Source organism: Bradyrhizobium sp. USDA 3240 (genome assembly GCF_054063295.1).
Genome location: NZ_JBSSGD010000002.1, coordinates 4190772 through 4248442 on the forward strand (window position 1 = coordinate 4190772; position 57671 = coordinate 4248442).

The 57671-nt window shown below is 65.3% G+C and carries 51 protein-coding genes (2 of these 51 cut by a window edge); 38 read left to right on the forward strand and 13 right to left on the reverse strand.

Annotated features, from left to right (window positions below):
• From recF to ACVIGA_RS20500, 5 genes are all read left to right on the forward strand, one after another.
• On the forward strand, positions 1 to 73 hold the 3' portion of the coding sequence (gene recF, locus ACVIGA_RS20480) for a DNA replication/repair protein RecF (RefSeq protein WP_456667751.1). It extends 1064 nt beyond the left edge of the window; only the last 73 of its 1137 coding nucleotides appear in the window; its start codon lies off the left edge, out of view; it ends in the stop codon at positions 71 to 73.
• A 228-nt stretch (positions 74 to 301) separates the two neighbouring features.
• A complete protein-coding gene (gyrB, locus tag ACVIGA_RS20485) occupies positions 302 to 2737 on the forward strand; it encodes a DNA topoisomerase (ATP-hydrolyzing) subunit B (protein ID WP_456667752.1) in 2436 nt (811 codons plus the stop codon).
• A 233-nt stretch (positions 2738 to 2970) separates the two neighbouring features.
• The gene (gene murA, locus ACVIGA_RS20490; protein ID WP_456667753.1) at positions 2971 to 4263 is read left to right on the forward strand and encodes a UDP-N-acetylglucosamine 1-carboxyvinyltransferase; all 1293 of its coding nucleotides are present in this window, start codon (positions 2971 to 2973) and stop codon (positions 4261 to 4263) included.
• A gap of 57 nt (positions 4264 to 4320) precedes the next feature.
• Positions 4321 to 5718, forward strand: coding sequence for an MATE family efflux transporter (locus ACVIGA_RS20495; RefSeq protein ID WP_456667754.1), 1398 nt, complete (start codon positions 4321 to 4323; stop codon positions 5716 to 5718).
• Positions 5719 to 5767: 49 nt separating this feature from the next.
• Positions 5768 to 6424 (forward strand): DsbA family protein, encoded by a 657-nt coding sequence (locus ACVIGA_RS20500; protein ID WP_456667755.1) that lies wholly within the window; start codon positions 5768 to 5770, stop codon positions 6422 to 6424.
• Between the two features lie 7 nt (positions 6425 to 6431).
• On the opposite strand, the gene ACVIGA_RS20505 is transcribed toward ACVIGA_RS20500, so the two are convergent.
• Positions 6432 to 7571, reverse strand: a complete 1140-nt coding sequence (locus tag ACVIGA_RS20505) for an FUSC family protein (protein WP_456667756.1) — start codon at positions 7569 to 7571, stop codon at positions 6432 to 6434.
• A gap of 147 nt (positions 7572 to 7718) precedes the next feature.
• On the opposite strand from ACVIGA_RS20505, the gene ACVIGA_RS20510 reads away from it, so the two are divergent.
• Positions 7719 to 9089, forward strand: coding sequence for an MmgE/PrpD family protein (locus tag ACVIGA_RS20510; RefSeq protein ID WP_456667757.1), 1371 nt, complete (start codon positions 7719 to 7721; stop codon positions 9087 to 9089).
• Positions 9090 to 9446: 357 nt separating this feature from the next.
• On the opposite strand, the gene ACVIGA_RS20515 is transcribed toward ACVIGA_RS20510, so the two are convergent.
• The 4 genes from ACVIGA_RS20515 to ACVIGA_RS20530 form a co-directional block, all read right to left on the reverse strand.
• Complete coding sequence (locus tag ACVIGA_RS20515; protein WP_456667758.1) at positions 9447 to 9737, reverse strand: DUF1330 domain-containing protein; 291 nt, start codon at positions 9735 to 9737, stop codon at positions 9447 to 9449.
• 125 nt (positions 9738 to 9862) lie between these two features.
• Positions 9863 to 11290: a serine hydrolase domain-containing protein gene (locus tag ACVIGA_RS20520; RefSeq protein ID WP_456667759.1), complete on the reverse strand. Its 1428-nt coding sequence runs from the start codon at positions 11288 to 11290 to the stop codon at positions 9863 to 9865.
• Between the two features lie 211 nt (positions 11291 to 11501).
• Positions 11502 to 12560: a helix-turn-helix domain-containing protein gene (locus tag ACVIGA_RS20525; protein WP_456667760.1), complete on the reverse strand. Its 1059-nt coding sequence runs from the start codon at positions 12558 to 12560 to the stop codon at positions 11502 to 11504.
• A 63-nt stretch (positions 12561 to 12623) separates the two neighbouring features.
• Positions 12624 to 13199 carry a GNAT family N-acetyltransferase gene (locus ACVIGA_RS20530; protein ID WP_456667761.1) on the reverse strand — a complete coding sequence of 192 codons (576 nt, stop codon included), beginning with the start codon at positions 13197 to 13199 and terminating at the stop codon, positions 12624 to 12626.
• Positions 13200 to 13434: 235 nt separating this feature from the next.
• On the opposite strand from ACVIGA_RS20530, the gene ACVIGA_RS20535 reads away from it, so the two are divergent.
• From ACVIGA_RS20535 to ACVIGA_RS20555, 5 genes are all read left to right on the forward strand, one after another.
• The gene (locus ACVIGA_RS20535) at positions 13435 to 14352 is read left to right on the forward strand and encodes a pirin family protein (RefSeq protein ID WP_456667762.1); all 918 of its coding nucleotides are present in this window, start codon (positions 13435 to 13437) and stop codon (positions 14350 to 14352) included.
• 96 nt (positions 14353 to 14448) lie between these two features.
• Entirely contained in the window at positions 14449 to 15363 is a 915-nt protein-coding gene (locus tag ACVIGA_RS20540; protein WP_456667763.1) for a phosphoribosylaminoimidazolesuccinocarboxamide synthase, read from the forward strand.
• 262 nt (positions 15364 to 15625) lie between these two features.
• Positions 15626 to 16666, forward strand: a complete 1041-nt coding sequence (locus ACVIGA_RS20545) for a zinc-dependent alcohol dehydrogenase (RefSeq protein ID WP_456667764.1) — start codon at positions 15626 to 15628, stop codon at positions 16664 to 16666.
• 47 nt (positions 16667 to 16713) lie between these two features.
• Positions 16714 to 17520 carry a crotonase/enoyl-CoA hydratase family protein gene (locus ACVIGA_RS20550; RefSeq protein ID WP_456667765.1) on the forward strand — a complete coding sequence of 269 codons (807 nt, stop codon included), beginning with the start codon at positions 16714 to 16716 and terminating at the stop codon, positions 17518 to 17520.
• A gap of 94 nt (positions 17521 to 17614) precedes the next feature.
• Positions 17615 to 18649, forward strand: coding sequence for an alpha/beta fold hydrolase (locus ACVIGA_RS20555; RefSeq protein WP_456667766.1), 1035 nt, complete (start codon positions 17615 to 17617; stop codon positions 18647 to 18649).
• Positions 18650 to 18748: 99 nt separating this feature from the next.
• Here ACVIGA_RS20555 and ACVIGA_RS20560 read toward each other — a convergent pair whose 3' ends face one another.
• Together ACVIGA_RS20560 and ACVIGA_RS20565 are read right to left on the reverse strand one after the other, a co-directional pair.
• Entirely contained in the window at positions 18749 to 20116 is a 1368-nt protein-coding gene (locus tag ACVIGA_RS20560; RefSeq protein WP_456667767.1) for an NAD(P)/FAD-dependent oxidoreductase, read from the reverse strand.
• Between the two features lie 60 nt (positions 20117 to 20176).
• Positions 20177 to 20884 (reverse strand): GntR family transcriptional regulator, encoded by a 708-nt coding sequence (locus ACVIGA_RS20565; RefSeq protein WP_456667768.1) that lies wholly within the window; start codon positions 20882 to 20884, stop codon positions 20177 to 20179.
• Positions 20885 to 21023: 139 nt separating this feature from the next.
• Here ACVIGA_RS20565 and ACVIGA_RS20570 point away from each other — a divergent pair, with 139 nt between their 5' ends.
• A complete protein-coding gene (locus ACVIGA_RS20570) occupies positions 21024 to 21923 on the forward strand; it encodes an amino acid ABC transporter substrate-binding protein (RefSeq protein WP_456667769.1) in 900 nt (299 codons plus the stop codon).
• A gap of 75 nt (positions 21924 to 21998) precedes the next feature.
• Here the strand turns inward: ACVIGA_RS20570 and ACVIGA_RS20575 are convergent, their stop codons facing one another.
• The 3 genes from ACVIGA_RS20575 to ACVIGA_RS20585 all read right to left on the reverse strand — a co-directional run bounded on the left by ACVIGA_RS20575 (position 21999) and on the right by ACVIGA_RS20585 (position 26757).
• Positions 21999 to 24047, reverse strand: a complete 2049-nt coding sequence (locus ACVIGA_RS20575; RefSeq protein ID WP_456667770.1) for a TonB-dependent receptor — start codon at positions 24045 to 24047, stop codon at positions 21999 to 22001.
• A 631-nt stretch (positions 24048 to 24678) separates the two neighbouring features.
• Complete coding sequence (locus ACVIGA_RS20580) at positions 24679 to 26175, reverse strand: NAD-dependent succinate-semialdehyde dehydrogenase (protein WP_456667771.1); 1497 nt, start codon at positions 26173 to 26175, stop codon at positions 24679 to 24681.
• A gap of 258 nt (positions 26176 to 26433) precedes the next feature.
• Positions 26434 to 26757, reverse strand: coding sequence for a hypothetical protein (locus tag ACVIGA_RS20585; protein ID WP_223971655.1), 324 nt, complete (start codon positions 26755 to 26757; stop codon positions 26434 to 26436).
• A 345-nt stretch (positions 26758 to 27102) separates the two neighbouring features.
• Here ACVIGA_RS20585 and ACVIGA_RS20590 point away from each other — a divergent pair, with 345 nt between their 5' ends.
• Positions 27103 to 28296 carry a serine hydrolase domain-containing protein gene (locus ACVIGA_RS20590; protein ID WP_456667772.1) on the forward strand — a complete coding sequence of 398 codons (1194 nt, stop codon included), beginning with the start codon at positions 27103 to 27105 and terminating at the stop codon, positions 28294 to 28296.
• A 159-nt stretch (positions 28297 to 28455) separates the two neighbouring features.
• Positions 28456 to 30156, forward strand: coding sequence for an AMP-binding protein (locus ACVIGA_RS20595; RefSeq protein WP_456667773.1), 1701 nt, complete (start codon positions 28456 to 28458; stop codon positions 30154 to 30156).
• A gap of 162 nt (positions 30157 to 30318) precedes the next feature.
• On the opposite strand, the gene ACVIGA_RS20600 is transcribed toward ACVIGA_RS20595, so the two are convergent.
• Positions 30319 to 31320: an adenosine kinase gene (locus ACVIGA_RS20600; protein ID WP_456667774.1), complete on the reverse strand. Its 1002-nt coding sequence runs from the start codon at positions 31318 to 31320 to the stop codon at positions 30319 to 30321.
• 248 nt (positions 31321 to 31568) lie between these two features.
• On the opposite strand from ACVIGA_RS20600, the gene murJ reads away from it, so the two are divergent.
• The 16 genes from murJ to ACVIGA_RS20680 all read left to right on the forward strand — a co-directional run bounded on the left by murJ (position 31569) and on the right by ACVIGA_RS20680 (position 46704).
• Complete coding sequence (gene murJ / locus ACVIGA_RS20605; protein WP_456667775.1) at positions 31569 to 33107, forward strand: murein biosynthesis integral membrane protein MurJ; 1539 nt, start codon at positions 31569 to 31571, stop codon at positions 33105 to 33107.
• A 67-nt stretch (positions 33108 to 33174) separates the two neighbouring features.
• Positions 33175 to 34227 carry a tryptophan--tRNA ligase gene (gene trpS / locus ACVIGA_RS20610; RefSeq protein WP_223971640.1) on the forward strand — a complete coding sequence of 351 codons (1053 nt, stop codon included), beginning with the start codon at positions 33175 to 33177 and terminating at the stop codon, positions 34225 to 34227.
• Between the two features lie 87 nt (positions 34228 to 34314).
• On the forward strand, positions 34315 to 34809 hold the full coding sequence (locus ACVIGA_RS20615; protein ID WP_092120638.1) for a universal stress protein: 495 nt from the start codon (positions 34315 to 34317) through the stop codon (positions 34807 to 34809).
• 143 nt (positions 34810 to 34952) lie between these two features.
• Positions 34953 to 35522, forward strand: coding sequence for a NifU family protein (locus ACVIGA_RS20620; protein WP_456667776.1), 570 nt, complete (start codon positions 34953 to 34955; stop codon positions 35520 to 35522).
• 88 nt (positions 35523 to 35610) lie between these two features.
• Positions 35611 to 36306 (forward strand): tRNA (adenosine(37)-N6)-threonylcarbamoyltransferase complex dimerization subunit type 1 TsaB, encoded by a 696-nt coding sequence (tsaB, locus tag ACVIGA_RS20625; RefSeq protein ID WP_456667777.1) that lies wholly within the window; start codon positions 35611 to 35613, stop codon positions 36304 to 36306.
• On the forward strand, positions 36303 to 36788 hold the full coding sequence (rimI, locus tag ACVIGA_RS20630) for a ribosomal protein S18-alanine N-acetyltransferase (RefSeq protein WP_456667778.1): 486 nt from the start codon (positions 36303 to 36305) through the stop codon (positions 36786 to 36788). Before tsaB ends, rimI begins: the two co-directional genes overlap by 4 nt.
• A gap of 67 nt (positions 36789 to 36855) precedes the next feature.
• Complete coding sequence (locus tag ACVIGA_RS20635; protein WP_092120651.1) at positions 36856 to 37308, forward strand: Fur family transcriptional regulator; 453 nt, start codon at positions 36856 to 36858, stop codon at positions 37306 to 37308.
• Positions 37309 to 37313: 5 nt separating this feature from the next.
• Entirely contained in the window at positions 37314 to 37997 is a 684-nt protein-coding gene (locus tag ACVIGA_RS20640) for an HAD family hydrolase (RefSeq protein WP_456667779.1), read from the forward strand.
• A 204-nt stretch (positions 37998 to 38201) separates the two neighbouring features.
• Positions 38202 to 39590: a tRNA (N6-isopentenyl adenosine(37)-C2)-methylthiotransferase MiaB gene (gene miaB, locus ACVIGA_RS20645; RefSeq protein ID WP_456667780.1), complete on the forward strand. Its 1389-nt coding sequence runs from the start codon at positions 38202 to 38204 to the stop codon at positions 39588 to 39590.
• A 5-nt stretch (positions 39591 to 39595) separates the two neighbouring features.
• Entirely contained in the window at positions 39596 to 40666 is a 1071-nt protein-coding gene (locus tag ACVIGA_RS20650; RefSeq protein ID WP_077231173.1) for a PhoH family protein, read from the forward strand.
• Between the two features lie 68 nt (positions 40667 to 40734).
• Positions 40735 to 41232, forward strand: coding sequence for an rRNA maturation RNase YbeY (gene ybeY, locus ACVIGA_RS20655; RefSeq protein ID WP_456667781.1), 498 nt, complete (start codon positions 40735 to 40737; stop codon positions 41230 to 41232).
• Between the two features lies 1 nt (position 41233).
• Positions 41234 to 42346: a hemolysin family protein gene (locus ACVIGA_RS20660; RefSeq protein WP_456667782.1), complete on the forward strand. Its 1113-nt coding sequence runs from the start codon at positions 41234 to 41236 to the stop codon at positions 42344 to 42346.
• A complete protein-coding gene (gene lnt / locus ACVIGA_RS20665) occupies positions 42343 to 43956 on the forward strand; it encodes an apolipoprotein N-acyltransferase (protein ID WP_456667783.1) in 1614 nt (537 codons plus the stop codon). The genes ACVIGA_RS20660 and lnt overlap by 4 nt, the downstream gene beginning before the upstream one ends.
• Before the next feature lie 262 nt (positions 43957 to 44218).
• A complete protein-coding gene (locus tag ACVIGA_RS20670) occupies positions 44219 to 44635 on the forward strand; it encodes a helix-turn-helix domain-containing protein (RefSeq protein ID WP_021082652.1) in 417 nt (138 codons plus the stop codon).
• Between the two features lie 207 nt (positions 44636 to 44842).
• Positions 44843 to 45967, forward strand: a complete 1125-nt coding sequence (locus ACVIGA_RS20675; RefSeq protein WP_456667784.1) for a M20 family metallopeptidase — start codon at positions 44843 to 44845, stop codon at positions 45965 to 45967.
• On the forward strand, positions 45964 to 46704 hold the full coding sequence (locus ACVIGA_RS20680) for a tRNA (guanine(46)-N(7))-methyltransferase TrmB (protein ID WP_456667785.1): 741 nt from the start codon (positions 45964 to 45966) through the stop codon (positions 46702 to 46704). Before ACVIGA_RS20675 ends, ACVIGA_RS20680 begins: the two co-directional genes overlap by 4 nt.
• Positions 46705 to 46811: 107 nt before the next feature.
• Here the strand turns inward: ACVIGA_RS20680 and ACVIGA_RS20685 are convergent, their stop codons facing one another.
• Positions 46812 to 47654, reverse strand: coding sequence for a phytanoyl-CoA dioxygenase family protein (locus ACVIGA_RS20685; RefSeq protein ID WP_456667786.1), 843 nt, complete (start codon positions 47652 to 47654; stop codon positions 46812 to 46814).
• A 207-nt stretch (positions 47655 to 47861) separates the two neighbouring features.
• Positions 47862 to 48932: a DUF2336 domain-containing protein gene (locus ACVIGA_RS20690; RefSeq protein ID WP_456667787.1), complete on the reverse strand. Its 1071-nt coding sequence runs from the start codon at positions 48930 to 48932 to the stop codon at positions 47862 to 47864.
• Positions 48933 to 49279: 347 nt separating this feature from the next.
• On the opposite strand from ACVIGA_RS20690, the gene rimP reads away from it, so the two are divergent.
• The 8 genes from rimP to pnp form a co-directional block, all read left to right on the forward strand.
• Positions 49280 to 50056, forward strand: coding sequence for a ribosome maturation factor RimP (gene rimP / locus ACVIGA_RS20695; RefSeq protein ID WP_456667788.1), 777 nt, complete (start codon positions 49280 to 49282; stop codon positions 50054 to 50056).
• A 3-nt stretch (positions 50057 to 50059) separates the two neighbouring features.
• A complete protein-coding gene (nusA, locus tag ACVIGA_RS20700; RefSeq protein WP_375777726.1) occupies positions 50060 to 51673 on the forward strand; it encodes a transcription termination factor NusA in 1614 nt (537 codons plus the stop codon).
• Positions 51674 to 51688: 15 nt separating this feature from the next.
• The gene (locus ACVIGA_RS20705) at positions 51689 to 52375 is read left to right on the forward strand and encodes an RNA-binding protein (RefSeq protein ID WP_456667789.1); all 687 of its coding nucleotides are present in this window, start codon (positions 51689 to 51691) and stop codon (positions 52373 to 52375) included.
• A 109-nt stretch (positions 52376 to 52484) separates the two neighbouring features.
• Positions 52485 to 55184 carry a translation initiation factor IF-2 gene (infB, locus tag ACVIGA_RS20710; RefSeq protein WP_456667790.1) on the forward strand — a complete coding sequence of 900 codons (2700 nt, stop codon included), beginning with the start codon at positions 52485 to 52487 and terminating at the stop codon, positions 55182 to 55184.
• A gap of 159 nt (positions 55185 to 55343) precedes the next feature.
• On the forward strand, positions 55344 to 55754 hold the full coding sequence (gene rbfA / locus ACVIGA_RS20715; RefSeq protein ID WP_223971598.1) for a 30S ribosome-binding factor RbfA: 411 nt from the start codon (positions 55344 to 55346) through the stop codon (positions 55752 to 55754).
• Complete coding sequence (truB, locus tag ACVIGA_RS20720) at positions 55754 to 56863, forward strand: tRNA pseudouridine(55) synthase TruB (RefSeq protein WP_223971595.1); 1110 nt, start codon at positions 55754 to 55756, stop codon at positions 56861 to 56863. Before rbfA ends, truB begins: the two co-directional genes overlap by 1 nt.
• Before the next feature lie 2 nt (positions 56864 to 56865).
• The gene (gene rpsO, locus ACVIGA_RS20725) at positions 56866 to 57135 is read left to right on the forward strand and encodes a 30S ribosomal protein S15 (RefSeq protein WP_016844725.1); all 270 of its coding nucleotides are present in this window, start codon (positions 56866 to 56868) and stop codon (positions 57133 to 57135) included.
• A gap of 314 nt (positions 57136 to 57449) precedes the next feature.
• A protein-coding gene (pnp, locus tag ACVIGA_RS20730; protein ID WP_223971593.1) for a polyribonucleotide nucleotidyltransferase crosses the window boundary here: on the forward strand, positions 57450 to 57671 show its start. The gene runs 1935 nt beyond the window's last position; 222 of the gene's 2157 nt are visible here — the first part of the coding sequence; the start codon lies at positions 57450 to 57452; its stop codon lies off the right edge, out of view.

Consider the following 57671-nt stretch of genomic DNA (forward strand, 5'->3'; position numbering starts at 1 on the left):
TGCCTTCGTCGATATCGGCCCAACGGGAGAGATTTTCGACGTCGAATCCGGCCGCGCGACGCGGCGCGGCTAAGCGCGCAAATCGTCTCCGAAAGGGGCCCGAATCTGCCTTCGAATCGGGCTTTTCAGAGCCTCCGGAATCGGCCTTTGAACGCCTTGAAACAGGCCGAAAAAATCCTATTTATTCAATAGTTTGTAGACGGAGACTTTGCGCTAGGCGCAACTGCTCTTTCATGGCACAAATAGCGGAATCAGCGCCTCATTTTGTGCAGCTGATTCGGGACATCCTCGAAGGCCTCACATGACTGAACCTGCCCGGCAGACCCCTGCCGAATCTGAGCATCCCGTTCCGGCCGAATATGGTGCGGAATCGATCCGGGTGCTGAAGGGCCTTGACGCTGTCCGCAAGCGGCCCGGCATGTATATCGGCGACACCGATGACGGGTCCGGCCTGCATCACATGGTCTACGAGGTCGTCGACAACGCGATCGACGAGGCGCTGGCGGGCCATGCGAGCCGCGTCCTGGTCACCCTCAATGCCGACAATTCCGTCACCGTCTACGACGACGGCCGCGGCATTCCGGTCGACATCCACAAGGGCGAAGGCGTCTCGGCGGCCGAGGTCATCATGACCCAGCTGCACGCCGGCGGAAAGTTCGACCAGAACTCCTACAAGGTCTCCGGAGGTCTGCACGGCGTCGGCGTCTCCGTGGTCAACGCGCTGTCGAGCAAGCTGGGCTTGCGGATCTGGCGCGACGACAAAGAGCACTACATCGAATTCGCGCACGGCGATGCCGTGGCGCCGCTCAAGGTGGTCGGCGATGCCCCGGGCAAACGCGGCACCGAGGTCACCTTCCTCGCCTCGCCCGAGACCTTCAAGAACATCGAATATGATTTCGCGACGCTCGAGCACCGGCTGCGCGAGCTCGCCTTCCTCAATTCCGGCGTCCACATCGTGCTGTCCGACATGCGCCATGCGGTCGAGAAGCGCGAGGAGATGTACTATTCCGGCGGCGTCGAGGAATTCGTCAAATATCTCGACCGCAACAAGAAGGCGATCGTGCCGGCGCCGATCATGGTGCGCGCGGAAGCCAACGGCATCGGCGTCGAAGCCGCGCTGTGGTGGAACGACAGCTACCACGAGAACGTGCTGTGCTTCACCAACAACATCCCGCAGCGCGACGGCGGCACCCATCTGGCCGGCTTCCGCGGCGCGCTGACGCGCCAGGTCAACGGCTATGCCGAGGCTAATGCAAAGAAGGAAAAGATCGCGCTGACCGGCGACGATTGCCGCGAAGGCCTCACCGCGGTGCTGTCGGTGAAGGTGCCCGATCCGAAGTTCTCGTCGCAGACCAAGGACAAGCTGGTGTCCTCGGAGGTTCGACCGGTGGTCGAGAACGTCCTCAACGAGGCGCTCGCGGCCTGGTTCGAAGAGAATCCGAAGGAAGCCAAGGAAATCGTCGGCAAGGTGATCCAGGCCGCCGCAGCCCGCGAGGCTGCGCGCAAGGCGCGCGAGCTGACCCGCAAGAACCCGCTCAGCGTCTCCTCGCTGCCCGGCAAGCTCGCCGACTGCCAGGAGAAGGATCCGGCGAAGTCCGAACTGTTCATCGTCGAGGGCGACTCGGCAGGCGGCAGCGCCAAGCAGGGCCGCAACCGCGAATTCCAGGCGGTGCTGCCGCTGCGCGGCAAGATCCTCAATGTCGAGCGCGTGCGCCCCGACAAGATGCTGTCGTCGGAGCAGATCGGCACGCTGATCACCGCGCTCGGCACCGGCATCAGCGACGATTTCTCGGTCGAAAAGCTGCGCTATCACAAGATCATCGTGATGACCGACGCCGACGTCGACGGCGCCCATATCCGCACGCTGCTGCTGACCTTCTTCTATCGCCAGATGCGCTCGATCATCGATGGCGGCTTTCTCTATATCGCCCAGCCGCCGCTCTACAAGGTCTCGCGCGGCAAGTCCGAGCAATATCTGAAGGACGAGCGCGCGCTCGAGGATTATCTGATCTCGACCGGGCTCGACGAATGTGTCTTCAAGCCGGCCTCCGGCGAAGAGCGCTCGGGCCGTGACTTGCTGTCGCTGGTCGAAGACGCCCGGACGATCCGCTCCGTGCTGCGCAACCTGCACAGCCGCTACAATCGCGCGGTGATCGAGCAGGCCGCGATCGCCGGCGTGCTGACCCCGAAAATCACCAGCGATATCGCGACTGCCAACTCCGCAGCCGATTACATCGCCAAACGGCTGGACGCGGTTGCCGACGAAGTCGAGCGCGGCTGGATCGGCACGTTCACGGAAGGCCAGGGCTTCCAGTTCGAGCGTACCGTGCGCGGCGTCAAGGAAGTGGCCGTGATCGACGACGCGTTTCTCGGCTCGGCCGATGCACGCAAGCTCGACGAGTATGCGACCAGGCTGCAGGAGATCTACGTGCGGGCGGGTAAGCTCCGGCGCAAGGATGCAGAGCAGACCATTCACGGCCCGATCGACCTGTTCGAGGCCGTGACCGATGCCGCCCGCAAGGGCATCTCGCTGCAGCGCTACAAAGGTCTCGGCGAGATGAACCCGGAGCAGCTGTGGGAGACCACGCTGGACACCGAAGCGCGCTCGCTGCTCCAGGTGAAGATCAAGGAGGTCGACGAGGCCGACGATATCTTCACCAAGCTGATGGGCGACGTGGTCGAACCGCGCCGCGACTTCATCCAGGAAAACTCGCTCAGCGCCACCATCGACATCTAGGGACGCGGCGGGCCGGGCGGCCATGCGCTTTCCGAGCGCAATGGCTCGGCCGAGATGACGTGTCCCTGACAACGCGATCGGCACCGTCGCGCGGCTACCTTTCGTGTGGAAGCTGCGCCGGGAGTTGTGTTACGGTGCCGGACAGCCATTGATTCCGTTGTGGAATTTCGCATGGCCCAGTTCAAATCCAAGTCTGCATCCAAGTCTGGATGATGCGTTAGGGGACATTCCGCGTGCCGCCGATCCAATACATCGTCGAAGGCGGCCGCCGCCTTTCGGGCACCATCGAGCCGTCGGGCAACAAGAACTCCGCGCTGCCGATCATTGCAGCTGCCCTGCTCACCGAGCATCCGGTCACGCTGACCAACGTGCCGCGCATTCGCGACACCGAAACGCTGGTCGAGCTGTGTCGTTCGGTCGGCGCCAGCGCCGAATGGACCGAGCGCAACACGCTGCAGATCCATGCCAAGGAGATCCGCGCCGCCGATCTCGATCCGGCGCTGTGCGCGCGCATCCGCGCCTCGATCCTGCTGGCAGGTCCGCTGCTCGCCCGCTGCGGCGAGGTTGCGTTGCCGCCGCCCGGCGGCGACGTGATCGGCCGCCGCCGGCTCGACACGCATTTTCTGGCCTTCGAGCAGCTCGGCGCCACGGTCACCGCGACACACCGGCTGGAATTCCGCGCTGCGCGCCTGAAGGGCGCCGACGTGTTCCTCGACGAGCCCAGCGTCACCGCGACGGAGAACGCGCTGGTCGCCGCCGTCGCCGCCCGCGGCACCACCTATCTGCGCAACGCGGCCTCCGAGCCGCATGTGCAGGACCTCGCCAATTTCCTGGTCGCGCTCGGGGCCAGGATCGAAGGCATCGGTACCAACACCATCGTCGTGCACGGCCAGGCGACGCTCGGCGGCACGACCTACGCGATCCAGCCCGACCATATCGAGGTCGGATCGCTGATCGGCCTTGCCGCGGTGACCCGCTCGCCGCTGCGCATCGCACGCGCCGGCGTCGAGCATTTGCGCTCGATCCGGATGGGCTTTGAGCGGCTCGGCATCGTCTGCGGCGTCGAGGGCGACGACCTCGTCGTGCCGTCGAACCAGACCATGAAGATCCACGACGATTTCGGCGGCCATGTGCCGAAGCTCGAGGACCAGCCGTGGCCGGCCTTCCCGGCCGACCTGATGTCGATCGCGATCGTCACCGCCACGCAGTGCGATGGCGTCATCCTGATGCACGAGAAGATGTTCGAGTCGCGGATGTTCTTCGTCGACAATTTGATCGCGATGGGCGGCCGCATCGTGCTCTGCGACCCGCATCGCGCGATCGTGGCCGGACCGAGCCGGCTGCGCGGCGCGCCGATGAACTCGCCCGACATCCGCGCCGGCATGGCGATGCTGCTCGCCGCGGTGTGCGCCAACGGCACCTCCACCATCAACAATGCCGACCAGATCGAGCGCGGCTATGAGCGGATCGACGAGCGGCTCAACGCGCTCGGCGCCAAGATCAAGCGGATACCTGCGCGATCGTAGCTCCCTGCGGCAGCTTGGCCATCCTTCCGGCCGGTTTGCCGTGCTAAGCGTGCCGTCATGACCTGCATCGACAAGATCGACCCGGCCGCGGTGCGCGCGGCCGTCGTCCCACCTCGCAAGCTGCTCACGGCTGAGCTCGCCGAAACGCTGAAGCTCGCCGTGCCGCTTGCGCTGACGCAGCTCGGGCAGATCGCGATGATGACGACCGATCTCGCCTTCATCGGCCGGCTCGGCAGCGAGAACGTCGCCGCGGCGGCGCTGGCGCACACCGTGTATTTCGTCAGCTTCACCATCGGCATGGGCATGATGTCCGCGGTCTCGCCATTGGCCGCGCAGGCGTTCGGCGCCCGCAACCCGCGCGTGATGCGGCGCGCACTCCGCGTCGGCCTATGGGCGGGATTCTTCATGGTGCTGCCGCTGATGGCGCTGCCGTTCCACGGCGAGCGCATCCTGCTCGCGCTCGGCCAGACCCAGGCCACCGCGCATCTGGCGCAGCAATATCTGTTCGGGCTCGCCTGGGGCGTCCTGCCGGCGCTGTGGTTCATCGCGATCCGCGGCTTCATGAGCGCGGTGAACCGGCCGGAGCCGGTGCTGTGGATCACGCTCGCGGCGATCCCGGCCAATGCGCTGATGGTCTATCTTCTGCTCTACGGCAAATGGGGCATGCCCGAACTCGGCATGTTCGGCGCCGGACTTGCGACCACGATCGTCAATCTCGCCACCTTCCTCGCCGGCGTGTGGTTTGCGGCGCGGCGCCGCCCGTTCCGCAAGTATCACGTGTTCAGCCGCGTCTGGCGCATCGACTGGCCGTTGATGGGCAAGCTCGTTGCCGTCGGCGCACCGATCTCGATCGCGTTCCTGCTGGAATACGGCCTGTTCGGCGCGGCCGGCCTGCTGATGGGGCTGATCAGCACCACGGCGCTGGCGGCGCACCAGATCGCGCTGCAGATCGCGGCGATCCTGTTCATGGTGCCGTTCGGCATCAGCATGGCCGCCACCGTGCGGGTCGGTCAGGCGGTCGGCCGCCGCGACACCGACGCGGTGCAGCGCGCCGGCTTCGTCGCGATCGCGCTCGCCGGCGTCTTCATGAGCGTCATGACGCTCGCGGTGATCCTGGCACGCTTCGAGATCGCGGCGCTGTTCCTTGGCGAAGCCTCCGACGCCACCGCGCAGCTCACCGCGATGCTGCTCTTGATCGGCGCGACCTTCTTCATCGCCGACGGCGTGCAGACCACCACCGCCGGCGCGCTGCGCGGCATGAACGACACCCAGGTGCCGCTGCTGTTCGCCGTCATCAGCTACTGGCTGATCGGCTTCGCGTCGGCCTCTGCGCTGGCCTTCTGGGCCGGGCTCAACGCCCCCGGTGTCTGGATCGGGCTGTCGCTCGGCACCGCGGTCTATGCGACCCTCCTGATCTTGCGTTTCCGCCTGCTGGCACGCAGACTGGTTGGATGAAGGTTGCCGCATGAAGGTCGATGAGATCACACCGAACGGAGGCTAGCGCATGACCTTATCGGTCGACCTGTTCTTCTCGTTCCGCAGTCCCTACAGCTATTTAGCGCTGCCGAAGACGTTGAAGATGGTCACCGACTACGACCTCGCGGTGAATTTGCGGCCGGTCTATCCGCTCGCGGTGCGCGTGCCCGGCTTCTTCAAGAAGACCAATCCGCAATTCGCCCGCTATGTCGTGCTCGATTCCAGCCGCGTCGCCAAGCATGAGAGCATCCCGTTCCGCTTTCCGCGTCCGGACCCGATCGTGCAGGACATGACGACGCTCGACGTCGCCGCGCATCAACCCTATATCCACCGCCTGACCCGGCTCGGCGCCGCCGCGCAGCTCGAAGGGCGGTCGCTTGCCTTCACTGCCGCGATCAGCCGCGTGCTGTGGGACGGCTCGGTGAAGGGCTGGCACGAGGGCGATCATCTGGCGAAAGCGGCCGATGCCGCCGGCTTCGATCTCGCTGCGATGGATGCGGCGATCGCGGCCGATCCCGACCGCTATGAAGCGGTCATCAAGGGCAACGAGGATGCGCACGCGGCCTCCGGCCATTGGGGCGTGCCGACCTTCGTGTTCGAGAACGAGCCGTTCTTCGGTCAGGACCGTATCGACCTCCTGATCTGGCGCATGGAGAGCAAGGGCCTGACGCGCCGCACGGCATAGCCGAAGTTCATGCCGCGCTCTTCTCCGACGTTTCGGCAACGATCTTTTCGGCAGCCTCTTCGTTCGTGCACCAATTGCCGTGGCAGCGCTTGAGGTCGTTCAGATTCTGCCGCATCTGGTCGAGCGAAAATCCAAGCGCGAAGAACCGCTCCATGGCATCGACCGGAAGGCCCCGGGTCAGGCCCTGGCTACGAACAGCGGCAACCTCCTCGCTATAGGCATGCAGCGCGGCATCGACCGGTGCCATGTCGGCCGGACCGCTGCCGGTGCGCAGGGCGGTCGCGACCGCCACCATGTAAGTCACGATGGCATTGCTGACGTCGGCCAACGGCCGCGCCAGCCTGGCCTGGATATCGGCCGGCAGCGGCACGACGCAGGCGCGCCCGATCATCACGACATCGTGCCGCAGCCGCTGGACCGTCCGCAGCAGCGGACCGGTGTCCGGCCCGGATGACAGATGCATGGTGCGTTCACGCTCGGCCTCGAGGCCGGTCGCGTGCAGATTGGTCACCGCGGTGCCGATGCCATCCTGGATCCGGTGCAGTGCATCGTTGTCGAGCCCGCGGGTCAGGCCGGCGAGCAATTCGGCGAATGCCGCCGAGAGCAGTTCCAGCAGCTTCGACGCATTGACCCTGATCTGGCTGACCGCGCGCGACGGCAGCACCAGGAACGAGATCACAAGGCCGGTGAGCGCGCCGACCGTGACCTCGAGCACGCGGTCGATCGCGGAGTCCAGCGGATTGGAGTGATGCATCGTCGGCAGCAGCAGCACGATCACCGCCGTCACCGTCGCCGAGTTCAGGCTGGGATTGAGCGCGGCGATGAACGCCAGCGGCACGATCGCCAGCACCAGCAGCGCCAGCAGGCTGCCCTCGCCGGAATGCGGGATCAGCACCGCGATCGCGCCGCCATAGATGGCGCCGCCGATGGTGCCGAGCATGTAGTCGCGGGTTGCCTTCAGCGAACGGCCGACGCTCATCTGCGTGACGATCAGCGAGGTCAGCACCGCCCACAGCGGCAGCATGAGGTTGAGCGCCAATGCGATGGTATAGGCCGCCACGCCGGCGGACGCGATCCGGACCGCCAGCGCCAGCTGCGTCTTGCGGGTCCAAAGCTTGGCAAACATGCGTTTTGCGAAGGTCCTCATGCACCCTGATCCGCAATCAATGGAAAGGCCCGTGTTACATGACTTGAAGTCCAGCGACCTGGAGCATGGCTGCTGCCCGCGGCGGCAAGGTGGCTTGAAAGGCCAAACCTGCCCGCCTACCCTGCGCCTCAAAATTGAGGAAACACGATGGCCCACGAAACCGCAACGCTCGCCGCCTATGTCGCCGACCTGAAATACTCCGATATCCCGCCGGAGGTGCTGGCGCGCGCCAAGGTTTTGACGCTGGATTTCCTGGGCAGCACCATCCGCGCCCGCCGCGATGCGGAATCGACCCCCTCCCTGATGAAGATGCTGGAGGCGCTGGCGCTGGACGGCAAGGGCGAGGCCACGGTATTCGGCGACACCAAGACCTGGACGCCGGCGGTGGCGGCGCTGCTCAACGGCGCGCTGGGCCATTCGCTGGACTTCGACGACACCCACGCCGATTCCTCGCTGCATCCGAGCGCGCCCGTGGTGCCCGCCGCCTTCGCGATCGGCGAGATGGTCGGCGCCTCCGGCCGCGACGTGCTGACCGCGATCGTCGCCGGTTATGAAGTATGCTGCCGGCTCGGCAACGCGCTCGACCCGACCTCGCATTATGCCAAGGGTTTCCACCCGACCGCGACCGCCGGCACCTATGGTGCCGCGGCGGCGGCGGCAAAACTGTTCGGGCTGTCGAAGGAGCGGATTATCTCCGCGTTCGGCGTCTCCGGCAGCCAGGCCGCCGGCTCGCTGCAATTCCTGGTCAATGGCGCCTGGAACAAGCGCTACCAGGTCGGCGCCGCCGCGATGAACGGCGTGATCGCAGCGACCCTGGCGCGCAACGACTTCATCGGTGCGAGCGAATCGGTCGAAGGCAAGCACGGCCTGCTGGTCGGCTATACCGATGACGCGCATCCGGACAAGGCAGTAGCCGGACTCGGCAGCACCTACGAGACCCTCAAGATCGGCGTGAAGCCGTATCCGAGCTGCCGCTACACCCACGCCGCGATCGACGCGCTGATCGCGATGCGGCGCGAGCACAATCTGACGCCGGACCAGATCAGGAAGGTCGAGATCGGCCTGCACCGCAATGGCATCACGCTCACCGGCGACGCCGCCACCAAGCGCCACCCGACCTCGGTGGTCGGCGGCCAGTTCTCGATGTTCTTCACCGGCGCGATCGCGCTCGACCAGGGCCATTTCGGCTGGGACGATTACGACCGGCTCGGTGACAAGGCAATCGACGCGCTCGCCGACAAGTTCGACGTGGTGCAGGACGACCGCCTCGAAATCGGCCGCACCCATCCATTCGGTGCGCGCGTCTCGATCACCACCGATGACGGCACCCATGAGCGCCTCTATGCCGATCCCTCCGGCGAGCCGACCTCGTTCCCCGATGCACAGGCGATGCAGCAGAAGTTTCTGACGCTGGCCCGCCCGGTGCTCGACAAGCGCGCCGACCAGCTCGCGGACGCGATCCTGACGCTGGAGCGGTTCGACCGCGTGGAGAAGGCGACGCAGCTTGGACGGCAGTAGGGGCGGCCGTCGTCGAGCGCTGGCTGCGCGCCACATCTACCCCTGTCGTCCCTGCGAAAGCAGGGACCCGTAACCACAGGGTTGCGTTGTGAGAGTGAGCTGCGGCCCCAGCCTCGCGCAACGATCCACATCTGGGGCAATGGGTCCTGGCTTTCGCCAGGACGACGATGGGGATGGGGCGCAATTCAAGACGTCAAACAGCGCGGTGTCATCACCCGTGAAAGCGGGTGATCCAGTATTCCAGAGACAGCGATGCTTGAGCTGAGAGGCCGCGGCGTACTGGATCGCCCGGTCGAGCCGGGCGATGACAGGTGAGGATGAGGGCGCAGCTTCGCCTGCCCCGGAATGACGGAGAGCCTACTCCGCTCCATCGATGATCACGAAATCCCCGTCCGAATATCTCTGCCGGATCGCCTTGGCGGCCTGATAGTCGGGGCAGGTGTAGCATTCCATCGCGGTGGCGCGGTCCCTGAACTCGATGACGAAATTGCGCTGGCGCGTCGCGCCTTCCATCACCTCGTAGGGACCGTTGCGCACGATGAAATTGTCGCCGTATCTGGCGAATACCGGCATCGCGGCGGCGAGATATTCGGGATAACGGGCTTCATCGTGCACCGTGACGTGCACGATCCAGTAGGCTTTCGGCATGATGGTCTCCGGCTGAGCGATCTTAGAGAACGTGGCGCACCTCCTACGAGATGCGCCCCGACATCAGAAAATTCCGGAGACCGAGATTCAATTCACGATCGCGCGGGTGGTGTGTGACGTGCCAGTCAATTGCCGCCCGCGAGCCGCGCGCCGGTCGAGGTCGCCGCGATGGCATCGCGAACCAGATCGAACACACCGTCCGCCTCGGGCGGCATGTTCGGCGAGCGGCCAAGCCGCACGATGACGAGGTGCTGCGACGGCACGATGATCACATATTGCCCGATCGTGCCCTTGGCGAAGAAGGCGTCGCGCGGCCAGCCGTGCTTGACACGGAAGTTGGCGCCAAAGCTGTCGCCGAGATTGGTCCAGAAGCCGGCGCCGATGCCGACCCAGGCGTTGGGCGTCGGCGATGCGGAGTGCTTGACCCAGCCTTCGGGCAGGATGCGCTTGTCGCCGGCCATGCCGTCATTGAGGTAGAGCTGGCCGAGACGCGCCCAGTCGCGCGCGCTCGCCATCATCGAGCCCGATCCTTCCGGCGTGTCCACAGCATCGAACTGCATCACGACATTGCGCATGCCGAGCGGATCGAACAATTCGCGGCGCGCAAACCGCATCACGTCGGCGGCGTGGCCGCCGGCTGCGTTGCGGATCAGATGCGAGAGGATGATGAAATTTCCGTCGTGATAATTCCACGCCGCGCCCGGGGCGGTCTCGAGCGGAATGCTCTCGGCGTACGCGGCCATGTCCGGCTCCATGAACTTCATCCGGTTGACCGGCTCGAGCACGGATGCCAGCGACGCCTGCAGCGAGCTGCCGAGCGCAAGGCCCGCGGTGTGGCGCAGCAGCTCGTCGACCGTGATCGCGTGGCGCGGATCCTTCGGATCCTGCCAGGCCGCGATCGGCACCGGCCGGTCGACCGTGAGCTTGCCGTCGCGCACCAGAATTCCGATCAGGGCCGAGATCACCGATTTGGTCGCGGAGAAGCCGAGCAACGGGGTGTCGATGCCAATGCCATCGGCGTAGCGCTCGGCGACGATGCGGCCGTCCTTCATGACGACGACCGCGCGGGTGCGCCGGAACGGCGGCTCGGCCGGCTCGACAAAGGCGCGATCGAGCGCGGCCGCAAGCTGCGGGCTCTGCGGCGCGACGAGCGCGGGACCGGCGATCTCGGGCAGCAGCGCGGCCTGCGGCTTCGCAGCCGGCACCCCAATTCCGGCCAGCGTCTCGCCATGGTCGAGCGTGCAGCCGAGCCCCTCGCGATAGACCGCGTGGCTGCGGCCGAGCCCGAACAGCGTCACGGTGACGTCGCGGCGATCGAGGTCGACCTCGGTATCCATCGCCCAGGTGATCAGGCCGGCCCCCGGCATCGCATCCGTGGTCTCGGCCAGGTTTCGCCTGGGGTCGAGCCCGCTGACAAAGGTCTCCGAGCAGACGATATTCGCAACAAAGCCGGTTGCGACCCTGGGCACATCGCGGGCGCGGGCGGCGGACAGCGCCAGCGCACCGAACGCGGTGGTTGCTATGAGAATGAAGGCGAGCTTTCGACGGGTCACGGGATCCTCCGGCGTGGCGCATTGAGTGCGTGGCGGGATCAGGCCGCAGCGGGTGGGGAAGCGCTCGCCGGAATTGGAATCGGGCTGGCCGAGGATTGCGCGAGGCTCGCCGATTCTGGAATTGTGAAGTGATTACAAGGCTCTGAAATCGCAACGCCCCTTCCCTTCTCCCCTTGTGGGAGAAGGTGCAGCGGAGCTCGCGGCAACCTGATCACGCCGCGCTCGCCTTCAGCCGCCGGTACTCGGTCGGGGTCACGCCTGTGGTCGCCTTGAAGGCGCGGTTGAAGGGGCCGAGCGACTGGAAACCGGCGTCCATCGCGATGGTGATGACGGGGACTTCGGCCTGGGTTGGATCGGCGAGCGCGGCCTTGGCTTCCTCGATCCGGTGGTTGTTGAGGAAGACGTTGAAATTGCGGTAGCCGAGCCGCTGGTTGATCAGCCGCCGGAGACGATATTCGGGGATCTTCAACCGGGACGCCAAGGTGCCGATCGTGACGTTGTCGTGGCGATAGATGCGCTCGTCCGCCATCAGCCGCATCAGGGCATCGACCAGTCTCTGGTCCGCCGCCTCCTCGACCGCGGCGGGCTTCGTCAGCACGACGGCCTCCGCCGGCACCGTGAACAGGTCGGCGCCGTCGACGCGCATCATCGCCCAGGTGATTGCGGCGACGACGGCGGTGAGCACGGCCGCGTTCAGCAAATTGGCCCATTCCACGGTCACGCGGCTGCCGGCATAGGCGATCTGAAGCAGCGCGTTCATGCCGCCGTACAGCGCAGACGCGGCGACGATGAAGACGCGGACACGGCGGCGGCGCTCGACCAGATCTGCCGACCACGATCCGATGGTTTGCGCCACCGCAAGCACAATGAAGACGAGCGAGAGCGAATTGACCACCGTGATCGCGATCCGCGCGTGACCGGCGGGTGCGATCCACATGCAACTGACGAAGCTGTAGGCCACGACCGCGGCCCAGATCAGGCCGTGCCACCAGCGCAGCACAAACGCGTCATCGAACAGCGCGCGCGTGAACAGCCAGAACACCACGATAGCACCGGTCGAGAGCGCGATCAGTGGCGCATGCCAGTCCGAGACCGGAGGCCCGGCACCAAACGACGCGGTCACCGCATGCGCGACCGAGCCGAGCGCGAAGGCGATCGCGAGCCGCCCGGCCAGCACCTTGCGGAAATCTGCGAACATCGAGGCCGCAAGCACCAGCAGCAACGTCACGGTGGCGGCGCGCAGGCACAGTTCGGTCGCGGCAAAGGTCATCGGTCGGTTTGCTTCGGGCTCGAAACGGCAACGGCTCGAACATCGGCCGTCACGCCGGCTTTTTCAAGAACCATCGCGCGGCCAGCGGCTGCGCTGCGTGACCCAGATATCGACGACATCGCCCTCGAGCTTGCCCGGGCCCTCGTTCACCGCACCGAGCCGCCGCGCCACGGCCTGCGAGGCAAAATTGGCGGGATCGATGCAATGGATGATGCGGTCGACGGTGAAGTTCGCGAACACAAAGTCGATCGCGGCGCGTGCGGCTTCCACCGCATAGCCCTTGCCGCGACACTCCTTGGCGATGCCCCAGCCGACTTCGAAGCCCGGCCATTCCGGCGGACAATACGGCCCGACACGGCCGATGTAGCGGCTGGAGGATTTCTCCTCGACCGCGAACATGCCGAAGCCGTGCAGCGCCCAATGGCCGGAGATGACGGCGGCGTTGCGCCAGCCCTTCAGCTCCGAGGTGACCGGCTGATGATCCGGCGTGATGAAGCGCGCCGTCTCGGGATCCGACAGCATTGTCGTGTTGTCAGCGATGTCGGACGCGCGCCACGGCCGCAGGATGAGACGCGCGGTCTCGATCACGGGCCCATCGACCCGCAACAGCTTTGCGCCCGGCTTGATCAGAGAAACCATGGTTGGCTCCGGTTTCCAAGATTATGCTGTTATCACGCGCGCGCCCGCGTCAGAAGTATTACGTCGTCCCTGCGAAAGCAGGGACCCATAACCACGAATGGAAGTTGGTACGCAAAGGCTGTGGCACTAGGTTTTGCTAGCAACGCGGATCGGTGGTTATGGATCCCGGCTGGCTTCGCTTGGCCGGGACGACGATTGGAGTATGATCGCGACAGAAGAGAGAAGGAGACTTTCCATGAGCTGGCAGCCCTCGACCGATCCCGAACTCGGCGATCCCCAGACCTGCGACGCGCTGGATCTGATCATCGTGCCGCGCACCCGCGATCTCGGCGACGGTTTTGCCGTGCGCCGCGCGCTGCCGCATGGCAAGCGGCAGATGGTCGGGCCCTTCATCTTCTTCGACCATTTCGGCCCGGTGCAATATCTCGCCGGCAAGGGCATGGATGTGCGGCCGCATCCGCATATCGGGCTCGCGACCGTCACCTATCTGTTCGACGGCAGCATCATGCACCGCGACAGCGAGGGCAACATCCAGGAGATCCAGCCCGGCGCGATGAACCTGATGACCGCGGGCGCCGGCATCGCGCATTCCGAGCGCACCCCCGACGTGCAGCGCCGCGACGGCCAGAAGATGCTCGGGCTCCAGAGCTGGATCGCACTGCCGGCAGGCAAAGAGGAGATCGCGCCGTCGTTCCAGCATTACGGCGCGGGCGACCTGCCGATGATCTCGGAGCGCGATTTCACCGCGCGCGTCATCGCCGGCTCGGCGTTCGGAATCAGTTCGCCGGTCAGCATGGTCTCGCCGTGGTTCTACACCGAGGTGACCGCGCAGGCCGGCACCTCGGTGCCGCTCGACCCTGATCACGAGGAGCGCGCGATCTATCTCGTCGACGGCGAGGTCGAGATCGCGGGCGACCGGCACGAGGGACCGCGGCTGCTGATCTTCCGGCCTGGCGACCGCATCACCGTGAAGACGCTGCGGCCGACCCGCATGATGTTCCTCGGCGGCGACGCGCTGGAGGGGCCGCGCCACATCTGGTGGAATTTCGTCTCCTCCTCCAAGGAGCGGATCGAGCAGGCCAAACAGGACTGGAAAACCGGGCGTTTCGCGCAAGTTCCGCACGAACACGAGTTCATTCCGCTGCCGGAGTGAGCTATTTCCTGTGATAATCTTCGGCGCCCGCACGCCTCGTGCGGGCGCACGTCTTTGAACACCGCGTTGAGGCACGAGCCCGGAAAGACCACGCCCATGACCGCGATGCTATCCAGCGATTTGCCCCTGCCCCGGATCGGCCGCGGCAAGGTGCGCGATATCTACGCCGTCGGCGACGATCGCGTGCTGCTGCTCACCACCGACCGCATCTCGGCATTCGACGTGGTGATGGCCGAAACCATTCCGATGAAGGGCGCGGTGCTGACCCAGATCAGCGCCTGGTGGTTCCGGCAGCTCGAAGGCACCGTGCCGCATCACATGATCAGCGCCGATGCCGACGAGATCATCCGCGCAGTGCCTGAGCTCAAGAACCATCGTGCCGACATTCTCGGCCGCGCGATGCTGTGCAAGCGCACCACCGTGTTTCCGATCGAATGCGTGATCCGCGGCTACATCTCCGGCTCGGCCTGGAAGGAATACGCGGCTGAAGGCACGCTCGCCGGTGAGAAGCTGGCGGCGGGCCTGGTCGAGAGCCAGAAGCTCGAGCCCGCGATCTTCAGCCCGGCGACCAAGGCCGAGGCCGGCCATGACGAGAACATCACGGTTAAGCGGGTGCGCGAGATCCTGGGCGACGATGTCGCCGCGACGCTGGAGAAGATGGCGCGCGACGTCTACGGCTATGGCGAACAGACTAGCCACGCCCGCGGCATCATCATCGCCGACACCAAGTTCGAATTCGGCCGCGACAGAGACGGCCGCATCATCCTGATCGACGAGGTGATGACGCCGGATTCGTCGCGGTTCTGGGCGGTCGACGCCTACAAGCCCGGCCAGCCGCAGCCGAGCTTCGACAAGCAGCCGCTGCGCGACTATCTCGACGTCGAACGCCACGCCGGCCGCTGGAACGGCGACGCCCCGCCCCCGCCGCTGCCCGCCAGCGTGGTGGATGCGACCAGCAAGCGGTACCTCGAAGCGTACCGCCGCGTGACGGGCAGCGAGCTGAAGGTCTAGCGTCATCGTCGGTGAGATCACTCTATCACCGTCACCCTGAGGAGGCCGCAACGCGGCCGTCTCGAAGGGTCGACGGCCCGGCTGGTGGCCGTGCATCCTTCGAGACGCCGCTTCGCGGCTCCTCAGGATGACGGGGAGAGAACGCGCGGCGGCTGCAGCATCCCACCTAGGCCAGGTGAATCTCATTCACCCCTGTTGAAGACAAACCTTTTGTCGTCGCGTCAGCCTCCCTGCACTCTCGGCGCAAAGCGGAGGGTGCGCGATGCGGCAATTGACTTTTATCGGCGGCAACAAGGTCGAATGGTGGGACGTTCCCGCGCCGCGCCTGCAAGATGACCGCGACGCGCTGGTGCAGCCGCTCGCGGTGACGCGCTGCGACCTCGACCTTGCGATCGTGCATGGCCGATCAGGTCTCGCAGGTCCGTTTGCGCTCGGACATGAGACAGCGGGCCGCATCGTCGACATCGGCGGCGCGGTGAGGGATTTCGCGCCCGGCGATCTCGTCATCGTTCCGTTCCAGATCAGTTGCGGGGCCTGCGACCGCTGCCGGCGCGGCCACACCAATGCCTGCACGGCGGTGCCGTTCCGCTCCTCCTACGGGTTGAAGCCGGTCTGCGGCGTGGAATATGGCGGCGGCCTGTCGGACCTGATCCGCGTGCCGTTTGCCGATCACATGCTGGTCCGCCAGCCGAACGGCCATGCCCTGTCGCAGACGGCAGGACTTGCGGATGGAGCGACCGACGGGTTCAGCGCGGTGGCGCGCTGGCTCGCGCAACGGCCCGGTGCCGACGTGCTCGTGATCGGCGGCTTCGCGCAGTCGCTCGCGCTGTGCGCGGTGCAGGCGGCGGTGGCGCGTGGTGCGGGACGTGTCGTCTATCTCGACGACCACGCGCCGCGCCTCGCCAAGGCGAAGTCGCTCGGCGCCGACATCATCGAAGCACCAAGCGGCCTGTCGATGGAGCCGCCCGGCCTGTTTCCGATCGTGATCGATGCAGCCGCGACCGACGCCAGCATCCTGCTGGCATTCCGCGCGACGGAACCCAACGGCATCTGCCAGCGCATGTATGGCGACTTTGCCGAGACGACGCCGGTGCCGCTGCGGCATATGTACGGAGTCGGCATCACGTTGAAGGTCAGCCGCGTCAATGTTCGCGCCGAACTGCCCGACTGCGTCGCACATGTGACGGCAGGACATTACCACCCGGAACATGTCATCACCCGCCGCGTTCGCTTCGAGGATGCGCGCGAGGCGATTGGGGATCCGACCATCCGCGTCGCCTTCGTTCGCGATGGCATTGACTGACGGGGACCGTTAGGTTGGCTCCAACCAACAAACCCAGGGAGCGACCCATGTCCGATGCCGATACCGTGCTCGTCGAGCGCGACGGCCCCGTCACCATCATCTCCATCAACCGTCCGCATAACCGCAACGCCGTCGATGGCGCCACCGCGCGAAAGCTGTATGACGCGTTTCTGGCCTTCGACGCCCACGCAAGCGCATCGGTTGCGGTGTTCACCGGGACCGGCGGATATTTCTGTGCCGGCGCCGACCTGAAGGCGGTGGCATCAGGCGATCCCGAGAAGAAGCGCGAGGTCGGCGGCCACAACACGATCGCGCCGATGGGGCCAAGCCGGCTGCGGCTGTCGAAACCGGTGATCGCCGCGATCGAGGGCTTTGCGGTCGCCGGCGGCATGGAGCTTGCGCTGTGGGCCGACATGCGCGTCGTTGCCGAGGACGCGACCTTCGGCGTATTCTGCCGCCGCTTCGGCGTGCCGCTGATCGATCTCGGCACCATCCGCCTGCCGCGGTTGATCGGTCACTCGCAGGCGATCGATTTGATCCTCACCGGACGCCCGGTCGCAGGGCCCGAGGCGCTTCGCATGGGGCTGGCAAACCGCTTGGTGCCGAAGGGCGAGACGCGCGCGCACGCCATCGCGCTCGCCAAGGACATCGCGAAATTCCCGCAGAACTGCATGCGCGCCGACCGGCTGTCGGCGTTGCGGCAGTGGGATCTGGAGGAAGAAGAAGCGATCAAGAACGAGATGCGCGGCGGGCTCGAGGTGATCGGGTCGGGCGAAACGCTGGCGGGTGCGACGCGCTTTGCTTCGGGTGTCGGCCGTCACGGCGCCTTCGGCAATGAGGTCGGGAATGGTTGACGTCTGCGAATTGCACCATCGCGGTGCGTAGGCGCATGGCTTTGCGTTCCTGTCGCGAACGTGCTGAGCTGACCCAGCCATCCGGAAACCCATGATGCCCGCAACCGAGCTGAAGCATTTCACCACATCCGATTTCCGCCTGGAGAACGGCAGCGTGCTGGGCGAAGTCACCATCGCGTACCGCACCGTCGGTACGCTGGCGCCCAACCGCGACAATGTCGTGCTGATCACCCACGGCAACACTAGCGGGCCGCAGATGATCGATCCCGGCGGATCGACCGGCGAAGGCAGCTGGAACGAGATCGTCGGCCCCGGCAAGGCGGTGGACACCAACCGCTACTTCGCAATCTGCCCGAACATGCTGGGCTCGTCCTACGGCTCGACCAATCCGGCGAGCATCGATCCGCGGACCGGCCGGCGTTACGGGCCGCGCTTCCCTGACATCACCGTCGGCGACATCGTCGCCACCCAGCGCGCACTGCTCGATGAACTCGGCATCGACAAGCTCGTCGCGATCGTCGGTCCGTCCTATGGCGGTTTCCAGGCACTGCAATGGGCGGTGAACTATCCGGACGCGATGCGCGGCATCGCCGCTGTCGTCACCGCGCCGCTGGTGCCGCGCGAGCGCGCCGAGGGCAATGTCGCGCGCCTGATGGCGGCGCTGTCGCAGGATCCGAACTGGAACGGCGGCGACTATTACGATCACGGCGGCGTGCTCGAAAGCATGATCCAGATCCGCACCGCGACGCTGAAGAGCTACGGTATCGAAACGCGGCTGCGCGACACGCTGACCGACCCCGCTGACATCGAGGCCGCGATCCGCGCCGAGGCGGCGGAATGGGCCAGGGGGTTCGACGCCAATTCGCTGCTAACGTTGGCCAAGGCGCTGCGCGGCTTCGACGTCACGGCGCAATTCGCCCGGATCAAGGCCAAGGTGCTCTATGTCCTGTCGCGGACCGACAGACTGTTCCAGCCGGAACTCGCGCCGCAGGTGATGCCGGCGCTGAAGGCCGCCGGCGTCGACGCGGATTATTTTCTGCTCGACAGCGACTACGGCCACTCCGCGTCGGGCCGCGACGCGCACAAATGGGCGCCGCGGTTGCGCGCGTTCATGGACAGCCTCGGCTAGAGCGTTTTCGAGCGAAGTGGGCGCCGGTTCGCGTGAAGAAAACGCGTCAAAACAAGAATCTAGAGCTTCGGTTCTGATTCAATCAGAACCGAGAATGCTCTAGAGCAAGCCGCTGGCGCTCGCCGCCAGCTCATCCATCAGCGCCTTGTCCTGATAGCGCGCGAGCGAGAGGCTGCGGGCGAATTCGGGTGTGGGCGCGCCGACGACGGAGCGGGCGCAGAGGTCGCCGGTGGCGCAGGCACCCATCGTGCCGTAGCCCGACAGCGCGGTGGCAAGAAACACGCCCGATGTCTTCGCCGCGCCAATCAGCGGCCAATTTTCCTTCGTCATCGGATAGTAGCCGCCGTAATGCACGCGGTCGCGCGGCAACGCACCAAGATATTGCGCGAGCCGTGGTTGCAGCCGGCTCGCCGCACGCAGCACGACCTCGGGGAAGTAAGGGTTGAGTTCCGGCTCGCGCACCGGCGCCGTGGTCTGCTCGGTGTTGAAGGCCCAGCCGAGCTTGATCCACTCGCCATGATCGCCGCCATCGGGCCGGCAATGGATGCTGCCCGGCATCGGCGCCAGCAGCTGCGCGAATTCCGGCGCCGCCGACAGCGCCTCGCGCTCGTCATCGGACCAGGCCAGCGTCTGGCCGTCGAGATCGATCGCGAACGGCATCTTGCGGTCGACCGCGCGGTTGCGATCGGCGAACGCGATCTTCTGCTGCAGCACATTGACGATCGGAAGCACTTCGCCATGCATCGCCGCGACATCCGCGGCGAACGGGCCCGCGGCGTTGACGATGATATCGGCCGTGATGGTCTGCCGCGCGCCATCGGCCAGCACGTCGACGGCGAAGCGATCGGTCTTCGCGATGCCGACCACCCTCGCTTGCTGGAATTGTGCACCCAGCGGCCGCATCGTCTCCAGCATGTACTGGCCAAGCTGCTGGCCGCTGATGTCGCCCGCCCGGCGGATATGCAGTGCGGTTGCGACCTCCTTGTCGAAGGTCGGATAATGCGTCTGGATCAGATCGCGGCCGAGCAGGACGTCAACGCCGTCAGGTGCGCTCTGCCAGTCCGCCGAATGCGGCGGCAGGTAGCCGCGGCTCGCTCCTTCATGCAGGCGGATCAGTTTTGCAGCCTGCTCGCCGTAGCCGGCGTAGAGCTGATGCAGTAGTTCCTCAAGCTTCTCCTCACGCGTGACCAGCAGATATCCGCGTCGCGTCATGTGGATGCGGTTGTCGCTGCGGCGCGCGATCTCTTCCATCAGATCGGTAGAGTGATTGGTGAAGTCCGCCATCGTCGGATGCGGCCACCAGTTGCGGTAGTTCTCGCCTGATTGCGCCGAGGTCAGCGCCATCGGCTGGCCTTCGTCGACGATCAACAGGCGCGACCGCTTGTGCTGGACGGCGAGGTAGTAGGCCGTGGCGATGCCGACGATGCCAGCACCGATCACCAGGATTTCGACGTCATTGGTCTTCACGCGTAGTCTCCCAAAGGCCTGCGACGGGGCCTGCGATGATTCAAATTGTCCGCGCGGCAATCAGACCGGGCGTTCGGCGCCCGCATCGCGCAATGCCTGGCGCTGCGCCGAGCGCAGCGTCTTCTGCGTCTCCTCGATGTGATCGCGCAGCAGGCGGACGGCCTTCTTGATCTCGCCGTCGCGGCAGAATTCGAGCAGCCGGTAGTGCTCACGCTGCGGACGCTCCTTGCCGGTCGCCTGCGACACCAGCGCCCGGGTGAAGCGGCCGACGTGGCCGTAATTCGCCTCGATCATGCCGAGCAGGCGCGGTCGGTTGCACGGCGCATAGAGCGTGGCGTGGAATTTCCAGTTGAAGGTGCCCCATTGCGCCGGATCGGGTTCGGCGTCGTAGGCACGGAGGATCTTCGTCGCCGCCTCGAGATCGATCTCGCCCATGGCGGGGATCGCCAAGCGCAACGCGTGGCATTCGAGCGCGATGCGGATCTCGAGCAGCTCGATCACCTCGTCGATCGACAGGTCCGAAACTACCGCTCCGCGGTTGGGCAGGAACGTGACAAAGCCTTCGGCCTCGAGCTGGCGCAGCGCCTCGCGCACCGGGATACGGCTGGTGCCGAACCGCGCGGCGAGTTCGTCCTGGCGGAGCTGCAGTCCGGGCGCGAGCTCGCCCGAGCTGATCGCGGCCCGTAGCGCCTCACGCACGGCGTCAGGCGCGGAACCGTGAGGTCCGGCCCCTCGATGGGTTGCGGCGGCTGCAGGTTCATCCGGCATCTCTCTCGTCTCTCGCTGGTGCCATGCCATGGTATCCGATTTGGCCACGATTGTATAAAATCGGATTGCCGATTATGCAATCCTGTGTATAAAATATTGACCGATCGTATCCAATTCTGCCGGCGTCCGCGAGCACCTGATGAATAAAGCACTCAAGCAATTGATCCACCTCGCCTTTCTTGCGGCGACGGTAGCGGCGCCGGCGCAGGCCCAATCGCCCGGCGGGACACTGGCCAAGATCCGCGACATCGGCGAGATCCGGCTCGGGCATCGCGACGTCTCGGTCCCGTTCTCCTATCTCGACGACAACCAGAAGCCGGTCGGCTTCGCGATGGACCTCTGCGCGCGGATCGTCGATGCAGTGAAGACCGAGCTCAAGCTGCCGGCGCTGCAGACCAAACTGCAGCCGATCCAGCTCTCCACCCAGATACCGCTGATCGAGAACGGCACGATCGACATCGTCTGCGGCCCCGCGACCAACACGCTGGAGCGGCAGAAAGTCGTCGCCTTCAGCACCACGATCTTCGTGTCGAGCATCCGCGCGGTGGTGCAGAAGGATGCGCCTATCAAGACCTTCGAGGATCTCGCCGGAAGGCCGGTCTCGCTGACCTCGGGCTCGACCTCGATCGGGCTATTGAGCGCGCGCGCCCAGGCGAAGAACTTTCAGACCAAGAACATCCTGACCCCGGATCATGCCGCATCGTTCCTCGCGCTGACCAGCTCCCGCAGCGACGCCTTCGTCATGGACGACATCCTGCTCGCCAGCCTGATCGCGGGCAGCACCAATCCCGCGGACTGGCGCATCATCGACGACAGCCTGCGTACCGAGCCTTATGGGCTGATCATCCGCAAGGGCGATCCGGAATTCAAGGCGCTGGTCGACCGGACGCTGGTCGCCATGATGAAGAGCAATGAATTCCAGGAGCTCTACGCAAAATGGTTCACCCGGCCGATCCCGCCGAAGAACGTGAACCTGAATTTCCCGATGACGGCGCCACTGAAGGACGCGGTGGCCAATCCGAACGACAAGGCCGTGTGACCGACAATCGCCGGATCGCGACAACGGAACGGCCGTCGCGCACCGGCTAGTGGCGCGCGATGGCCTTTGCGACGTTTAGAAATCGACCGTCATCGACAGCCACAGCGTCCGCGGCATGCTGCTGATCACATAGCCGGTTGGATTGCCGATCCAATAGTGCTTGTCGAACAGATTGGTCAGTGACGCCCTGAACGTGGTCGGGCGCCCCGCGAGGGTCGTGGCGTAACGCGCACCGATGTCGAAAGTCGCCCAAGCGGGGACGCTCTGGATGTTGTCGGCGCTGACATAGGCCCGGCTGGTGTAGATGGCGCGGGCCGTCGCGGTGAGGCCGGGTACGAAGGGCGTATCCCACTCGACGCCGAAATTGCCCTGCAGGTCGGGCGCGCCGATCGCGCGATTGCCGTCGTAGAGATGGCCTTGCGTCTGGGTGAGCCGGGCATCGAGCCAGGTCACGCCACCGAGCACGCGGACGCCGGGCGCGACCTCGCCAAATGTATTGAGCTCGACGCCGCGGTTTCTCTGTTCGCCATCGAGGCTGTAAATCTTGGTGATGGGATCGATCACACCGCTCGGCAGGCTGATCTGGAACGCCGAAAGGCTCGCCCCGAAGCCTCCGAGATCGAGCTTCGTGCCGACTTCGACCTGCCGGGTCTTGAAGGGCGCGAACACCGCATTGGTATTCACCGCGCCGGAAGGCGGCGTCGGCCCCGGCGTCAGGCCTTCGATGTAGTTGGCATAGAGCGAGAGCTGTTTGATCGGTCGCACCACCAGCGCGATCGAAGGCGACGTTGCGCTTGCGTCGTAGTGCGTGGTCTCCAGGCCGCTGACGGGATCGAAGCTGCTCGCGATCACCTGCTGTTGGCGCGCGCCCACGATCACTTGCAGCATGCCGCCCATGGTCGTGATGGTATCGGCAACGCCGACACTGCGCAGCCCGAGGAATCCCGACTTGCCCTCCGGGAAGGTCGATACCGGGGCGCCCGCACTCGCCAACAAGGTCGGCCGGTAGATGTTGGTGAGGTAAGTCGCGTAGTTGGTCTGCCCGAGCCAATCGGTCCGGTCGAGCGCGCTGCCGCTGACCACGACCTCATGGCCGACGGGTCCCGTGTCGAAACGCGCACGGACGCCCGCCTCGCCGGAGACGCCCTCCGACTTGCCGGTCTGGAATCGAGACGTGCCCCGGGCATCGCCCGCGGTGTTGAGAATCGTCGCGCCCGGATCTTCCTGCTTGTCGTAGCGGAACTGGTTGGCGCCGATCGCGCCGAACACGGTGACGCTGTTGCTGAGATCGTATTCGGCCCTGGTCAAGCCGGTCAGGCTCTGCGACCGCGCACGGTCAAACGGCTGCGCGAGATTGATGCGCGGATCGGGGGCCTTCGGCATGGCGATGCCGGGCACCGGCGTGTAGCCGCGCTGGGCCGCCTTCATCCAGTCGTCCTGGGAGATGATGTCCGCGGACCAGCGAAAGCGTTCGCCATGATAGTCGACGCCGAGCGAACCCACGCCGTTGCGCGTCGACTGCCGGTCGATCGAGGTGTTGCCGCCGTCGATCCCGCCGTTGAAGCGAACGCCCCACTCCTTCTGTTCGCCATAGCGGCGGGCGAGGTCGAGCTCCGTTCCGAAACGTCCATCCGAGATGTAACCAGCGGTCAGCCGCGTGAGGTCTTCCGCCGCCCGCTTGGTCACGACGTTGACGGTGCCGCCGATGCTGCCTTGCGGGGCCATGCCGTTGAGGAAGGCTCCCGGTCCCTTGAGCAGCTCAATGCGCTCGATGGGAGCCGGGTTGACGCGATAGGCCGGAACGAGACCGTAAAGCCCGTTCAACGCGATTTCGCTGTTCTCGACCCGGAAGCCGCGGATGGTCAGCGCATCGTAACGGTTGCTGCTGCCGATCGCAGCCCGCACCGACGGATCGGAATTCGTCAGCACTTCAGCAACGCTGGTTGCCTGCTGATCGCGGATCGTCTTCTCCGTGTAGCTCGTCAGGCTATACGGCGTATCCATATAGTCCTTGTTGCCGAGCAGGCCGAGTTGTCCGCCGCGCGCGACCTGGCCGCCGATATAAGGCACGGGTAACGCCGCCTGCTGCGCGCCGGCCGTGGGCGCGGCCGCAGGTGTTTGCACATGCTCACGCCTGCTCGCCTGATGCGATGCCGACGAGCGCGCCGACCGTGACGATGACGGCCTCCGAACCGGCGTGGCGCGATGCTGTGGCGCGGCCACGACAACCGGCGGAAGCGACGCAGCACCGCTTGCGGCTGGCCGTTCCGGCGACTGCGCGAGCGAAGGGACCGCAGTCAGGAGGAGCGACGCGCACGCGAGTCGGAACGCGCACGGAACGTTTGAAGTGACGAGCATAAGGTCCCCGGATTCTTGTTCTTGGTTTCGGCTCGAACATCGTCGGAGTTCGAGCGCGACCACCGGGGCATAAGCAGCATGCGCTGCGACGCCAACTAGAACGTATCTAGGAAACGGGATGAAGCCTGCTGCGCGAAGCGATATCGACGCGGCAGATTCGATGATTCGAATTTGCTTCCGTTGCGTGGCATCGCGCGTACGCAGCTAGATTCTGAAAGCTCGCTTCGAGATTAGAAAGATTCCTTGATGCGATCGCCGTCCCGATCAGAGCGCCATCATTCGGTGGACGCGGTGAATTGTCGCACGCCGGCAGATGGAGCGATCGGCGAGGATGATCGATGGGTTCGCCGGCATGCGTCCCCTCGCCGCAAGGGCGAAGGGACACGGTGCTCCGCGATCAGACGCCGGCCATCATCACGTATTTGATCTCGACATACTCATCCATGCCGTGGCGCGAGCCTTCGCGGCCGAGGCCCGATTCCTTGACGCCGCCGAACGGCGCGACCTCGGTCGTGATCAAACCGGAGTTGACGCCGACCATGCCCGACTCCAGTGCTTCGGCGACGCGCCAGACGCGGCCGATGTCACGCGAATAGAAGTAGGAGGCGAGACCGAACGGCGAGGCGTTGCACATCGCGATCACATCGGCCTCGTCCTTGAAGCGGATCACCGGCGCGAGCGGGCCGAAGGTTTCCTCCTGCGCAACCAGCGCGTCGGGTCTCACGTCCGACAGCACGGTCGGCTCAAAGAAGCTGCGGCCGAGCGAGGAGCGCTTGCCGCCGGTCACGACCTTGGCGCCGCCCTTCACGGCGTCGGCAATGTGCCGCTCGACCTTCTCGATCGCCTTCATGTTGATCAGCGGTCCCTGGGTCACGCCTTGCTCGGTGCCGTCGCCGATCTTCATCTCGGCGACCTTCTTCGACAGCTTCTCGACGAACTGGTCGTAGATCTTGTCCTGCGCGTAGAGACGGTTGGCGCAAACGCAGGTCTGGCCCATGTTGCGATACTTCGAAACGATGGCGCCTTCGACCGCGGCGTCGATGTCGGCATCGTCGAACACCACGAAGGGCGCGTTGCCGCCGAGCTCGAGGCCGAGCTTCTTCACGCCGACCGATGCTTGCCGGTACAGGATCTTGCCGACATTGGTCGAACCCGTGAAGCCGACGAACCGCACCGCCGGATGTTCGCACAGCACCTTGCCGATCGGCGGCGCATCGCCGGTGATGATGTTGAGCACGCCCTTCGGCACGCCGGCCTTCTCAGCCAGCACAGCGAGCGCGAGCGCCGACAGCGGCGTCTCGTTGGCGGGCTTCAGCACGACGGTGCAGCCGGCGGCCAGTGCCGGCGACACTTTTCGCGTGATCATCGAGTTCGGGAAATTCCACGGCGTGATGGCGCCGCAGACGCCGATCGGTTGCCGGATCGCGAGCAAACGGGCATCCGGGCGCTGGGTCGGAATCGTCTCGCCATAGACGCGGCGCGCTTCCTCCGCGAAGAACTCGACATAGGCCGCGCCGATATCGACTTCGCCGAGCGCCTCCGCCAGCGGCTTGCCCTGCTCGGAGGTCAGGATCAGCGCGAGATCCTCGCGATTGGCGATGATCAGGTCGAACCATTTGCGTAAGATATTGGAGCGCTGCTTGGCGGTCAGCTTGGCCCAGGCCGGAAACGCCCGCTGGGCGGCCTCGACGGCACTGGTCGCATCATCTGCGCCCAGCTGCGGAATCCTGATCAGTTCGACGCCGGTCGCCGGATTGTTGACGGCGAATTCCGGGGTGCCGACCCAGGCGCCGTCGATGTAGCAGCGATCGCGCAGCAACGACGGGTCCTTCAGGCGGCTTTGCAGGGAGGTGGCTGCGGATTGCGTGGCGCGTGCGGCAACGGGCGGGGTCATGGCGTTACTCCTGGAATTTCTTTGGAGGGGTATTCGCCGCCTATATAGGCGGAAAGCCGCGGCGATGCACTGGCGGCCAGCGCGACCCTGCTTGGACACAAACGCGGCGTCGTTGCGGAAGATTGTCATTCCGGGATGGTCCGAAGGACCAGACCTCAGGCGCGCCCTTGTGCACCGGGGAATCTCGAGATTCTCGGTGCGCAGTTGCGTGCCTGAGGGTTCGATGCTGACGCATCGCCCCGGAATGACAGCTCAATGTCAGATCGCGCCGCCCGACATGTAGGTTTCGCGGCGGCCGATCATGCGTTCGGCCGCGGCCTTGGCATCTGCCTTGGTCGAGGTTGCGCAGGTCCGGTATTCGAGGTCGGCCTGTGCCCGCGCATCGCGGCGGCCGAACCAGGACTTGGCGCCGGTCTGCAGCAGCGCCAGCGCCTGGGCGACATTGTCGACGGCCTCAAACGAGTGCAGGGCGCCGGTACCCGCGTAGCGAACCTCATAAAGACCTGGGCTGATCGGCGCCTCGATATTTTCGCCGCGGCCCAGCCGCGGATAGCGCTTCCATTCACTCCATGTCGAAATCATTGCTGCGTCCCCGCAAGGCGCGAAATGACGAATCTTTTCGTCAAATCCATCCCAATTCGCCGCACCGTTTGTGCAGCGATCTGAATGCGTTAATGCAAATAATCAGGTACGAAAATCATTCCTTGATCACGTTACCGTGGCCGTCGTCGGAGGTCACCGGGACTTGTGCGGCGTCCACCGCAAAATCTGCGCGCGTGGTGAACATCTGTTGAGCACGGCCGCTTCTAATGGCCCGGCTGTCACGACATCGCGACATCATCGCATCGCGCCCGCCTTGCGGGAGCGGAAAAGCGGGAGGATGATCCCCGCACTTCAAAACAATAAACCCACCGGAGGAAGCCCCCAATGCAGAGCAAGGCTCAGATCGATCAGGTATTGCGGCAGAAGAGCGAGGCAAAGGAGATTCCCGGCGTGGTCGCCATCGCGGCCACCGGCAAGGACGTGATCTACGAGGGCGCGTTCGGCAAGCGCGACCTTTCCAAGAGCGATCCCATGACGGCGGACAGCGTGTTCTGGATCGCCTCGATGACCAAGGCGGTGACCTCCGCGGGCGCGATGCAGCTCGTCGAGCAGGGCAAGCTCTCGCTCGATGAGCCGATCGGCAAGCTGTTGCCCGATCTCGCCGCCGTGCAGGTGCTCGACGGCTTCGATGCCAAGGGCGAGCCGAAGCTGCGGCCGGCGAAAAAGCCGATCACGCTGCGCCAGCTGATGACCCACACCGCGGGCTTCGCCTACGACATGTGGGACGCCAATCTCGGCAAATACCTGGAGAAGACCGGCACGCCCGGCATCATCACCTGCTTGAATGCCGCGCTGAAGACGCCGATCATGACCGACCCCGGCACGCGCTGGGAATACGGCACCAATATCGATTTCGTCGGCAGGGCGGTGGAAGCAGCATCCGGCAAGAAGCTCGATGCTTATTTGCGCGACAATATGTTCGCGCCGCTCGGCATGAGCGACACCGCGTTCAAGATCACCGACGACATGCGCAAGCGGCTGGTCGGCATGCATGCGCGCGGCGAGGACGGCACGCTCGCCGCGATCCCGTTCGAGCTCGAGCAGAACCCTGAATTCCACATGGGTGGCGGCGGCCTCTATTCGACCGCGGCCGACTACCTCAAGTTCTGCCAGATGATCCTCAACAAGGGCAAAGGCAACGGCAATCAGGTGCTGAAGGCCGAGACCGTCGCGACGATGGGGCAGAACCACATCGGCGAACTCACCGTCGACAAGATGACGACCGCGGCGCCGATGTACACCAACGACGTCGATCTCTGGCCCGACATCGTCAAGAAGTGGGGCCTGAGCTTCCTGATCAACACCGCCAAGACGCCGGAAGGCCGCAGCGCCGGCAGCCTCGCCTGGGCGGGCCTCGCCAACACCTATTACTGGATCGATCCGTCGCGCGACGTCTGCGGCGTGATCCTGACCCAGCTGTTGCCGTTCGCCGACAAGCACAGCCTGGAGGCATTCGCAGGCTTCGAGAAAGGCATCTATGCCGGGCTCGACGCCGGCAGCGGACAGCGAGCGGCCTGAGGTTCCAGTCCAGCAGCAAGACATCCCTCCCCTCGCGGGGAGGGATTTTTCATACCCGCCATAGGTCGGGCCTGTCCTGCCGGCACCAAACGACTAAGATCGCGCAAAAAGCGCGACGACACGAACACGACCACGACCACGACCACGAGGAGGACGAGCTTGGCATCCACACCCAAGGCAGACAGCTATGTCTGCGGCATTTCCGATACGCCGCTGCTCGGCGAAACCATCGGCCGCAGCCTCGAGCGCGCACGCGCGCGCTGGGGCGATCGCGAGGCGCTGGTCTCGCCCAGCCACAATGTGCGCTGGACCTGGAACGAATTCGCCGCGCGGGTCGAGGCGCTGGCGGCCGGCTTACTCGCGCTCGGGCTGCAGCGCGGCGAGCGGATCGGCATCTGGTCGCTCAACCGGCCCGAATGGACGCTGACGCAATTCGCCGCTGCCAAAGCCGGCCTGATCCTCGTCACCATCAATCCCGCCTACCGGCTGAGCGAGCTCGAATTTGCGCTCGGCAAGGTCGGCTGCGCCGCGATCGTGACCGCGACCGCGTTCAAGACCTCGGCCTATATGGAGATGCTGAACACACTACTGCCTGAGCTTGCGAGCTCCGAGCCCGGCCATCTGCGCTCGGCGCGGCTGCCGCAGCTGCGCGCCGTGATCCAGATCGGCGGACCCGCGGCACCGGGCACGATTCCATTCGAGCAAGTGCCGCAGATGGGCGGGGAGCGGCATCGCGAACAGCTTGCGGCGCTCGGCGACAGCCTGCAATTCGACGATCCCGTCAACATCCAGTTCACCAGCGGCACCACCGGCTCGCCGAAGGGCGTGACGCTGACGCATCACAACATCCTCAACAACGGCTACTTCACCGGCCGCGCCATGCGCCTGACCGAGCAGGACCGCATCTGCATTCCGGTGCCGCTCTATCACTGCTTCGGCATGGTGATGGGCAATCTCGCCTCGGTCACGCTCGGCACCACCATGGTCTATCCCGGCGAAGGTTTTGATCCGCTGGCGACGCTTGCGACCGTCGCGCAGGAGAAATGCACCACACTGTACGGCGTGCCGACGATGTTCATCGCCGAACTCGACCATCCCGAGTTCAAGCGCTTCGACCTGTCGTCGCTGCGTACCGGCATCATGGCCGGCGCGCCCTGCCCGATCGAGGTGATGAAGCGCGTCAACACCGAGATGAACATGCGCGAGGTGACGATCGCCTACGGCATGACCGAGACCAGCCCGGTGAGTTTTCAGAGCGCGACGGACGACCCGCTGGAGCGGCGTGTCTCCACCGTCGGCCGCATCCATCCGCATGTCGAGGTCAAGGTCGTCGACCTCGACGGCAAGGCGGTCGCACGCGGCGAACGCGGCGAGCTCTGCACCCGCGGCTACAGCGTAATGCTGGGCTATTGGGAGGAGAAGGAAAAGACCGGCGACGTGCTCGACGCCAATGGCTGGATGCACACCGGCGATCTCGCCGTGATCGACGACGAGGGTTATTGCAACATCGTCGGCCGCATCAAGGATTTGGTCATCCGCGGCGGCGAAAACCTCTATCCAAGGGAGATCGAGGAATTCCTCTATCGCCATCAGAAGATCCAGGACGTGCAGATCTTCGGCGTCGCCGATCAGCGCTATGGCGAGGAGCTGTGCGCCTGGGTCAGGGTCCGACAGGGCGAGACATTGACCGCCGACGAAGTCCGCGCCTTCTGCCAGGGCCAGATCGCCCACAACAAGATCCCGCGCTATGTCGAGTTCGTCGACGAATTCCCGATGACGGTGACCGGCAAGATCCAGAAATTCGTGATGCGCGACGCGGTCGAGCAGCGGCTGGGATTGAAGGCTGCGAAGACGGCGTGAGGTCCCTTCTCCCTCGCCCCGCTCTTGCGGGGAGAGCGTCGGGGTGAGGGGCCGCCTCCGCAAATTCGAAAGCAGTGAGTACGCGGAGACTTCCCCTCACCCGGAACGCATCTCACGATGCGTTCCGACCTCTCCCCGCGAGCGGGGCGAGGTAAGAGGCACTTAGACCAACAGCCCCTTCCCCTTCGCCAGATCCTTCAGCGACGCCAGCGGCCGGGCGCCGATGTGCTGGATCACTTCGGCGGCGGCGAGCGCGCCGAGGCGGCCGGCATTCTCGTGGCCGACATTGCGCACGAGGCCGACCAGGAAGCCGGCGGCGAACAGGTCGCCGGCGCCTGTCGTGTCGACGAGCTTGTCGATCGGAGAGGCGGGCGCCGATACGACGGCATCGCCTGAGATCACGACACAGCCCTTCTCGCTGCGGGTGACGACACCGAGTTTTGTATCCTTGCCGAACTGCTTCAGCGCGGTGTCGAAATCCGAGGTCTGGTACAGCGAGTGCAACTCGGACTCGTTGGAGAACACGAGGTCGACCGTGCCCTTGCGCATCAAGGCGAGGAATTCGTCGCGGTAGCGATCAACGCAGAACGAATCCGACAGCGTCAGCGCGACCTGGCGGCCCGCGCCATGCGCAATATCGGCCGCCTTCACGAACGCGTCCTTGGCGTTCTTCGGATCCCAGAGATAGCCCTCGAGATAGATGATGCTGGCGGCTGCGATCTGGGCCGGATCGATGTCGTCGGGCGTCAGGTCCTGTGCGGCGCCGAGATAGGTGTTCATGGTGCGCTCGCCGTCCGGCGTCACCAGGATGTAGCAGCAGCCGGTGGCCGGGCCGGTCTTGGCCGGCGCAGTGTCGAAGGCCACGCCGGCGGCGCGGATGTCGTGGACGTAGAGCTTGCCGATCTGGTCGTCCTTGACCTTGCCGACATAGGCGGCGCGGGCGCCGAGATTGCCGACGCCGACGATGGTGTTGGCAGCCGAGCCGCCCGACACCTCGGTCGCGACCCCCATGTCGCCGTAGATCGCGGCGGCGCGCGCCTCGTCGATCAGCTGCATCGAGCCCTTGGTCATGCCGTGACGGGCGAGGAATGCCTCGTCGGTCTGCACCAGCATGTCGAAGATCGCGTTGCCGATCCCGAGAACGTCATATTTTGCGTCAGCCATAGACCTGCCCTGTGTTAACGCCACCCAACAAGAGCCGCGACCTATCACGTTAGGCCTCGGGGCAGCAAGGGAAGCTAAAGCTGCCTGTTCCCGTCATCCTGAGGTGCGAGCCTCTTGGCGAGCCTCGAAGGATGCACGGCCCGGCTCTGGCCGATTCATCCTTCGAGGCTCGCTACGCTCGCACCTCAGGATGACGGGTCTAGCAGGGCACTGCTGGCAGCAAAGCGCGCGGCTGCTATACAGGCCCCATGTTCCGCTCCTTCCTCACGGTCTCCTCGGGAACGCTGGCCTCGCGACTGCTCGGCTTCGTGCGCGATTCCGTGATCGCGGCGCTGCTCGGCGCGGGGCCGGTGGCGGATGCCTTTCTGGCGGCATTCCAGCTGGTGAATGTGGTGCGACGGCTGCTGTCCGAGGGCGGATTGAATGCCGCCCTGGTGCCGGCCTGGCTGAAGGCGCGCGACGCCGAGGGCATGGCCGCGGCCACCGCGTTTGCCGGCCGCGTGCTCGGCACCGTCAGCGCCGCCGTGATCGCGGCCGCACTGGTGATCGGCGCACTCATGCCGCTCGTGATCGCGGCGATCGCACCGGGCTTCGTCGGCCGCGATACGCTGCAACTCGCCGTCGACAACGCGAGGCTGATGCTGCCCTATCTTGCCTTCGCCGGCCCCGTCACCGTGATGATGGCGCTGCTCAACGCGCAGGGACGCTTCGCGCTGACCGCGTTCTCGCCGCTGCTGTTCAACATCGCGCTGATATCAGTGATGGCCGTGCTGCTGGCGCGGCAGCAGGAGCCGGTGCAGGCCGCGCTTGTCATGGCCGCGACGATCGGCGTCGCCGGCTTCCTGCAACTCTCGATGCTGGCGCTGCGCGGCGCAAAACTCGCCGCTCCGCTCCGCCTCTCCTTCGATCCCGAGATGCGCGGCTTTCTCGGCCGCGCGGTCCCCGGCATGGTGGCGAGCAGCGCGCCGCAATGGCTTGTCGTAGCGGGCGCGGTGATCGCGTCGACCTCGCCATCGGCGGTGTCCTGGCTCTATTTCGCCAACCGCCTGCTCGAGCTGCCGCTCGGCATTGTCGGCGTCGCAATGGGCACGGTGCTGATCCCGGAGATGACGCGCGCGGTGCGCAGCGGCGAGCATGCCGCGATCGCGCATGCGGAATCGCGTGGGCTCGAACTCGCGGTCGGGCTGGCGCTGCCCGCAACGCTTGGCCTGATGGTGCTGAGCGAGCCGATCGTACGGATGCTGTTCGAGCATGGCGCGTTCACTGCGGAGGATTCCGCGGCAACCGCGCAAGCCCTGATCTGGCTGACGCTGGCTTTACCGGCACACGTGCTGGTGAAGGCACTGTCGCCGGCGTTCTTCGCGCGCGAGGACACGCTGACGCCGCTGTTTGCGACGCTGAAGGCCATCGTGGTCGCAATCGCCGCGGCCTTCCTGCTCGGCCATATGTTCGGCGCGAGCGGAATCGCCGCCGGCATCGCGCTCGGCGCCTGGAGCAATGCGCTGGCGCTGATCCGCAAGGGCGCTACGACCTTCGGCTTTTCGATCGATGCGGAGGCGCGCCGCCGGCTGCCACGCATCCTGGCCGCAGCGCTCGCGATGGGCGGCCTGTTGTGGCTCGCGGAAGGCGCGCTGCCGGCCGCCGGCCGCCACGGTTTCGTGCAGGCGGCCTCCCTTCTCGTGCTGATCGCCGCCGGCATCGCCGGTTACGGGCTGTTCTTGCAGCTTTTCGGCGTCACCGGCTGGCGACAGGCGGTTAACGCCGTCAGGCAAAGGCGCCCTGCCTGACTTGCGCGCGCAGGGCTTAAGTGGCAAACGACCCGGCAAAAGCAGCCCTATTTCCGGGAATTAGACCATGGCGTTCGTTGAACGGGTTTTCTCAGGCGTCCAGCCGACGGGCAATCTGCACCTCGGCAACTATCTCGGCGCCATCGTCAACTTCGTGAAGATGCAGCAGACCCATAATTGCATCTATTGCGTCGTCGACATGCACGCGATCACGCAGGGCGTCGAGGTCTGGGGCGGCCCGGCCGAGCTGGCGCGCAACACCCGCGAGGTGACCGCGGCCTTCATCGCCTCGGGCATCGATGCCAAGAAGCACATCGTGTTCAACCAGAGCCAGATCGCCGGCCATGCCGAGCTGACCTGGATCTTCAACTGCGTCGCGCGCATCGGCTGGCTGAACCGCATGACGCAGTTCAAGGAGAAGGCCGGCAAGGACCGCGAGAACGCCTCCGTCGGCCTCTACGACTATCCGGTGCTGATGGCTGCCGACATCCTGCTGTACCGCGCCACCCATGTGCCTGTAGGCGAGGACCAGAAGCAGCATCTGGAGCTGTCCCGCGACATCGCGCAGAAGTTCAACAACGACTTCGGCGATTCGATCCGTGGCCATGGCTTTGCCGACGGCCTGTTCTTCCCGCAGCCCGAGCCGCTGATCACCGGGCCTGCGACGCGGGTGATGAGCCTGCGCGACGGCACCAAGAAGATGTCGAAGTCGGATGCGTCGGACAATTCGCGCATCAACCTCACCGACGACGCCGACACCATTGCGCAGAAGATCCGCAAGGCGAAGACCGATCCGGAGCCGCTGCCGTCGGAGGAAAAGGGTCTCGAGACCCGCCCCGAGGCCGACAATTTGGTAGGCATCTACGCGGCGCTCGCCGGCGTCTCCAAGCAGGAGGTGCTGACGCAGTTCGGCGGCGGGCAGTTCTCCAGCTTCAAGAACGCGCTGGTCGAGGTTTGCGTCGCAAAACTGGCGCCGATCGCCTCCGAGATGAAGAAGCTGGTCGCCGATCCCGGCCATGTCGATTCGATCCTGATCGACGGCGCCAACCGCGCCCGCGGCATCGCCGATGAGACCATGCGCCTCACCAAGGACATCGTCGGCTTCATCCGCCCGCGCTGACATCACCGGCAGACCTGCGCGCTCCCTCTCCCCAACAGGGAGGGAGTGTGGCAGCATGGGTTGGTTTGGTTCAGCACCGGGACATGCATGACCGCCCAGCGACGAAGCTACGAGACAGGTCACAAGCCGAAATGCCTCGTCATCGTTGACGACACCGCGGAATGGGACCGCGCGGTCTATTACGCCAGCCGGTGGGCGATCAGGGTCGGCGGCGGCGTCCTGATGCTGCGGGTGATCGAGACCGAGGACCAGAACCAGCAATGGCTGGGGGTCGCCGATATCATGCGCGCCGAGGCCGAGGAAGCCGCCAATGAGGCGCTCGACCGCGCCGCCGGCCGCGCCAACGGGATCGCCGCGATCACCCCGGAGCGGGTGATTCGCGAGGGCGACCCGACCGAGCAGATCCTCGACGTGATCGACAAGGACGTCGACATCGCGATGCTGGTACTGGCCGCCAATCCGGGCGCCGAGGGGCCCGGGCCGATCATCACCACCATGGCCAAGACCATGGGGGCGTTCCCGATCCCGGTGACCATCGTGCCCGGCGGCCTGACCGACGCCGAGATCGACGCTCTGTCCTAGCGTTATCGGGCCTCGAAGCCGCTCCAGAGCATGGATTGAGGCCTGGAACCGCGGTTTTGCAGCTTGATCGCAGGCTTTTTAATTGCCATCTGGTAGGGGAACTCAACGCGCCGGCCTTGAACCGGCGACGCCGGAGACAGCAAATGTTCATTCAGACCGAAGCCACGCCCAATCCCGCCACCCTGAAATTCATCCCGGGCCGCGCCGTGCTCGACAGCGGCACCCTGGAATTCTCCTCAGTCGAGACCGCCGCGCGATCGCCGCTCGCCGAACGGCTGTTCGCCGTATCAGGCGTCACCGGCGTGTTCTACGGCGCCGACTTCATCACCGTGACCAAAGCGGACGGCGACTGGCAGCACCTCAAACCCGCGATCCTCGGCGCCATCATGGAGCACTACATGTCCGGCGCGCCGCTGCTCGCCGACGGCACCGCTGCCAGCGACGACGCCCGCGACGAGGAGGACGAGTTCTTCGACGAGGCGGACGCCGAGACGGTCGAGCAGATCAAGGACCTGATCGAGACCCGCGTGCGTCCGGCAGTTGCCAATGACGGCGGCGACATCACCTTCCGCGGCTTCAAGGACGGCATCGTCTATCTCAACATGAAGGGCTCCTGCGCCGGCTGCCCGTCATCCACCGCGACCCTGCAACACGGCATCCAGAACCTGCTGCGGCACTTCGTGCCCGACGTGCAGGAAGTCCGGCCGATGTGATGGAGCGGCGAATGGCGCATGGCGGATCGCGAACAGCGTTCTCCTCGAATTCCCTGTCCGCCATTTCGTATTCGCCATTCGCCCTCCCATGATCATTCTCGCGATCGATACGGCGCTCGACGCCTGCTCTGCGGCGGTGCTCGACACCGACTCCGGCAATACCATCGCCATCGAATCGCAGGCGATGCAGCGCGGCCATGCCGAGGCGCTGATGCCGCTGATCGCGCGGGTGATGAAAGAAAGCGGCGTCGGCTTTGCCGGGCTTGACCGCATCGCCGTCACCACCGGCCCCGGCAGTTTCACCGGCCTGCGCGTCGGGCTCTCGGCGGCGCGCGGCCTCGCACTATCAGCGGAAAAGCCGGTGGTCGGGCTGTCGACGCTCGCCGCCTTCGCCGCGCCGGTAGTCGCTGAGAATGCCGCACCCCCAATCCTGTCGGCGATCGATGCGCGGCACGATCACGTCTATTTCCAGCTGGTCGGCGGCGACGGCAGCCTGATGCTCAAGCCGAAGGTTGCGCCGATCGCGGAAGCGCTCGAGGCCGCACAGTTCGGCGCGCTGCATCTGGTCGGCAACGCCGCCAATATCCTCGCCGAGCGCTGGCCCGCGGATGCCGCTCCGCCGGTCAAGGTCGACAGGCAGCCCGCACCCGACATCATTTGGGTCGCCTGGGTCGGCGCCGCGGTGGATCCCGACACGGCGCCGCCGCGTCCGTTCTATCTGCGCGCACCCGACGCGAAGCCGCCGAAGGATCGCCTGGTCATCAGCGCGCCGCCATCGACATGACCGGCTGGCTGTCGCGATGGTGGGGCGGCGGTCCGCCCGCGGTCGAGCCCGCATCCTTGCGCGATGCGGCGCGGCTCGCGCAATTGCACGGCGCGTCGTTTCATCGCGGCTGGGGCGAAGGCGAGTTCGAGGCGATGCTGACCGAGCGCAACACGCTGGTGCACCGGCTGCGGCAGGGCCGCAGGGTGATCGGCTTCGCCGTCTCGCGGATGGCGGCGGACGAAGCGGAAATCCTGTCGATTGCGATCGATTTCAATCAGCGCGGGCGCGGCCTGTCGCGCGACCTGCTGCTGACCCATCTCGGCCATCTTGCCGGCCGCGGCATCCGCACCATCTTCCTCGAAGTGGAAGAGAACAATCAGCCGGCGCGGCGGCTTTACGAAAGGGCCGGATTCGGCGTGATCGGCCGCCGCGAACGCTATTACAAGCAGCCCGGTGGGGAACATTTGAACGCGCTTCTGATGCGGCGCGACTTGTCGTAACATCGGCGCGATGGCAGAAGACCCCCCGCTCTGTCACCCAAGGTTTGAAGAATACGGCCCGAAACCCATGACCACGGTGAAAATTCCGCCTGCGCATAAAAATACCGGCATCGAGGCGCGCTGCGCCGCGACCGGCATGCGCATGACCGAACAGCGCCGCGTGATCGCGCGGGTGCTGGCGGAAGCCATGGATCATCCCGATGTCGAGGAACTCTACCGCCGCTGCGTGGCGGTCGACGACAAGATCTCGATCTCGACGGTCTATCGCACCGTCAAGCTGTTCGAGGATGCCGGCATCATCGAGCGTCACGACTTCCGCGAGGGCCGCGCGCGCTACGAGCAAATGCCCGAGAGCCATCACGACCATCTGATCAATCTGCGCGACGGCAAGGTGATCGAGTTCACCTCCGAGGAAATCGAGAAGCTGCAGGCCGAGATCGCGCGCAAGCTCGGCTACAAGCTGGTCGATCACCGTCTCGAGCTCTATTGCGTGCCGCTCGACGACGACAGCAAGTCGTAAACCGGGTGAGCTTCGACCTCGTCATCTTCGATTGCGACGGCGTGCTTGTCGACAGCGAGGTGATCTCCTGTCGCGCGCATGCGGACACGCTGACGCGGCACGGCTTTCCGATCACGCCAGACGGCGTGCTGAAGCGTTTCCTCGGCGTGTCCGACCGCGAGGCGCGGCGGATCGTCGAAAGCGAGATCGGCCGCGCGCTGCCCGACTCTTTCGAGGCCGAGGTCAAGCACGCGACGCTCAGTCTCTATGCCGACGATCTCAGCGCCATCGCGCATGTCGGCGAAGCGATATCAGCGCTTACCTTGCCGAAATGCGTGGCGTCCAGCGGCACGCCGGAAAAGATCCATCACGGCCTGACCTGCGCCGGGCTCTACGACCAGCTTGCGCCGCATATTTTCTCCGCCACCCAGGTCAAGCACGGCAAGCCGGCGCCCGATCTCTTCCTGTTCGCGGCCACCCAGATGGGCACCGCCCCGGCGCGCTGTGTCGTGATTGAGGACAGCGTGGCCGGCGTCACCGGCGCCCGCGCTGCCGGGATGACCGTGCTCGGCTTTTACGGCGGCAGCCACTGCACGGCGGAACATGAGAACACACTGCGCCAGGCCGGCGCGGCCTTAACCTTCGCAGATATGCGCCAATTGCCCGATTTGATCGCTAGAATTGGGGCTGACATCCAGATCGCCGACTGAGCCCACTCCGTCATTCCGGGGCGCGACCGAAGGGAGCGACCCCGGAATCTCGAGATTCCCCAGGGCGCAATTGCGCCCCTGAGGTTCGATGCTGGCGCATCGCCCCGGAATGACGGGTTGGAACGCTGGATTTTCCCCGGTTTAGGCCTTATTTGAGCAAAGGCGCCCTGATGGCGCCGTTTCCATTTCCGCATTCAGGGTTCCATGACGACGCCGCGCAAGCTGCACATCAAGTCCTATGGCTGCCAGATGAACGTCTACGATGCGCAGCGCATGGTGGACACGCTGGCCGGCGAGGGCTTTGTCGAGACCGCGAGCGCCGAAGACGCCGACCTCGTGATCCTCAACACCTGCCACATCCGCGAGAAGGCGTCGGAAAAGGTCTATTCCGAACTCGGCCGGCTGCGCGTCGCCAAGGATGAGGCCGCGCGGGCGGGCCGCGAGATGAAGATCGCCGTCGCCGGCTGCGTCGCGCAGGCCGAAGGCGCCGAGATCATCCATCGTGCGCCGACCGTCGACATCGTGGTCGGGCCGCAGAGCTATCACCATCTGCCTGCGCTGCTGAAACGCGCCCGGGAAAATGGCCGCGCGCTCGAAACCGAATTCCCGGTCGAGGACAAGTTCGGCTTCCTTCCGCAGCCGAAGCCGGATGCGATCCGCGCCCGCGGCATCTCCGCCTTCGTCACGGTGCAGGAAGGTTGCGACAAGTTCTGCACCTTCTGCGTGGTGCCCTACACGCGCGGCACGGAAGTCTCGCGTCCGGTCGCGAAGATCATCGACGACGTGAAGCAGCTCGCCGACAACGGCGTGCGCGAATTCACGCTGATCGGGCAGAACGTCAACGCCTATCACGGCGAAGGCCCCGATGGCCGCGTCTGGCCGCTCGGCAAATTGCTGCAGCGGCTCGCCGAGATTCCTGAGGTCATGCGGCTGCGCTATTCCACCAGCCATCCGCGCGACGTCGACGACAGCCTGATCGCCGCGCATCGCGATTTGCCCGAACTGATGCCGTTCGTGCACCTGCCGGTGCAATCGGGGGCGGACCGGATCCTGGCCGCCATGAACCGCAAGCATACCGCCGATGACTACCGGCGCGTCATCGACCGGTTCCGTGCCGCGCGGCAAGACATTGCTTTTTCATCAGATTTTATCGTGGGCTTCCCCGGCGAGACCGGGGAAGAATTTTCCGCCACTCTCGCGCTTGTCACGCAAATCGGGTACGCTGCGGCGTATTCATTCAAGTATTCGCCTCGGCCAGGCACGCCGGCGGCGGAGATGCGGGAGACGGTGTCAGCAGCCGAGATGGACGAGCGCTTGGGGCGGCTTCAGGAATTGATCGACAGCCAGCAATCGGCCTTCAACCGGGCTGCGATTGGCACAACGGTCGATGTGCTGTTCGAGCGCGCCGCACGCAATCCGGGCCAGATCGTCGGCCGGACCGCCTATCTGCAGCCCGCCCACGTGATGGCATCGCCTGACATCATCGGCCAGATCCTCCCGGTGAGGATCGACAGCCTCGAGCGCTACAGCCTGATCGGCGAGCTCGCCACGCAATCCGCACCGGGCCTCATTTCGCAGACCATTGGAGCCTGAAATCCTTGCCCAAAAGCGCATCGGATTCGTCTTCGTTAGCTCCCAGCCGCAAACCTGACCGCGACATGCAAATGCCACCTGAGACCCGGCCGCCTGAAACTCAGGTCGTCATCGATTTCGACGACAACCGTGCCGCATCGGCGCTGGTCGGCCCCTACGGACAGAATCTGGCGCTGATCGAGCGGCGGCTCGGCGTCGTGGTCGATTCCCGCGGCAACCATCTCACCATCGCAGGCTCCCGGGACGGCTGCGATGCGGCACGGCGCGTGCTCGAAACCCTCTACGCGCAGGCCGTCGAAGGGCACGACCTCGATCAGGGCGAAGTCGAAGGCGCGATCCGCGCCGTAATCGCGCAGGGCTCGCTGTTCGAATTCGACAACAAGACCGCCAAGCCGACCTTTGAAACGATCAATCTGCGCAAGCGTCCGGTACGCGCCCGCACCGCTGCGCAGGATTCCTACATCCGCGCGCTGAAGCGGCATGAGCTGGTGTTCGGCATCGGCCCGGCCGGCACGGGCAAGACCTGGCTCGCAGTCGCCCACGCAGCACAATTGTTCGAGCGCAAGGAAGTCGATCGCATCATCCTGACGCGGCCCGCGGTCGAGGCCGGCGAGCGGCTCGGCTTCCTGCCCGGCGACCTCAAGGAAAAGGTCGATCCGTATCTGCGCCCGATCTACGATGCGCTGTACGATCTGATGGATGCCCGCGTCGTCGAACGCGCGCTGCAGGGCAACGAGATCGAGATCGCACCGCTCGCCTTCATGCGCGGCCGAACCCTGACCAACGCCGCCATCATCCTCGACGAGGCGCAGAACACCACGACGATGCAGATGAAGATGTTCCTGACGCGTCTCGGCGAAAACAGCCGGATGATCGTCACCGGCGACCCGTCGCAGGTCGACCTGCCGCACGGCCAGGCTTCGGGGCTCACCGAAGCCGTGAAGCTGCTCGACGGCGTCGAGGGCATCGCGCAGGTACATTTCAAGGCCGAGGACGTCATCCGCCATGAATTGGTGGCGCGCATTGTGGCCGCCTATGAGGGATTGCCGCAAAAGCCGGCAAACGCCAGATCTTGAGACCAATAGCTTCGGCCGCGAGCCCGCGCGATGCGGGTTCCGGCCATAACGCAGATTTTGAAACCAACGTGTCTGCTTTTCCTGCAACCGAGGTTCTCGTCACCGCCGACTGCTGGCAGGCCGAGCCCGATGCCGACGCGGTGATTCACCGCGCGATCGAGGCCGCCGCCGCAATCGCCGACGCCGATGTCGCGGATGCCGAGCTTGCGGTGATGCTGACCGACGACGCCGGGATCCGCACACTGAACGCCAACTGGCGCAGCGTCGATAAGCCGACCAACGTGCTGTCGTTTCCGGCGCTGCAGCCGGAAGGCGCCGGCGGACCCGACGATGCCCCGCGCATGCTCGGCGATATCGCGATCGCCTATCAGACGACGCGGCGGGAAGCCGATGAAGAACAGAAACCGTTCGACCATCATTTGAGCCATCTCGCGGTGCATGGCTTCCTGCATCTGATCGGGTACGACCACGAGAACGACGACGATGCCGAGGACATGGAGGCGCTCGAGCGCGAGATCCTCGCCTCCCTCGGCATTCCCGACCCCTATGCGGATCGGATCGCCTGACATGCCGGATTCCGACCCGACCCATGACAATCCGCGCAACGTGAGCAACCTGCCCGCCGTCGTGCACGACGGCGAGGTGCAGCGCCCGGCGGCCGAAGGCTGGCTGGTGCGCGCGATCCGCACGCTGTTCGGCTGGAAGGCCGGCTCGGTACGCGACGATCTGCAGGTGGTGCTCGACGCCTCGACGCCCGACGATGTCGGCTTCTCGGCGATCGAGCGCACCATGCTGCGCAACATCCTGTCGCTGAACGAGCGGCGGATCGCCGACGTCATGATCCATCGCGCCGACATCGTCGCGGTCAAGCGTGACATCCCGCTCGGCGAATTGATGAGCCTGTTCGAGAGCGCTGCGCATTCGCGGCTCGTCGTCTACAACGAAACCCTCGACGACCCTGAGGGCATGGTGCACATCCGCGACCTGCTCGCCTTTATGACCGCGAAGGCGCGCGTCACCGACACGACCAAGACGAAGCGCAAGAAGCCGTTCCCGGCCGGACTCGATCTGCGCACGGTCGATCTCGCACTGCCGCTGGCGGATGCTCATATCATCCGCAAGCTGCTCTACATCCCGCCGTCGATGCGCGCGATCGACCTGCTAGCGCAGATGCAGGCCTCGCGCATCCATCTCGCGCTGGTGGTCGACGAATATGGCGGCACCGATGGGCTGGTGTCGATCGAGGATATCGTCGAGCAGATCGTCGGCGAGATCGACGACGAGCACGATTCCGACGAGCCGCCGTCCATTGTCCGCCAGCCGGACAACTCCTTTATCGCCGACGCGCGCGCCAGCCTCGACGATGTCCGTTCGGTGATCGGCGAGGACTTCGTCACCGGCGAGGCCGGCGAGGAGGTCGAGACGCTGGGCGGCTATCTGGTGTCGTTCGTCGGCCGCCTGCCGGTGCGCGGCGAGGTGATTTCCGGTCCGGGCAATTACGAGGTCGAGGTGCTCGACGCCGATCCGCGTCGGGTCAAGCGCGTGCGGGTCACGACACGCAAGGAACGGCCGGCGCCGCGCAAGGAGCGCGAGCGGCGCCGCGAGCAGGCACCGGATTCCGGCACCCCGCAGGCGAATGACAACCTGCCGCCGCCCGGCGAGGGAGCCGGTCCGCAGTGAGGCTCTCCGACAAGCTCCGATCGATCGGCCTCGCCGTCATCCTGACCTGGGGATGGAAGCGCGTCGTGCTCGCGCTCGCGGCGGGCGCCTTGTCCTCGCTGGCGATGGCGCCGTTCAACGCCTGGCCGGTGCTGTTTCTGACCTTTTCGATCGCGGTCTGGCTGATCGACGGAAGCGCTGCGGGACGCTGGCGCGGCGTACCCGCCGCAGCGCTGTCCGGCTTCTGGTTCGGCCTCGGCTATTTCGTGCCGGGGCTGTACTGGATCGGTTACGCCTTCTTCGTCGATGCAGACACCTTCGCCTGGCTGACGCCGTTCGCCGTGCTCGGCCTGCCCGCCTATCTCGCATTGTTCACGGCCTTCGGCTTCGCGCTGGCACGGCTGATCTGGCCGCGCGACGCCTCGCGCGTGCTGGCGCTGGCGGTTGGCTTGACGATTTCGGAATGGCTGCGCGGCCATCTGCTCAGCGGCTTTCCGTGGAATGCATTCGGCTACGCGCTGACCGAGCCGCTGGCACTGGCCCAGACCGCGTCGCTGATCGGGCTGTGGGGCATGACGTTCCTGGCGGTTGCGATCTTCGCAAGTCCGGCCGTGCTGATCGACGGCGCCTCGCGCGGCCGCAAGCCATGGCGCACGCCGGTGGTCGCGGTGCTGGTGCTCGCCGCGATGCTGGCGTTCGGCGCGGTGCGCCTCTCGCAACAGCCGACCAGCATGGTCAGCGGCGTCAAGCTGCGCATCATGCAGCCCGATCTGCAGCAGGACGCCAAATTCAACTACTCCGCCAAGGCGGCGGTGATGCAGAAATATCTCACTCTGTCGGATCGCGCGTCCGGGCCGCACTCCACCGGCGTGAGCGACTCCACCATCCTGATCTGGCCGGAATCCGCGTTTCCGTTCTTCCTGACCAAGGAAGCCGATGCGATGGCGCAGATCGCCGATCTGCTGCCGAAGGGAACCGTGCTGATCACCGGCTCGGTGCGCGCACCGGATCTGCCGCCCGGTGTCCGCGTCACGCGCGCGTATAATTCGATCTATGTCATCGACCATGATGGCAGCGTGCTTGCGGTCTACGACAAGCTGCACCTTGTCCCATTCGGAGAATATCTGCCGTTCCAGGACTGGATGGAGAAGCTCGGCTTCGTCCAGCTCACCAAGGTGCAGGGCGGCTTCATTCCCGGCACGATCCGCCGCACGCTCGATATTCCGAATGCGCCGCGCGCGCTGCCCTTGATCTGCTATGAGGCGATCTTCCCCGGCAACGTCGTGAGCCGCGACGACCGCCCCGGCTGGATCATCAACGTCACCAATGACGGCTGGTTCGGAATCTCGACCGGCCCCTATCAGCATCTGCAGCAGGCCCGGCTGCGCTCGATCGAGGAAGGCCTGCCGATGGTGCGCGCCGCGAATACGGGCATCTCGGCCATCATCGACCCGCTCGGGCGGATCGTCGCCCAGCTCGGGCTCGGCATCGAAGGCGTGCTCGATGCCGGCCTGCCGACGGCCATCGCGCCGACGATCTACGCGCGTGTCGGCAACATCCCCGCCGCTGTGATTGTGTTAGTTGCCCTCGCAATCGTCTTGCGGAGGCGTTTTGTCAGGCGAAAGACCTGATGGCGCTTATCGCCGGTTGTCACACGAACCCGAAAAAGTGTCGAAATTTACCTCAGTGTGATTCCACCTGTTGACAGATCGACCGTGCACTTCGCATTGTACGGGTCCACGCGAAATCACAAGCCAAGTCAGCCCCTTTGCGCAAATTGTCCGCATTTCGTCCCGGTCCTCCTTGCAGGATTTGACGGCACCGGCGCCTGAGGCATACTCCACGTCCAACTTGCCTCACCCCCCGGGCGCGCAATCCCTTAGGAGAGTTGGAATGTCCACCAAAGCGCCCAATCCTGTTGACAAATATGTCGGCAGCCGCGTCCGAATGCGACGCATCATGCTCGGCATGAGCCAGGAAAAACTGGGCGAGGCGTTAGGCCTGACGTTCCAGCAGGTGCAGAAATACGAGAAGGGCACCAACCGTGTCGGCGCCAGCCGGCTGCAGCAGATCTCCGAAATCCTGCAGGTGCCGGTCTCTTTCCTGTTCGACGGCGGCCCGAGCGGCGTCAAGACCGCTGACGGCTTCAGCGAGGGCTCCTCACCGGCCTATGTGTCCGATTTTCTGGCAACCGCCGAAGGCCTGGCCCTGACCCGCGCGTTCACGCGGATCGCGGACGCCAAGCTCCGCCGCAGCATCGTCGAGCTGGTCGAGCAGATCGCAGCGCGCGAGGCGGCCGAGCAGGTCTGATCCGGCCATATCCGTTTGAGAGATCGTCAAATCTGGAATATGTCATTCCGGCATGCGTTAAGGCGTGGCGAGTTCCGATCGAATCTCGTCGCGCTTTAGCTCCTTGATACAGCATGATCTTTCCGGAAAACCGCGCCACGCTTTTCGGGATCACGTTTCGGCGCGTGCGCTGAATGACAAAGCAAATTCACAGGCGACGACAACAGCATGTCCAGCAACCCGTTCGAAACCGCTGCCATCCTTGACGGCATTCGCCGTTGGGTCGAAATCGAATCTCCGACGGAGCGGCCGGACCAGGTCAACAAACTGGCTGATCTCGTCGCGTCAGGCTATCGCGACCTGCCGGCCACCGTCGACCGCGTTGCGGGACGCGACGGCTGCGGCGATCACCTGGTGACGCGTTCGTCCTGGGGGCAGGACGCGCCGGGCATTCTGGTGTTGAGCCATCTCGACACAGTTCATCCGATGGGATTCATCGAACGGTTACCATTCAAGATCGAAGGCGACAGTGCGTTCGGCCCGGGCATCTACGACATGAAGGGCGGCGCTTATCTCGCCTATCATGCATTCCGGCAGATTTGCGCCGATGACGCGCGCCCGCCGCTCGGCATCACCCAGCTCTACGTCTCGGACGAGGAAATCGGCAGCCCGACCTCGCGAGCACTGATCGAGGCCGAGGGCCGCAAGGCCAAATACGTGCTGGTGACCGAGCCGGCGCGCGACGGCGGCAAGATCGTCACCGGACGCAAAGGCGTCGCGCGCTTCGACGTCCACATCAAGGGCGCGCCGGCTCACGCCGGCACCCGCCCCGAGGATGGCCGCAGCGCGATCCGGGAACTCGGCCATGTGATCCTGGCGCTGGAGGCGATGAACGATCTCAAGCGCGGCGTCACCGTCAATGTCGGCGTGGTCCGCGGCGGCACCAAGCCGAACGTGATCGCCGAAGAGGCCTATGCCGAAGTCGACATGCGCGTGCCGACCATGGCCGATGCCGACGAGCTGGTGCCGAAGATCCTCGGCATCACCTCGCGCACCGACGGCGTCACCGTGAAGGTGACCGGCGAATTGAACCGTCCGCCCTATGAGAAGAGCAATGCCGGCGCCGCGCTCTACGAACACGCCAGGGAGCTTGCAGGCGAACTCGGCTTCGAGCTGATCGATGTGTTCACCGGCGGCGGCTCCGACGGCAATTTCACCGCGCCGCATACCGCAACCCTCGACGGCCTCGGCGTCGACGGCAAGGGCGCGCATACCCATTACGAGCAGCTCTACATCTCGTCGATCGAGCCGCGCGCGCGACTGCTCTACCGGCTCTATCAGACGCTGCGATGACCACGGCTCCGAACGACAGCGGCGATCGCGATTCGTCCGACGATGGCGCGATGGCGCATTCGCGCGGCTCGTTCTTCGGGCGGCGCAAGGGCCACAAGCTGCGCGCGCACCAGGCCGACCTGATCGACACTCTGCTGCCGCACCTTTCGCTCGACATCGCGGCGCCCGCGCCCGAGGCGCTGACCGAGCTGTTCGATGACGGCATCGCGAATGTCAGGCTCGAGATCGGCTTCGGCGGCGGCGAGCATTTGATCGCGGAAGCGCAGGCATTTCCGGCGACCGGCTTCATCGGCTGCGAGCCCTATGTCAACGGGATGGCCAAGATCCTGACCCAGATCGAGGCCCTGAATATCGGCAATATCCGCCTGTTCGCCGGCGACGCCGCCGAGCTGCTGGCCTGGGCGCCGACGCGCTCGCTGGCGCGCATCGACTTGATTCATCCCGATCCCTGGCCGAAGCGGCGGCACTGGAAGCGGCGCTTCGTGCAGGATGCAACGGTCGCGGCGATGAGCCGGCTGCTGCCGCCGGGCGGCGAATTCCGCTTCGTCAGCGACATCGACGATTACTGCGCCTGGACGCTTGCACATCTGATGCGCTCACCCGACTTCGCCTGGCTCGCCGAGCGCGCGATCGACTGGCAGCAGCCGTGGCCGAACTACACCATGACGCGCTACGGCGCCAAGGCCGAGCGCGAAGGCCGCAAGGCGGCGTATCTGAGGTTTCGGCGATTGGCCTAAGTCGTCATTCCGGGGCGATGCGTTAGCATCGAACCCGGTAATCTCGAGGTTCCCCGATGCGCAATTGCGCATCTGAGGTTCGCTTCGCGCCCCGGAACGACGTGCCCTCATCCCTGCCCCGCCATCCGCGCCTTCCTGACGTCGGTTGCTTCCCAGACCATGCGCTTGCCACGCTCGCGACCGAGCAGCTCGATCGGATCGTGATTGTCGATGTGGCCGAACTGGCCCTTGTAGACGCTGTAGCCGCACAATTCCTGCAGGCGGCGCGGAAAGCGGGCCGCAGTCTCGCGCGGAATGCCGAGTTGCAGATTCTCTTGCTGGCGCATCCAGCCCCAGCAATAGGCGCAAGAAAACGCAAAGCGCCTGGCGTCGCTGGTGTTGGCGCCGCCGCCATGCCACAGCGCGCTGTCGAACAGCATCACGCTGCCGGCCGGCATAGTCGCGGTGACCGCGTCGTAATCCTTGCCGTATTCCGGCGACGAATCGAATGTGTGGCTGCGCGGAATGATCCGCGTCGCGCCGTTGTCGTCGCGGAAATCGGACAGCGCCCAGATCGCATTGATCGTGATCGGAATATGCGGCCGCGGCAGCGGGATCAACTGGGTGTCTTCGTGGATCGGCTGCGCCTCCTGGCCGGGGCCGAGCACCAGCGAGCAGAACGACGACAGCAGGCATTCCCTGTCCAGCACGCGCTCGACCACCGGCAGCACGTTCTCATGCAGCGGCACCTCCCAGAACAGATCGTCATAGGTCAGAAGATTGTTGATGCGCAGCGTCTTGAAGCCCTCGAACGACGTCCTGGCAGGTGCGAGATTGTGCTCGCTCTCGATTCGCAGCACCGCGTTCTTCAATCCCTCGACCAGGTCCGGCGAGGCGGCGCGTTCGATCACGGTATATCCGTCATCGCGGATCCGCTCGGCGTGCGATTGGATGTCGGCGTCCGTCAGCATGGCGATCTCCCCGTTGGCGCTGTGTCGCGCCTTGCGGAAAGCATAGCTGCCAGATCTGAGTTTGGGGGTCTTTTTATGGTCCCGTCACCCTGAGGAGCGCGGAACGCGCGTCTCGAAGGGTCGACGGCCACCGGCCGGGCCGTGCATCCTTCGAGGCTCGCTCCGCTCGCACCTCAGGATGACGGGTTTGAGCGTTGGCGCTCGACCTTAGCGCGACTTCCAGAAATCCACGACGCGCTGCGCGGTCGACGGCATCAGGCGGACGAAATTCACGCGCGCGCCTTCGATATCGGCCGGCGATGGCACGCGGTTCGGCCCGAGCCGCATCAGGATCAGGGCGCGCACGGTCGGCCATTCGAAGCCGATCGTCTTGCTGGCGATCAGGATCGGATCGTAACGATCGCCGGAGATCAGGCGATCGAGCGTGACGATCTTCACGCCGGTCAGCGCCGCGAGCGCCGCCACGCATTCCTCATATTTGAAGGCCTTTGCGAAGCCTGCCACCGCGGCCTCATTCAATTCGCCGGCGCGATGCAATGCCAGGATCGTGCGCTGCGCAGCAGCGAAGTCGCGGCCCTCGACCTGCACGACGCCGCCTTCGATCTCGTTCAGCGCCAGCTTGATCTCGGCCTGCCGTTCCGGCTTGGCGACGATCTGCAACCGGCGGCGGATCACGTCGATCGAGCCGGCCAGCAGGCTCTTCAGATGCACGGGCGGAAGATCGTCACGGCGGCCGATCCGCAAGGTCAGCACGCCATCCTGACCGGCGCGCCGCACCAGCGTCGTGAAGGAGGCGTCAGAAAACGCGGCACCCGCATTGCCGGCCGCGCTTCGGATCACATCGCGATCCCCGCGACGCACGATGACGTCGGTCAGCGCGGTCGAGAGCCGGGACCGCTCGGCCATCGCCAGCAGATGGCCCTGGCCCTTGGCATTGGCAATCTCGACCAGCACCTTTTCGTCAATCACCGGCGAGCGGCGCAGCACCGGCCCCGCGATCGCGACCTCGTCCTCGCGGGCGAGTTGTCCGACCAGATGGCGCGGCGCGTTGGCGAGCGGCGCGAGCCGTTCGGCGAGATCGATCCGCGCAGCCAGCTCGGCATGCGGCACCAGACTGGTCAGCACCCCGTCGAACAGGTCGACATGGTCCGGGTGGAAGCCCGCGGCGCCCTGCAGGAACAGCTCGCCGAGCCGCCTCGCGGCCTCGGCGCGGCGCTTGGGGTCGCCACGGCGAACGATGTCGTCGAGTTCCGGGATCAGCGCGGGGGCTGTCGTCATGAGCCTTGTCCAACCGGCGGCTTCTGCCGATTTTCGGCAATCTATGGCCCCGTTCGTAAACGGAGGGTTAGGTCAAACCTGCACCCTCCAAGCCGCGAAATCGCCTCCAGCCTGATATGGAGGCCTTGCCGGACCCCGGCAAAAGGGCTATATCCACCGCAACTTATGGTATCTCATACGATCGCGTAGGAGAGTGGGCCCCCCGGGACCCGCTCTTTTTTATTACCTGGCGGGACCCAGCAAGGCCGGGTCCAGTTTAGGTAGCGTTAGCGACCCCTTAAGGCCACCTGAACAACACAACAGACCTCAGACAACCGATAGAACCTAGACAGCCTTTGACACTGGATATGACCGATCCGACCGCCACGCCCGTGGACACCGAACTGCTCGCCGAGCCGCGGCTCGTCGTCGAGCCCGGGGTCGCGGCGCGCGTCGCCGCGGTCGCGGTCCCGGTGCTGCAGGGCATGGGCTATCGCCTGGTGCGCATCAAGGTTTCGGGCGACTCCGGCTGCACCGTGCAGATCATGGCGGAGCGCCCCGACGGCTCGATGCAGCTCGAGGATTGCGAGGCGATCTCGCGCGCGCTGTCGCCGGTGCTCGATGTCGCCGACCCGATCGAGCGCGCCTACCGGCTGGAAATCTCCTCGCCCGGAATCGATCGGCCGCTGGTGCGCCGCTCCGACTTCGAGCGCTACACCGGGCATCTGGTCAAGATCGAGATGGCGGTGGCACATCAGGGCCGCAAGCGGTTCCGCGGCCTGCTCGCCGGCGTCGAAGGCAATGCGGTGCGCATCAAGCGCGATGATCCGCGTCCGACCGAGGATGCCGAAGTCCTCCTAGTGATGGAGGACATTTCGGACGCACGGCTGGTGCTGACCGACGAGCTGATCGAGGAATCGATGCGCCGCGGCAAGGCCGCCGAGCGCGAGCTGCGCCGCGAGCTCGGCCTCGCGCCGCCGCCACCGGCCCACGCCAAGAAGAGCGATCCCGCGAAGAGTCAGAAGCCGAAACCCAAGCCTGCTCTCAAGCCCGGCACCAAGCCGGCGCCGACCAACACCAAAAAGCACCGCCTGGCCGCCGAACGTGCGCGCCGTGGCGAGATCGATCCATTCGAAGGAGACTAAGCCATGGCAGTCAGCGCCAACAAACTCGAACTGCTGCAGATCGCAGACGCAGTTGCGCGCGAAAAGTCGATCGATCGCTCCATCGTGATCGCGGCGATGGAAGATGCCATCGCCAAGGCGGCGCGTGCCCGTTACGGCAGCGAGACCGACGTCCATGCCGAGATCGACGCCAAGAAGGGCGAGCTTCGTCTGACCCGCCACATGCTGGTGGTCGAGGTCGTCGAGAACTCGTCGAACCAGATTTCGCTGCACGATGCGCAGCGCGCCAATCCCGGCGCCCAGGTCGGCGACACCATCGCCGACACGCTGCCGCCGCTGGAATATGGCCGCATCGCCGCGCAGTCCGCCAAGCAGGTGATCGTGCAGAAGGTGCGCGAGGCCGAGCGCGACCGGCAGTACCAGGAATTCAAGGACCGCATCGGCGACATCGTCAACGGCATCGTCAAGCGCGTCGAATACGGCAGCGTGATCGTCGATCTCGGCCGTGGCGAAGCGATCGTGCGCCGCGACGAGATGCTGCCGCGCGAAGTGTTCCGCAACGGCGACCGCGTCCGCGCTTACATCTTCGACGTCCGCCGCGAGACCCGCGGTCCGCAGATTTTCCTGTCGCGCACCCATCCGCAGTTCATGGCGAAGCTGTTCGCGCAGGAAGTGCCCGAGATCTATGACGGCATCGTCGAGATCAAGGCGGTCGCCCGCGATCCCGGCTCGCGCGCCAAGATCGGCGTGATCTCTCGCGATTCCTCGGTCGACCCGGTCGGCGCCTGCGTCGGCATGCGCGGCTCGCGCGTGCAGGCCGTGGTGAACGAGCTGCAGGGCGAGAAGATCGACATCATTCCGTGGTCGCCCGACATCGCGACCTTCGTCGTCAACGCGCTGGCGCCGGCTGAAGTCGCCAAGGTCGTGATCGACGAGGACCGCGAGCGCATCGAGGTCGTGGTTCCCGACACCAACAACCAGCTGTCGCTGGCGATCGGCCGCCGCGGCCAGAACGTCCGGCTCGCCTCGCAGCTGACCGGCTGGGACATCGACATCCTGACCGAGCAGGAAGAGTCGGAGCGCCGCCAGGCCGACTTCGAGAACTCGACCCGCGTGTTCATGGAAGCGCTCAATGTCGACGAGGTGGTCGGCCAGCTGCTCGCCTCCGAAGGCTTCACCTCGGTCGAGGAACTCGCGCTGGTCGATGTCAAGGAACTCGCCGGTATCGAAGGTTTCGACGAGGAGACCGCCACCGAGCTGCAGACCCGCGCCCGCGAATATCTGGAGCAGCTCGAGGCTGAACTCGAGGCCAAGCGCAAGGAACTCGGCGTCGAGGACGCGATGAAGGACGTGCCCGGCGTCACCGGCAAGATGCTGGTGAAGCTCGGCGAGAACGACGTGAAGACCGTCGAGGATCTGGCCGGCTGCGCCACCGACGATCTGGTCGGCTGGACCGAGCGCAAGGAAGGCGGCGAGCCGACCAAGCATGCCGGGTTCCTCGATGGCATCGAGGTCTCGCGCGACGAAGCCGAGGCGATGATCATGCAGGCCCGTGTGAAGGCCGGCTGGATCACCGAAGCCGACCTTGCCAAGCCTGCTGAGGAGGCCGAGGCCGCCGAAGCAGAAGCGGCGTCGTAAGGAGATGCCCCACGGATGCTTGCTCAGGTTGACCCCGATCTCGACGATGGACCGCGGACGCAGAAGTCCGCGACCACGCGGATGTGCGCGGTCAGCCGCGAGGTGCGTCCGATCGACGAATTGATCCGGTTCGTCATCGCGCCCACGGGCGAGGTGATCCCGGATCTCAAGCGCAAGCTGCCGGGCCGCGGACTATGGGTTTCCGCATCGCGGCGCAGCGTTGCGGAAGCGGTCCGCCGTCACCAATTTAGCAAGGGATTCAAGCGCGATGTCCGCGTCTCGCCGACCCTTCCCGCCGACACCGACGCCCTCCTGATCCGCAGCGTCACCGAGGCCCTGGCGATGGCCGCCAAGGCCGGTCAGGTCGTTTCGGGCTTCGGCAAGGTCGAGGACGCACTCAACCGGAACGAAACTGCAGCCCTGATCCACGCTTCGGACGGCGCAGCGGACGGAATCCGCAAATTGGACGCGATCGTCAGGCAAAGGGGCGAAAAACGTGGTGAATCGCCGGTAATCGCCATCGTCAATGTTTTGACGTCGGAAGAATTGGATTTGGCACTTGGGCGGTCAAATGTGATACATGCTGCGCTGCTCGCGGGCCCGGCGAGCAAGACGTTCCTGTCGCGCTGCCAGATGCTGGTCCGATACCGGATGGCCGACGACGACAAGACCGCCGAAGCGGCCAGAAATTCCAGAGCCTGATCCAGGAAGGCGGACGCCGTCTTTCCGACCGGATCATGCTCAGCAAAAGACGAGCCTTGAAAACGATTTGTGCGGAAGCGCACAGCGAAAACGAGATTAGGACTGCTGAATGGTTGATACCAAGACCCCTGGCGACAAGACTCTGAGTGTCCCGAGCAAGACGTTGTCGCTGAAGCCGCGCGTCGAGACGGGCACCGTGCGCCAGAGCTTCAGCCACGGCCGGACCAAGCAGGTCGTGGTCGAGAAACGCGGCAAGCGTCGCGTCGGTGGCGATGGCCCCGGCGAGACGCATGCGCCGGAACCCGTGGTTGCAAAGCCTGTGGCGCCGGCCCCCAGGCCGCCGCAGGGCCGCCCCTCGGGCCCGCCTCCTGGCCAGCAACGCAACACCCGCTCCGGCGTGGTGCTGCCGACCTTGACTGAAGACGAGCGTTCCGCGCGTGCCAGCGCGCTGGCCGACGCCCGTCAGCGCGACATCGAGGAACGCCGCCAGGCCGAAGAGGAAGCCAAGCGCCGCGCCGTCCGCGAGGCTGCCGAGAAGGTCGAGCGCGAGGCCGCCGAGGCCCGCCGCAAGGCGGAAGAGGAACGCCACCGCCACGAGGAAGAGGCCAAGCGCAAGGCGGAAGTCGAGGCCAAGCGCCGCTTCGGCGAGGGCGAGGCCAAGCCCGGCACGCCGGCCGCCGCCGCACCGGCCAGGCCGGCCGCAACCGCGACCGCATCCGCTGCTCCGGCAGCCCGGGCGCCGGCAGCCCGCACGACGACCACGACGCCTGCGCGCCCGCCGATCATCGCGCCGAGGCCTCCGGGAGTCGCTGCAGAGGCGGACGAAGACGAAGGTCCGCGCCTGGTGCGCCGCCCCGGTGGCGCCGTGCGTCCCGTTGCGGCCCCGAAGACCACCCAGAAGCCCGGCCCGCAGAAGCAGCGCGGACGCCTCACGGTCGTCACAGCGCTCACCGCCGACGACGTCCGCGAGCGCTCGATCGCCTCGTTCCGCCGCCGTACCCAGCGCCTGAAGGGTCACGCCGCGAACGAGCAGAAGGAAAAGCTGATCCGCGAAGTCGTCATTCCGGAAGCGATCACGATCCAGGAACTCGCGAACCGCATGTCGGAGCGCGCGGTCGACGTCATCCGCATGCTGATGAAGCAGGGCGCGATGCACAAGATCACCGACGTGATCGACGCCGACACGGCGCAGCTGATCGCCGAAGAACTCGGCCATAGCGTCAAGCGCGTCGCCGCGTCCGACGTTGAGGAAGGCCTGTTCGACGTCGTCGACGATTCCACCGATACCGAGCCGCGTTCGCCAGTGGTCACCGTCATGGGTCACGTCGACCACGGCAAGACCTCGCTGCTCGACGCGCTGCGCCACGCCAACGTGGTGTCGGGCGAAGCCGGCGGTATCACCCAGCACATCGGTGCCTATCAGGTGACTTCGCCGGAAAGCGGCAAGAAGATCACCTTCATCGACACGCCCGGCCACGCCGCGTTCACCGCGATGCGCGCCCGCGGCGCCAAGGTCACCGACATCGTCGTGCTGGTGGTTGCGGCCGATGACGGCGTGATGCCGCAGACGATCGAGGCGATCAACCACGCCAAGGCGGCCAAGGTGCCGATGATCGTGGCGATCAACAAGATCGACAAGCCCGATGCACGGCCGGAGCGCGTGCGCACCGAATTGCTGCAGTACGAGGTGCAGGTCGAATCGCTCGGCGGCGACGTCGTCGACGTCGAGGTCTCGGCCAAGAACAAGACCAATCTCGACCGGTTGCTCGAGATGATCGCGCTGCAGGCCGAAATCCTCGACCTGAAGACCAATTCGCAGCGTCCGGCGGAAGGCACCGTGATCGAAGCCAAGCTCGATCGTGGCCGCGGTCCGGTTGCGACCGTGCTGGTGCAGCGCGGCACGCTGCGGATCGGCGACATCATCGTGGCCGGCGCCGAGATGGGCCGCGTCCGCGCCTTGATCTCCGACCAGGGCGAGAATCTCGACGAGGCCGGCCCGTCCGTGCCGGTCGAGGTGCTCGGCTTCAACGGTCCGCCGGAAGCCGGCGACCGTCTCGCCGTCGTCGAGAACGAAGCCCGTGCCCGTCAGGTCACGAGCTACCGCGCGCACCAGAAGCGCGAGAACGCGGCTGCCTCGATCTCCGGCATGCGCGGCTCGCTCGAGCAGATGATGTCGCAGCTCAAGACCGCGGGCCGCAAGGAGTTCCCGCTGATCGTCAAGGCCGACGTGCAGGGCTCGCTGGAAGCGATCCTGGGCTCGCTCGAGAAGCTCGGCACCGACGAAGTCGCCGCCCGCATCCTGCATGCCGGCGTCGGCGGCATCTCGGAGTCCGACGTCACGCTGGCGGAAGGCTTCAACGCCGCGATCATCGGCTTCTCGGTCCGCGCCAACAAGGAAGCCGCGGCCGCAGCCAAGCGCAACGGCATCGAGATCCGCTACTACAACATCATCTACGATCTCGTGGATGACATCAAAAAGGCGATGTCCGGCCTGCTCGCGCCCACGCTGCGCGAAACCATGCTGGGCAACGCGCAGATCCTGGAAGTGTTCAACATTTCCAAGGTCGGCAAGGTCGCGGGTTGCCGCGTCACCGACGGCACCGTGGAACGCGGCGCCAATGTTCGCCTGATCCGCGACAACGTCGTGGTGCACGAAGGCAAGCTGTCGACACTGAAGCGCTTCAAGGATGAAGTGAAGGAAGTGGTCTCCGGCCAGGAATGTGGCATGGCATTTGAGAACTACGGCGACATGCGTGTCGGCGACGTGATCGAATGTTACCGCATCGAGACGATCCAGCGCTCTCTGTAAGTCCAAATCTTACGAAGAGCCTGGGTCCATTTAACTGAAAATGCGACGACGTGGCCGGACTTTAGTCCGGCCACCAGCGCATCGTCCGATTGAAAGCAAAGCTAGGACATTGATGCCCGCGGCCAAAGCCGGCGGGCGCGATGGTTTTGGAAGAAGGTCATGCCTCGTCAAAAGAAGAGTTCCAGCCCCGGCGGATCGCAACGTCAGCTGCGGGTCGGCGAAACGGTTCGCCATGCAGTTGCCGAGATTCTGTCACAGGGTCAGGTTCACGATCCCGATCTGGAAGGCCACATCATCACCGTTCCCGAGGTGCGTATGTCGCCGGACCTGAAGCTCGCCACGGTCTACGTGATGCCGCTCGGCGGACGCGACACCGATGCGGTGATCGCCGCACTCGAGCGCAACAAGAAGTTCCTTCGCGGCGAGATCGCGCATCGCGTCAACCTGAAATTTGCACCCGACATTCGCTTCCGCGTCGATGAGCGGTTCGACGAGGCGGAGCGCATCGAAAAACTACTGCAGACACCTGCGGTGCAGCGAGACCTTGCACCCGATTCGGACGACGAGTGATGACTGTGATGACGACCAACAGCGTGATCGACGCGAAGGATGCCGACGCGCGCGACGCTGAGCGGGATGCCTTTGCCGGGCCGCGCACCGATGATGCGCGCCGCACCAACAACGACCCGCGCCAGAAGCACGGCAGGCAGAACCAGCAGCCGCGCCGCGACAAGCGCGACGTCCATGGCTGGGTGGTGCTCGACAAGCCGATCGGGATGACCTCGACGCAGGCCGTCGCCGTGCTCAAGCGCCTGTTCCAGGCCAAGCGCGCCGGCCATGCCGGCACGCTCGATCCGCTCGCCTCCGGCGGCCTGCCGATCGCGCTCGGCGAAGCCACCAAGACGGTGCCGTTCGTGATGGACGGCCGCAAGCGCTACCGCTTCACGGTCAGCTGGGGCGAGGAACGCGACACCGACGACACCGAGGGACGGGCGGTCAGGACCAGCGAGAGCCGGCCGACCGCCGATTCGATCCGAGAATTGCTGCCGCGCTTCACCGGGGTGATCGAGCAGATCCCGCCGCAATATTCGGCCATCAAGGTGCAGGGTGAGCGGGCCTACGATCTGGCGCGCGACGGCGAAACCGTGGAACTGAAGCCCCGCCCGGTCGAGATTCACGAATTAACCCTTGTCGAACATGGTGATAACGGACAATCCGTGTTCGAGGCCGAGTGCGGCAAGGGAACCTATGTCCGGGCCCTGGCCCGCGATATGGGTCGGATTCTGGGCTGTTTCGGCCATATCTGCGCCCTGCGGCGGACCCTGGTCGGTCCGTTTACCGAGCGGGACATGATTCCGCTGGAACAGTTGGAGGCTTTATGCAATAGAGCCGCGTCTGGCGAGGGCAGCCTCGCCGACGCGCTTTTGCCCGTTGAGACCGCGCTGGACGACATCCCGGCACTGGCCGTCACACGGGCTGATGCGGCAAGGCTCCACCGGGGCCAGGCCGTTTTGTTGCGCGGACGGGATGCGCCCAATACCAGCGGCACAGTTTATGTCACGGTGGCAGGCCGGCTTCTCGCGCTTGCCGAGATTGGCAATGGCGAACTCATCCCCAAGCGCGTGTTCAACCTGAACGGACTGACTGCCAGTCCGGCTCGCAACGATGAAAGTAACTGACGATGTCGATTACCGCCGAACGCAAAGCGGAAGTCATCAAGACGAATGCCAACAAGGCCGGCGACACCGGCTCGCCCGAGGTTCAGGTCGCGATCCTGTCGGAACGCATCAATAACCTCACCGAGCACTTCAAGAGCCATGTGAAGGACAACCATTCACGCCGCGGCCTCCTGAAGCTCGTGTCGACGCGTCGTTCCCTGCTTGACTACATCAAGCGCAAGGACGAGGCGCGCTACAAGGCGCTGCTCGAGAAGCACAACATCCGTCGTTGATTTGAGAAGCACGCGCGCGAGGTTCGCGCGCGTTTTCGTATGGTCGTCCGTGAACTCGGGCTTTCGAATTGTCGAAAGATGATCATGCGCAACAGCATGGCCATCGCGCCATGCACTAGCGTCCAGCAGCAATCCGGCCGCTGGACCGGGCAAGATGCCCAGATGACCGAAAGGATGGACGCCATCCGAAATCCAGGGACCATGGCAGGATCGCCGGATGCTGACCGCAGCAGCGCATCAGTGTCTCGCCGTCTTGGCATGGTCTTTGTGTTTCAGGGCGCCGTGCTTTCGTGAAACCATGAAAGAAAACCGAAATGTTCAATTCGCATTCCGTCGAGATCGACTGGGGTGGACGTCCCCTCAAACTTGAAACCGGCAAGATTGCCCGCCAGGCCGACGGCGCCGTGCTGGCCACCTACGGCGAGACCGTGGTGCTCGCCACCGTCGTCGCGGCGAAGTCGCCGCGCGAAGGCGTCGACTTCCTGCCGCTCACCGTCGACTACCAGGAGAAGACCTACGCCGCAGGCCGCATTCCT

What these genes read in the sequence shown, in the direction of transcription:
- ACVIGA_RS20590 (WP_456667772.1), top strand. Translation starts at nt 27,103, where the DNA reads ATGCAGAGCAAGGCTCAGATCGATCAGGTATTGCGGCAGAAGAGCGAG.
- rimP (WP_456667788.1), top strand. Translation starts at nt 49,280, where the DNA reads ATGACCGATCCGACCGCCACGCCCGTGGACACCGAACTGCTCGCCGAG.
- ACVIGA_RS20680 (WP_456667785.1), top strand. Translation starts at nt 45,964, where the DNA reads ATGACCACGGCTCCGAACGACAGCGGCGATCGCGATTCGTCCGACGAT.
- ACVIGA_RS20620 (WP_456667776.1), top strand. Translation starts at nt 34,953, where the DNA reads ATGTTCATTCAGACCGAAGCCACGCCCAATCCCGCCACCCTGAAATTC.
- ACVIGA_RS20675 (WP_456667784.1), top strand. Translation starts at nt 44,843, where the DNA reads ATGTCCAGCAACCCGTTCGAAACCGCTGCCATCCTTGACGGCATTCGC.
- ACVIGA_RS20505 (WP_456667756.1), bottom strand. Translation starts at nt 7,571, where the DNA reads ATGAGGACCTTCGCAAAACGCATGTTTGCCAAGCTTTGGACCCGCAAG.
- ACVIGA_RS20510 (WP_456667757.1), top strand. Translation starts at nt 7,719, where the DNA reads ATGGCCCACGAAACCGCAACGCTCGCCGCCTATGTCGCCGACCTGAAA.
- miaB (WP_456667780.1), top strand. Translation starts at nt 38,202, where the DNA reads ATGACGACGCCGCGCAAGCTGCACATCAAGTCCTATGGCTGCCAGATG.
- ACVIGA_RS20670 (WP_021082652.1), top strand. Translation starts at nt 44,219, where the DNA reads ATGTCCACCAAAGCGCCCAATCCTGTTGACAAATATGTCGGCAGCCGC.
- ACVIGA_RS20685 (WP_456667786.1), bottom strand. Translation starts at nt 47,654, where the DNA reads ATGCTGACGGACGCCGACATCCAATCGCACGCCGAGCGGATCCGCGAT.
- ACVIGA_RS20515 (WP_456667758.1), bottom strand. Translation starts at nt 9,737, where the DNA reads ATGCCGAAAGCCTACTGGATCGTGCACGTCACGGTGCACGATGAAGCC.
- ACVIGA_RS20525 (WP_456667760.1), bottom strand. Translation starts at nt 12,560, where the DNA reads ATGACCTTTGCCGCGACCGAACTGTGCCTGCGCGCCGCCACCGTGACG.
- ACVIGA_RS20545 (WP_456667764.1), top strand. Translation starts at nt 15,626, where the DNA reads ATGCGGCAATTGACTTTTATCGGCGGCAACAAGGTCGAATGGTGGGAC.
- ACVIGA_RS20555 (WP_456667766.1), top strand. Translation starts at nt 17,615, where the DNA reads ATGCCCGCAACCGAGCTGAAGCATTTCACCACATCCGATTTCCGCCTG.
- ACVIGA_RS20500 (WP_456667755.1), top strand. Translation starts at nt 5,768, where the DNA reads ATGACCTTATCGGTCGACCTGTTCTTCTCGTTCCGCAGTCCCTACAGC.
- rimI (WP_456667778.1), top strand. Translation starts at nt 36,303, where the DNA reads ATGACCGGCTGGCTGTCGCGATGGTGGGGCGGCGGTCCGCCCGCGGTC.
- ACVIGA_RS20540 (WP_456667763.1), top strand. Translation starts at nt 14,449, where the DNA reads ATGACCGCGATGCTATCCAGCGATTTGCCCCTGCCCCGGATCGGCCGC.
- trpS (WP_223971640.1), top strand. Translation starts at nt 33,175, where the DNA reads ATGGCGTTCGTTGAACGGGTTTTCTCAGGCGTCCAGCCGACGGGCAAT.
- ACVIGA_RS20660 (WP_456667782.1), top strand. Translation starts at nt 41,234, where the DNA reads ATGCCGGATTCCGACCCGACCCATGACAATCCGCGCAACGTGAGCAAC.
- ACVIGA_RS20565 (WP_456667768.1), bottom strand. Translation starts at nt 20,884, where the DNA reads ATGCCGGATGAACCTGCAGCCGCCGCAACCCATCGAGGGGCCGGACCT.
- ACVIGA_RS20570 (WP_456667769.1), top strand. Translation starts at nt 21,024, where the DNA reads ATGAATAAAGCACTCAAGCAATTGATCCACCTCGCCTTTCTTGCGGCG.
- ACVIGA_RS20530 (WP_456667761.1), bottom strand. Translation starts at nt 13,199, where the DNA reads ATGGTTTCTCTGATCAAGCCGGGCGCAAAGCTGTTGCGGGTCGATGGG.
- murJ (WP_456667775.1), top strand. Translation starts at nt 31,569, where the DNA reads ATGTTCCGCTCCTTCCTCACGGTCTCCTCGGGAACGCTGGCCTCGCGA.
- ACVIGA_RS20600 (WP_456667774.1), bottom strand. Translation starts at nt 31,320, where the DNA reads ATGGCTGACGCAAAATATGACGTTCTCGGGATCGGCAACGCGATCTTC.
- ACVIGA_RS20580 (WP_456667771.1), bottom strand. Translation starts at nt 26,175, where the DNA reads ATGACCCCGCCCGTTGCCGCACGCGCCACGCAATCCGCAGCCACCTCC.
- ACVIGA_RS20615 (WP_092120638.1), top strand. Translation starts at nt 34,315, where the DNA reads ATGACCGCCCAGCGACGAAGCTACGAGACAGGTCACAAGCCGAAATGC.
- ACVIGA_RS20535 (WP_456667762.1), top strand. Translation starts at nt 13,435, where the DNA reads ATGAGCTGGCAGCCCTCGACCGATCCCGAACTCGGCGATCCCCAGACC.
- rbfA (WP_223971598.1), top strand. Translation starts at nt 55,344, where the DNA reads ATGCCTCGTCAAAAGAAGAGTTCCAGCCCCGGCGGATCGCAACGTCAG.
- infB (WP_456667790.1), top strand. Translation starts at nt 52,485, where the DNA reads ATGGTTGATACCAAGACCCCTGGCGACAAGACTCTGAGTGTCCCGAGC.
- gyrB (WP_456667752.1), top strand. Translation starts at nt 302, where the DNA reads ATGACTGAACCTGCCCGGCAGACCCCTGCCGAATCTGAGCATCCCGTT.
- nusA (WP_375777726.1), top strand. Translation starts at nt 50,060, where the DNA reads ATGGCAGTCAGCGCCAACAAACTCGAACTGCTGCAGATCGCAGACGCA.
- ACVIGA_RS20585 (WP_223971655.1), bottom strand. Translation starts at nt 26,757, where the DNA reads ATGATTTCGACATGGAGTGAATGGAAGCGCTATCCGCGGCTGGGCCGC.
- ACVIGA_RS20550 (WP_456667765.1), top strand. Translation starts at nt 16,714, where the DNA reads ATGTCCGATGCCGATACCGTGCTCGTCGAGCGCGACGGCCCCGTCACC.
- truB (WP_223971595.1), top strand. Translation starts at nt 55,754, where the DNA reads ATGACTGTGATGACGACCAACAGCGTGATCGACGCGAAGGATGCCGAC.
- ACVIGA_RS20495 (WP_456667754.1), top strand. Translation starts at nt 4,321, where the DNA reads ATGACCTGCATCGACAAGATCGACCCGGCCGCGGTGCGCGCGGCCGTC.
- ACVIGA_RS20635 (WP_092120651.1), top strand. Translation starts at nt 36,856, where the DNA reads ATGACCACGGTGAAAATTCCGCCTGCGCATAAAAATACCGGCATCGAG.
- ACVIGA_RS20690 (WP_456667787.1), bottom strand. Translation starts at nt 48,932, where the DNA reads ATGACGACAGCCCCCGCGCTGATCCCGGAACTCGACGACATCGTTCGC.
- ACVIGA_RS20705 (WP_456667789.1), top strand. Translation starts at nt 51,689, where the DNA reads ATGCTTGCTCAGGTTGACCCCGATCTCGACGATGGACCGCGGACGCAG.
- tsaB (WP_456667777.1), top strand. Translation starts at nt 35,611, where the DNA reads ATGATCATTCTCGCGATCGATACGGCGCTCGACGCCTGCTCTGCGGCG.
- rpsO (WP_016844725.1), top strand. Translation starts at nt 56,866, where the DNA reads ATGTCGATTACCGCCGAACGCAAAGCGGAAGTCATCAAGACGAATGCC.